Genomic DNA, 57,671 nt, shown 5'->3' with positions numbered 1-57,671 from the left:
AGCCATTGCGATAATAATCCAAACTAAACCTTGTGAATATGGACCAAAAATAGTGGCAACAAGTGCAATTGCCATACCAATAATGCCATACCAACAACCCGCTTTAGCAGTTTCATGTTTAGAAAGACCTGCTAAGCTCATAATGAAAAGTAATGCCGCTACAATATAGGCAGCTTGTACTAAACCTTCAGACATCGCTTTTTCTCCTTAACCTTTTCTAAACATTGCAAGCATACGTTGAGTAACTTTGAAGCCACCGAAAATATTGATACTTGCTACCAAAATCGCAATAAAGGCGAGGATACTAATAAAAAATCCGCCTTGTGCAATTTGTAATAATGCACCCACGATAATAATGCCTGAAATCGCATTAGTTACCGCCATAAGAGGTGTATGCAATGCATGACTTACGTTCCATACAACGTAATATCCAACCACACAAGCTAATACGAATACGGTAAAGTGCGATAAAAATGCAGCAGGCATAACAGAACCAAGCCATAGGAATAATACGCCTACTGCGCCCATGATGCCGTATTTAATACGAGGATCTGCTGGTTTTTCTTCTTTCTTCGCTACTGGCTCTGCGGCTTTTTGTTGAGGTTGCGCAGAAACTTGAATTGGTGGAGCTGGCCAAGTGACTTCGCCTTCACGAACAACAGTAACACCACGCAATACTACATCTTCAAAATCAATATTGATATTGCCATCTTTTTCTTTGCATAGAAGTTTCAGCAAGTTGACTAAGTTGGTGCCATAAAGTTGAGAGGATTGTGTCGGTAGGCGACTTGGGAAATCAGTATAACCAATGATTTTAACTTGATTATCGGTTACCACCACTTCGCCAGCTTTGGTTAATTCACAGTTACCGCCTGTGGCTGCTGCTAAATCAACAATAACGCTACCCGGTTTCATGGATTCTACCATTTCTTTCGTCAATAAGCGTGGAGCTGGTTTACCCGGAATAGCCGCTGTTGTAATAATAATATCAACATCTTTGGCTTGCTCTGCATAAAGTGCCATTGCTCGACGGTTAAACTCTTCTGACATAACTTTAGCATAGCCATCACCACTTCCACCTTCTTCCTTGAAGTCAATTTCAAGGAAATCAGCGCCCATTGATTTCACTTGTTCTTTTACTTCTGGGCGAGAGTCAAAGGCACGAACAATGGCACCAAGGCTGTTTGCTGCACCAATTGCCGCTAAACCAGCCACACCAGCACCAATTACAAGCACTTTTGCAGGTGGAACTTTACCAGCTGCGGTAATTTGCCCTGTAAAGAAACTACCAAACTCATGAGCAGCCTCAATAACAGCACGATAACCAGAAATATTTGCCATTGAACTTAACGCATCTAAGGCTTGAGCACGAGAAATACGTGGGACTGCATCCATTGCTAGCACATTAATTTTTTTCGCGGATAATTTTTCCATTAATTGTGGATTTTGCGCAGGCCAAATAAAGCTAACGAGCGTGGCTCCTTCTTTAATTTGTGCAATTTCAGCATCTGTTGGTGCATTTACTTTAAAAATAATATCTGCATTCCAAACATCTTGCGCTGAACCAATTTTTGCGCCAGCGTTTACAAACGCTTGATCTTCAAAACTCGCATTAAAACCAGCATTATTCTCAACAAGGACTTCAAAACCAAGTTTTAAAATCTGTTGAACGGTTTTTGGCGTTGCAGCCACACGACTTTCATTATCAAGCAGTTCTCTAGGTACACCAATTAACATAATGTTTCCTTCAAATTGATTGATTAAAAAAATTGGGAGATAAAATCGCCCAAGCCCTTTAAGATGACAAAAGTCAAACGAGAATAAATGTACCACTAATCCGCTAAAAATAAAGCTATTTTCTCAAAATTTTCGGCAATTGATTAAATCCAAATATTTTTCAGATAAAATGGCTAAAATACTTCAAACTATGAAACAACAAGGATTTTTATGCAATTACCAAATTTACAATCAGCAACCTTAATTCGCCGCTATAAACGTTTTTTGGCAGATGTAGAATTAAGCAATGGAGAAATTTTAACAATTCATTGTGCAAATACAGGAGCAATGACAGGTTGTGGAGAAAAGGGCGATACTGTCTGGTACTCAACATCAAATAGCACCACGCGCAAATATCCTCATTCTTGGGAGTTAACCAAACTCAAAAATGGCAATATGGTTTGTATAAATACACACCGTTCTAATCAACTTACTTTGGAAGCCTTACAAAATAAGCAAATTAAAGAATTAGCTATGTATGATGAAATACTTCCTGAAGTTAAATATGGTGAAGAAAATAGTCGAATAGATTTTTTACTCAAAGGCAACGGCTTACCTGATTGCTATGTGGAAGTGAAATCCGTGACTTTAGTAAAAAATAATTTGGGCATGTTTCCTGATGCTGTTACAACGAGGGGACAAAAACATTTGCGTGAATTAATGGCAATGAAAAAATTAGGCTATCGTGCAGTGGTATTTTTTGCTGGATTGCATAATGGTTTCGATCATTTCAAAATCGCAGAATATATCGATCCTGAATATAACAAATTACTTCGCCAAGCTATTCAACAAGGTGTTGAAGTCTATGCTTATGCTGGAGAGTTTACATTTTCTCAGCAAATTCCTACCGCACTTTCATTGACAGAGGTCGTACCTTATATCGAGTAAGTTTTTGAGAATAATTTTCATTTAGTTATTGACAATCTATTTGAGAACAATTATCATCTAAATCACTCAAACAATAATAGATAATCACTCCAACATTTCAGCGCTTCTTCCCCCACAAGAGAAGCGCTTTTTTTATGGATAACCTAGCTCAAGACTTTTCATTTCAATAATAATCTCTATAATGTTGCCTTTAACTTTTCACATATAACAAGGATCACTATGACTGATATTAATGTTGTACTTGCAGAATTAAAACGTGGTGTTGATGAAGTACTTTCCGAACAAGATCTAATAGAAAAACTCAAAGAAAATAGACCATTAAAAATCAAATTAGGCGCAGATCCAACCGCACCTGATATTCATCTTGGGCATACTGTCGTTTTAAATAAACTTCGTCAATTTCAACAATTCGGTCATGAAGTTATCTTCCTTATTGGCGACTTTACAGGTATGGTTGGCGATCCTTCTGGTAAAAATGCAACTCGTCCTCCATTAAGTCGTGAAGATGTTTTACGCAATGCGGAAACCTATAAACAACAAATTTTCAAAATTCTAGATCCACAAAAAACCAGAGTTGTATTTAATTCCGAATGGTTAGGCAAACTGGGGACTGAAGGCATGATCCGCCTTGCTTCAAACTATACTGTAGCTCGTATGTTAGAACGTGATGACTTCAAAAAACGCTTCGCAAACAACCAGCCTATAGCTATTCATGAATTCATTTATCCATTACTACAAGGCTATGACTCCGTTGCTTTAGAAGCAGATGTAGAGTTAGGTGGTACCGATCAAAAATTCAATTTATTAGTAGGTCGTGAATTACAGAAATCATCAGGACAAAAACCTCAAGTTGCGATTACATTGCCTTTATTAGTTGGTTTAGACGGCGAGAAAAAAATGTCTAAATCCCTTGGTAACTATATCGGTGTTACTGATGCGCCAAGTGATATGTTCGGTAAAATCATGTCAATTTCCGATGAACTTATGTGGGATTGGTATAATCTATTATCATTCCGTCCACTTACTGAAATTGCTCAATTAAAAGCAGATGTGGAAAATGGTCGCAATCCACGTGATATTAAAATCTTACTTGCGAAAGAAATTATTGCTCGTTTCCACAGTGCTGAAGAAGCAGATCATGCAGAACAAGAATTTATTAACCGTTTCCAAAAAGGCGCAATGCCTGATGAAATGCCTGAATTTACTTTCACAGGCGAAATGGGGTTAGCAAACCTATTAAAAGAGGCTGGACTTGTTGGCTCAACTTCTGAAGCTATTCGTATGGTACAACAAGGCGGTGTCAAAATTGATGGCGAAAAAGTCGAAAATGCAAAACTGACTATTTCAGCCTCAACAGCAGTTTACCAAGTTGGAAAACGTAAGTTTGCCCGCATTACAGTTAAATAAACAATCTATACCATTTAAAGATGAGGAGTTCGCTCCTCATTTTTATTTTCAATACCTCCTACCAGCTAAAATTTCTAATAAAATCACTGATTTTTTTACAAAAAAGGCATAGAATAGGGGGCGCATTTGCACCTTAATAGAAATGTTGTTAAAGTGCGGTTTTATTTTGTGCTAAATCATTTTTAGGAAAAACAGATGAGCCAAGAATTTTTAGATTTTGAACTACCTATCGCTGAATTAGAGGCGAAAATTGAGGCTTTACGTTCAGTTTCACAACAAGATCAAAATATTAATTTAGATGATGAAATTGCTCGCTTACAGAAAAAAAGTGCGGAGCTAACACAAAAAACTTTTGCTAATTTAGACGCTTGGCAAGTATCTCGTATGGCTCGCCACCCTAATCGTCCTTATACTTTAGATTACATTGAACATATTTTTACAGATTTCCAAGAACTTGCTGGTGATCGTGCTTTTGCTGATGATAAAGCTATTGTAGGAGGATTGGCTCGTTTAGATGGTCGTCCAGTTATGGTTATCGGTCATCAAAAAGGACGCAGTGTTAAAGAAAAAGTAAAACGTAACTTTGGCATGCCTGCCCCTGAAGGCTATCGTAAAGCATTACGCTTAATGCAAATGGCAGAACGTTTTAATCTGCCAATTATTACATTCATCGACACCCCGGGCGCTTATCCAGGCGTTGGTGCTGAGGAAAGAGGTCAATCCGAAGCCATTGCGCGCAATTTACGTGAAATGTCAACATTAAAAGTACCTGTGATTTGTACCGTTATCGGCGAAGGTGGATCAGGCGGTGCACTTGCGATTGGTGTTGGCGATAAAATCAATATGTTGCAATACAGTACTTACTCTGTTATTTCGCCTGAAGGTTGTGCGTCAATTCTATGGAAAAGTGCTGAAAAAGCATCAACTGCTGCAGAAGTTATGGGCTTAACGGCTACACGTTTACATGAACTAAAACTTATTGATAGCATTATTGAAGAACCTTTGGGTGGCGCACATCGTAGCTATGAAACAATGGCAAACAATCTGAAACAGCGCTTATTGACAGATCTGGCTGATTTAGATTTATTGGATCAAGATACCTTATTGGAGCGCCGTTACAAACGCTTAATGAGCTACGGCTATTGCTAAATTATTATAAGAATATAGGGCGGTTTTATACCGCTCTTTTCTATTTTTAGTTGTTACATTTATGTATACAGCTGGACTTGAATAATTAGTAAAGTTTTATACCGCTCTTTTCTATTTTTAGTTGTTACATAGGAGGAAAAAATGAAGAATATTCTCTCAATTCAATCTCATGTTGTTTATGGTTATGCAGGCAATAAATCTGCAACGTTCCCAATGCAATTATTGGGCATTGATGTGTGGGCATTAAACACTGTGCAATTTTCTAACCACACACAATACGGAAAATGGACTGGTATGGTCATTCCAAAAGAACAAATCGGTGAAATTGTGCAAGGCATTGACAATATTGGCGAACTTCATCAATGTGATGCGGTTCTCTCTGGCTATATTGGCTCAGCAGAACAAGTAGAAGAAATCATTAAAGCCTTCCACAAAGTCAAAGAACGTAATCCAAAAGCCATTTATTTATGCGATCCTGTGATGGGACACCCTGACAAAGGCTGCATTGTCGCTGATGGAGTGAAAGAAGGGCTAATAAAAACAGCAATGGCACAAGCGGATATTATCACGCCAAATGTAGTGGAATTAAGAGAGCTAAGCGGTTTAGCCGTGGAAAACTTTGAGCAAGCTATTGAAGCGGTAAAAGTCATTTTGAGCAAAGGCCCGAAAAAAGTATTAGTCAAACATTTAAGTCGTGTTGGTAAAGATGCAACACAATTTGAAATGTTATTAGCAAATGAAGAGGGCATTTGGCACATCAGCCGCCCATTACATGATTTCAGCAAAGAGCCTGTTGGCGTAGGTGATTTAACTGCAGGTTTATTCCTCGCTAACTTATTAAATGGAAAATCTGATGTAGAAGCCTTTGAACATACAGCAAATGCGGTAAATGATGTAATGGAAACTACTCATAACGCTGGTGTTTATGAACTGCAAACTATCGCATCTCGTGAATGGATTGTTAAGCCGAAAAGCCAATATAAAGCAGTAAAAATCGGCTAATCTTATAAAATTATAGTAGGGGCGATTGCTCCTACTTTTATCATGCTCAATCAACTTCCAACATAATCCTATGGATTTATTACAACAGCTACAAAATCAATTAGAGCAATTCCCTAGTCAAAATAAATTTCTACTGGGATTTAGTGGCGGGTTAGACTCAACAGTACTTGTTTCCTTATTCGCAAAACTCAGAAAAAAACAACCTCACTTATCTTTGCGTGCAATCCATATTCATCATGGATTAAGCAAGAACGCGGATAGTTGGGCTTTTCATTGTCAGCAAGTTTGTCAACAGCTCGGCATTCCTTTTATTTGTGAAAAAGTCCAAGTGGATCGAGCGCAAGGAATTGAGGCTGGTGCGCGTGAGGCCCGTTATCAAGCCATTGCACAACATCTGCAAGAAAATGAAATTCTTGTCACGGCTCATCATCAACAAGATCAAATCGAAACTTTTTTCTTAGCCTTAAAACGTGGTAGTGGCTTACAAGGATTAGGCGCAATGCAAGTGCATAATTGGATTTTTAATGTACCTGTTCTACGTCCCCTTTTACATTGTACTAGACAGCAATTTGAGCATTATGCACAAAAGGAAAAACTTCGTTGGATTGAAGATGAAAGTAACGCAGATAATCGCTACGAACGTAACTTTTTGCGCAATGATATTCTGCCTAGACTTCGCCAACGTTGGCAACATTTTGATAATTCAGTTCAACGCAGTGCACAACATTGTTTTGAGCAACAACAATTAATTAATGAATTGCTCCATGAAGAATTTAACAAAATTTACGATAAATCTGACCGCACTTTATCTATTGTTAATTTCCATACTTATTCAATTTTAAAGCAAAAAGCTTTATTACGAACTTGGTTACAACAGCAGCATATTTTGATGCCCTCCACTATTCAGTTGGATCAGATCATACAAAATGTTATTCAGGCACAAGAAGATCGTAACCCAACATTCAAACTTGGCGAACAAGTCATACGCCGTTACCAAAAACGCCTTTATATTACGCCAACATTACAAGATTTAACTCATCTTCGCTTGAGCATTAAAGCTAATGAATGTATTAATTTGCCTGACAATTTAGGTCAAATTTGTTTATTGGAGCAAGACAAACATTTACAAATCACTTGGCAAGATAAACAGGTTTTATTACCGTTAACGCAAGAAAAAATAGAAATTCGCTTTAGTTATTCGGGTAAAGTCAAACTTCCTCAAGGGTTTCATCAAGAAATGAAAAAGTGCTGGCAAGAACATAATGTTCCCGTATGGCAACGCGCTCGCATTCCGTTGATTTTTTATGGCGATACATTCAAAAGTGCGGTCGGTTTTTTTGATAATTTTGAGTAAAATTTGGGGTAAATACTAAAAATTCAGCATTGTGTAGTAAATGCAAAAAACTTTAAATCAGTGAAAAAATAAGGACGCCACGCTGGCGTCCCTAAAAATACTCTTCTATTTGATCATTGTTCAACTGCTACAAATATCATATTTTTTAATCTAAAATTTTTTATTCAACAAACGATCACTAATAGTTCCTGCAACCATTGCTCCGTTTACGTTAAGTGCGGTACGTCCCATATCAATTAGCGGTTCAATAGAAATTAGTAACCCAACTAATTCCAATGGCAACCCAAGAGTTGATAGCACCACGATAGCGGCAAAAGTTGCACCGCCGCCCACGCCTGCAATGCCAAAAGAAGAAATGGCTACGACTAGGATTAAAGTTAAAATATAACTCACACTAAATGGATCCACGCCTACAGTAGGTGCCACCATTACAGCTAACATAGCGGGATAAATACCTCCACAGCCATTTTGTCCTATCGTTGCTCCGAAAGTAGCGGCAAAATTAGCAATAACATTGTTATTACCTAATTTGTTAGTTTGAGTTTCAATATTGAGCGGAATAGTTGCCGCACTTGAACGAGAAGTGAAAGCAAAACTTAAGGTTGGTAATACTTTTTTATAGTAATCAAATGGATTAACTTTAAATAAGAAAAGTAAAATCCCATGCACTAAGAACATTAAGCCAATAGCCACATAAGAAGCCACAATAAAGTTGCCTAAATTGACAATATCTGCCCATTTTGATGTGGCTGACATTTTGATCATTAAAGCAAATACACCATAAGGGGTTAAACGAATGACAAAGCGAACTAAACGCATAATGAGTTTATTTAAGGTATCTACGCCTTGTACGATACGTTCACCTAAAGCTTTGTCCTCTTTGCCTAAACTTAAAGCAGCCACCCCTAAAAATGCAGAGAAAATAACTACGCTGATAATAGAAGTTGGATTAGCTCCAGTTAAATCTGCAAATGGATTTTTTGGAATAAAGGAAACCAGCATAGCTGGAATGCTCAAACCTGTTACTTGATCCGCTCTACTCAACACTTTAGTTTGTGCGGCTAATTCTCTATCTCCAGCCACTAATCCTTCGGCAGAAACACCAAAAATATAAACCATGGCAATACCAATAGCGGCAGCAATAGCTGTCGTAATAAGTAAAGTTGATAGCACACTAACACTGATTTTACCCAATGAACTGGTTTGATTAATACGTGAAATTGCCGATAAAATGGAAACAAATACCAAAGGCATCACGATCATTTGCAATAAACGTACATAACCATTGCCTACGATATTAATCCAATCTAATGTTGAACTTAATAATGGCTGTTCGTAATTAACTTGTAATAAAGTCCCACAAGCTAAACCAAGCAATAAACCGATAAAAACCGTTTGTCCTAGTTTTTGAGTTTTGCGAAATAAAATCGCTAATAACAATAGCAACGCCACGAAAATGGCTAAGTTAACAATAAGCATAATAATCCTCCTATCTCAAAGGAGTAAAAAACTAACAAATTTTATAACAAAAACAAAATGCTGTTTTGTTATATGATATACAAAGCAATTATAAAATTAAGAAAATCAATCCAGCAATATTATCAATATAATCACTATATTTACTCATAAAAAATCTACACCTTAATCAGTTGGTATAGTAGACAAAAACTAACGCCTCACAACTATCATTGTAAGGCGTTTTTGTTTATTTATTTTCTAAAGCTAAAATGACTTTTTCTAATGATTTTATATTTTGTTTTAAGGATTCAATTTCTCTATCTCTTGCATCCAGCAATTCATTTTTAGCATCAATAATATAACGTAAGTGAGCAATTTCAGATTCTAGTGCTGGGTTACCTAATGCAAGGCTGAAATTAGTTGAATTACTAAAGTTATTATTAGAATTTTGGAAAACTAAAACACCTTCATTCATTGATGACATTAAATCTTCAAGTGGTACTTCAAGAATTTGTGCAATTTGGACAAGGCGCTCAATTCTAATTTGGCTTTCACCTCTTTCCCATTTCGCATAACAGGTTTTGGATACATTTAGTCTTTCAGCCATCATTTCCTGAGTCATTTTTTTATTTTCTCTAAATGTACGAATATTTTCTCTTAATTTGCTTAATTGATCAGTAACACTCATAAAAACTCTTTTTAGGTAGCTAGTTGATGAACTTGGGTAGTCAAGTGTAACAGTTCGTGGATTGTATCAGAGTTGGTCAAAAAATAGAATAACTCTCGTTTTTTAACTACTATTTTGGAGGTTATTTTATGGCATATCGCCCAGATCCTGATCTTGAGTTTTTAGCTGAATGTTCTTCTGAAGACTTAAATGATTTAGTTTATATTCTTACTCATGATCCCAAAGATGATAAAAAACGTTTAACAGAATCTCTCACATCTAATGGTAAATACAAAAGATATTATCCAGACCATAGTAAATATTGGAAAGCGATAGCTGAAGAAATTCAATGTTATGGAGGAAACAGTATTGTTAATTTAGTGCGCCGCAAAGGTGTTCTATATAAAGAAATCTTATGCGATGTATGTGATAAGATGAAAGTCAAATATAAAAAGACTGATTCTACCAAAATCATTGAGATAGCTTTATTTGAAAAAGTTATTACTAAACAAATCTCTGAATTATCAGAAGATGAATTAAAGAAAATTGCAAAAGACTTGGATATTCAAGTAGATAATCTTCCAGCAGGAGCCATTGCACCTGCACTTGTGGGCGGATTACATCTTTTATTATCCACTTCAGTTCCTGTTGCTGTCATTGTTAATATAGTTGGAGCAACAATCTCAAGAGAAATAGTAACATCTTCTATTGGAGCATTAATTGGAGGAACTATTGGTGGACGAGCTCTTGGTGTTGTAGCTGGTCCAATCGGCTGGGCTATTAGTGGTGGTTGGCTATTAGCTGATATTGCTTCACCTGCGACTAGAGTAACAATACCTGCAGTATTACAAATTATTTATCTACGTTCGCTTTATGAACAAAGAACTCAAGAAGTATAAATTTCTTAAAACTCGCAAAAAAAACCTGCTGTCGCCCGTGTCCTCACGGGTGACCAATATCCCCAAAATTACCACCGCACTTTGTGGCAAAAAACAAAGCACCAGTGAGGACACTGACGCTATCGGAGTGACCCATCGCTGTCGCTCGTGTCTCACGAGTGACCAAGCTCCCCCAAAATTACCACCGCACTTTACTCAAAGTGCGGTGGTTTTTTGAGGTAGTTTTAACGCCAAGCTTTAAACTGGTTAATCAAGCCATTAGTTGAGCTATCATGGCTGTTGATTTGCTCATCGCCTGTAAGCTCTGGAAGAATACGATTAGCAAGTTGTTTACCTAATTCCACGCCCCATTGATCAAAGCTGTAAATATTAAAAATAACACCTTGCACGAAAATTTTATGTTCGTACATGGCAATTAATGTACCTAAAGTAAATGGTGTGATTTTTTGCACTAAAATGCTGTTGGTTGGTTTGTTACCTGTAAAGACTTTAAATGGCACAATCTCTTTTACATCATCTAATGATTTACCCGCTTTAACAAACTCCGCTTCAACTTCTTGTTGGGTTTTACCAAAAGCAAGAGCTTCTGTTTGAGCAAAGAAATTTGAAAGCAATTTACTATGATGATCTGATAGTGGATTATGGGTTTGTGCTGGAGCAATAAAATCACAAGGAATAATCTTGGTTCCTTGGTGAATTAATTGATAGAAAGCGTGCTGACCATTGGTACCCGGCTCCCCCCAAATAATAGGACCTGTTTGATAGTTATTAATCACTTCGCCATTACGAGCTACATATTTACCATTGGATTCCATATTGCCCTGTTGGAAATAAGCGGCAAAGCGATGTAAATATTGATCATAAGGCAGCATAGCTTCAGTTTCTGCACCTAAGAAATTGCAATTCCAAATACCAATTAACGCTAAAGTTGCTGGAATATTTTGCTCCGTTGGTGCAGTGCGGAAATGGTTATCCATTTCGTGCGCACCAGCCAATAGTTGCTCAAAATTGTCAAAACCAATAGAAAGTGCGATTGACAGACCGATAGCTGACCATAAAGAATAGCGACCGCCGACCCAATCCCAAAATTCAAACATATTATTGGTATCAATACCAAACTTCTCTACTTCTTTTGCATTGGTTGAAAGTGCGGCGAAATGTTTAGCCACTTGACATTGATCTTTTGCTGCTGCTAAAAACCATTCGCGCGCAGAAAGTGCGTTGGTCATGGTTTCTTGTGTGGTAAAGGTTTTTGAGGCAATTAAGAATAACGTAGTTTCTGGATTAACCTTTTTCAGCGTTTCCGCAATATGAGTACCATCAACATTAGACACGAAGTGCATGGTTAAATGATTTTTATATGGACGTAATGCTTCTGTAACCATATAAGGCCCTAAATCTGAGCCACCAATACCAATATTCACCACATCAGTAATGGCTTTGCCTGTATAACCTTTCCAATCGCCCGAAATCACGCGTTCACAAAAGGCTTTCATTTTAGCTAATACTGCATTCACTTCTGGCATCACATCTTTACCATCCACATACACTGGCGTATTTGAGCGGTTACGAAGTGCGGTATGTAATACAGCACGATCTTCTGTACGGTTAATTTTTTGCCCACTGAACATAGCCTCAGTTGCTTCACTCAATGCACATTGTTCTGCTAATTGACGCAATAAAGCGAGGGTTTGTTGGTTAATATTATTTTTTGAATAATCCACTAAAATTTGATCAGCAAATTTTAATGAATAGTCATTAAAACGATTTGGCTCTTGAGCAAAAAGCTGCTGAATACTGACTTGTGCTAAGTCTTTTTGATGTTGTTCTAAGGCTTTCCAAGCATTAGTTTGAGTTGGGTTAATATTTTGCATAATTTTTCCTTTTTCTATTTCAAATTTAATCGATGTATTCAGTTAAAACTCTTGGTGTTAATTTCGTAATTAGTTCATAACTTAAAATGCCACTAATTGCTGCAATTTCCTCGATAGGTAATTCTTTACCCCATAAAATCACTTCATCTCCGACTTTGTCATGACTATCTGTACCAAGATCTACGGTCAACATATCCATAGATACACGCCCAACAATAGGCACTTTTCTACCGTTAATATAAACTGGCGTGCCCTCAGGCATATCTCTTGGATAACCATCACCATAACCAATAGCCACAACGCCTATCTTAGTATCTTTTTCGCTCACCCAAATACCACCATAGCCGACAGGCTCCCCTTTTTTATGGTTTCTAGTCGCAATTAATGAGGAAGTTAAAGTCATTACTGGAGTCAGACCGTAAATTTCTGCAGGCGTATTATTTGGTGAAATACCGTACATAATAATGCCTGGACGAATCCACTCTAAATGAGCCTGAGGCCAAAATAAAATACCCGATGATGCAGAAATGGAGCGCTCCCCTAATTTACCTTGGGTAACCTGTAAAAAGCGTTCTAATTGTAGTTCCGTATAGTCGCACATCAATTCATCTGCACGACTAAAATGACTGACAAAACCTATTTCTGCTACATTTGGACAATTCACAAGTTGCTGATAAAAATCTTCTACTTGATCCAGTTCCACCCCTAAACGATGCATACCTGTATCAATTTTAAGCCAAACTTTAATCTTATTAGGCAACTTAGCCTTCTTGAGTTCATCAAGCTGTTCTTGATTGTGAATAACAGTTTGAATGTTATTGACTGCAATAATAGGTAAATCTTTTGCTGAAAAAAAACCTTCCAACAATAAAATCGGTTTAATAATTCCCTTGGATCGCAAACTCAGTGCCTCTGATAAACGAGCGACGCCAAAGCAGTCAACCAAATGATCTAGCGCAGAGGAAACAAACTCGATGCCATGCCCATAAGCATTGGCTTTCACTACAGCGATAACTTTGCTATTTGGTGCTTTTTGTTTAATAACTTGAACATTATGTTTTAGTGCAACAGAACTGATTTTTGCTGTTGGCGGTGTGACATTCATGATTTCTACTCTATTTATTCTGTGTAATACTCTGGAACATTGGCTAAATTATCAAAGCGTGAATATTGACCTTGGAAAGCTAATTTGACTCTTCCAATTGGCCCATTACGTTGTTTACCGATAATAATTTCTGCAATACCTTTATTTTCTTCTGTTGTTTCGTTATAAACTTCATCACGATAAATAAACATGATTAAGTCCGCATCTTGCTCAATAGAGCCTGACTCACGCAAATCTGAGTTTACTGGGCGTTTATCCACGCGATTTTCTAATGTACGGTTTAACTGGGAAAGCGCAATAACTGGCACTTCTAGCTCTTTCGCTAAGGCTTTCAAAGAACGAGAGATTTCTGCGATTTCTAAAGTGCGGTTGTTTTCAAAGCCTGGTGCGCGCATTAATTGTAAATAATCCACCATAATTAAACTTAACCCTTCATTATCCTTGTAAACTCTTCTCGCCCTTGAGCGCAATTCTGTTGGTGTTAATCCTGAAGAGTCATCAATGAACATATTAGGCTTTTTCTTAAAAATTTGCATAGTACTTGCAATTTTACTAAAGTCTTGTTGATTTAAACCTTGCCCAGTACGAATTTTTGTTTGGTCAACACGAGAAAGAGATGCAATGGTACGCATCAAAATTTGTTCTGCTGGCATCTCCAAGCTAAAAACTAACACTGGTTTTTCCGAGAACATTGCTACATTTTCACATAAATTCATAGCAAATGTTGTTTTCCCCATGGAAGGACGTGCCGCGATAATAATGAGATCTGACTTTTGTAAACCTGATGTTTTTTGATCCAAGACGGTAAATCCTGTTGAAACACCAGTCACGCCAGAATGATTTCCCATGGAAGCTAAGTGTTCAATTTTAGTCACTGTTTTTTCTAAAAGCCCGACTACATTTTGTGGACCACCATTAGACGTGGTTCGCTTTTCAGCAATAGCAAAAACATCACGCTCCGCATTGTCTAAAATCTCTTTGATTGGTTGTCCACTAGGTTTATAAGCATTTTTCGCAATTTCATTACCCACGGAGATCAATTCACGTAAAATCGCCTTCTCACGCACGATCTCTGCATAAGCTAAAATATTAGCCGCACTTGGCGTATTGTTGGATAATTCTGCAAGATAGGCAAAACCACCGACTTCTTCACTTTTCCCTTTTGCTTTTAATGCTTCGTCTAGAACCAATAAATCAACGGGGTTATTTTGCGCAAATAACAAGGCTATCTCTTGGAAGATAATGCGATGTTCGAAAGTATAAAAATCTTCCGCAATGATATGTTCTGACACATTGTCCCAATGGCTATTATCCAACAAAAGCCCACCCAAAACCGCCTGTTCTGCTTCGATGGAATGAGGCGGAATAAGGGTTTGCTCAAATTTTTTATCTTGGATTTTTTCAGTCTGAGATGAAGTTGATTTTTTCTTATTCATTAAGAAAACTAGCCTAGTTAGAAATTGAAATTGCGCTATATGATATACCAAATCTAAGCTAGATTTAAGAGAAAGGGGAAAATTAATCTGTGTAATATAAAACAATAGAAATAAAGAACCGCACTGTAAAGTGCGGTCCATTTTTGATGAGTTTTACTTCTTACGGCGCTCAACTACAGCATCGGATAATTGTTGCAAGACAATTTCTGTATCAGCCCAGCCAATACAAGCATCAGTGATACTTTGTCCATAAGTCAACTCTTTGGAATCGATTAAATCTTGACGTCCTTCAACCAAATGACTTTCAACCATTACGCCAAAAATTTGCTTTGAGCCATTTGCAATTTGAGCACAAACATCAGTGCAAACATCTAATTGCTTTTTAAATTGTTTGTTACTGTTCGCATGGCTAAAATCCACCATCACATGAGGAATACGTCCTGATTTCTCAATATCGGCACAAACAGCTTGCACATCTGCCGCACTATAATTTGCCCCTTTATCTCCCCCACGTAAAATAATATGGCAATCTTCGTTTCCTTTGGTAGATACGATGGCTGAATGACCAAATTTTGTTACAGAAAGGAAATAGTGCGGTGCTTCTGCGGCACCAATTGCATCAAGAGCAATACGTACACCGCCATTAGTACCATTTTTAAATCCAACCGCACATGATAAACCAGAGGCTAATTCACGATGAACTTGCGATTCTGTTGTTCTCGCGCCAATAGCGCCCCAACTCATAAAATCGGCAAGATATTGTGGTGAAATCATATCTAAAAACTCACCAGCGGTAGGCATTTCAAGATCGTTAATATCAGAGAGTAATTTACGAGCAATGCGCAATCCGTCATTTAACGCATAACTTCCGTCTAAATAAGGATCGTTCACTAAACCTTTCCAACCCACTGTGGTACGAGGTTTTTCAAAATACACACGCATAATAATTTCTAAGGTATCTTGATATTTTGTACGCATTTCTTTAATTCGTTTCGCATATTCCATTGCTGACGCAGGATCATGGATAGAGCAAGGTCCAATAACAACCAATAAACGATCATCTTTTTGGTGAATAATATTATGTGCTGCTAAACGCGCATTTTTAACTGTTTTAACCGCAGCATCACTTGCTGGAAATTTTTCTAATAATGCAATAGGAGGCAAAACTTGCTCTACTTTTGCAATTCTGGTGTCATCATTTGCAATACGAATATTATTTTTGTTCTTAGCCATACACTACTCTCTCTTAATACTACATAAAATTTATAAATTCACACTGAATTATGCCGTAACATAGCACTTCTTTTTGTACTAGTAAAATAGTTTTTTCTAATGCGCACTTAATACTTGTGCTGGTTGTAATTTAGCAGCTCGACTTGCAGGATATAAACTTGCCACCAAACTTAAAATTAAAGCAACCACAAATACCATAAGTACATCTTGCCAATGTAATTCACTTGGTAAAAAATCAATAAAATAAATCCCGTCTGATAATAACTTTTTACCTAATAAAAATTCAATTCCTTGAATTAAACGAGTTAAATTTAAACTTAATATTACGCCCAACACAATGCCTACTATGCAACCTTTCATACCTGATTGTAAGCCATACCACACAAAAATTCGCTTAATAAAAGCATTATTCGCCCCTAACGTGCGCAGAATAGCAATATCGCCTTGCTTATCTTTTACCGCCATAATCAAAGTGGACACAATATTAAAACAAGCAACACCAATTACCAACACCATAGCAATATACATCACGGTGCGAATGAGCTGAATATCATTGTACATGTAGCCAAATTTGCTAATCCAATCCTGAACTTGTAAGGCTTGTGGATAATCATATAAATATTCATAGCTCATATTTCTCACCGCAAAAGGATCTTGGACTTTGAGCTCAATCCCTGTAATCTCATCGGAAGTGTAGTCCAATAATTCTTGTGCTTGTGATAAGTTCATTAAAGCGTAACTATGATCTAATTGCCCATCTAAACGCAAAATTCCCGTTACTTGAATACGATGTCGGATAGGTTGAGATAACTGGTTATCGCCATTAGCAAGAGAAATTAACAAAGTCACCCAGTCGCCCTCAGAGACGGCTAATTCTTTCGCTATGCCATAACCTAAAACTAAACCACCATTTTGCTGAAACTGTTTCCAACCATCGTTTAATACAAAATGACTTAAATGACTGACTTGATCTTGTGCTGCTTGCTCTATTCCCTTAATTTGCACCACTTTTAGCTTTGTGCCATTTTCAATTAATGCCGTAAAACTCACAAAAGGAGACAAAGCCAAAATATACGGATCTTGCTGTAAAAGTGCGGTAATTTTTTGCCGATTTTCAATTTTGCTATTACTTTGCTCTTGGTATAGCGTAATTTCACTGTGAGGCACCACAGATAAAATACGATTATTGAGCTCTCGTTCAAAGCCATTCATTGCACTCAAGCCTAAAATCAACACGGCAACGCCAAGGGCAATGCCAATAGTTGAAAACCAAGAAATTAGCGACACTAACTTATTTTTAGAGCGACTACGTTGATATCGCCAACTAATAAAAAATGAAGTATTCATTAGATCTTCTCTCTTAAAATACCGTCTTGCATCACTAAAGTGCGCCCTAATTTTTCTGCTAACTGTAAATCATGAGTAACGAGCAAAAAGGCAATTTTTTGTTCTTTATTTAATTGTTGAATAAGCTCAAAAATACTTTCTGTCGTTTTGCGATCTAAGTTTCCAGTTGGTTCATCTGCTAAAACCAGTTTAGGACTATTCACTAATGCTCTAGCAATGGCAACACGTTGGCGCTCTCCGCCAGAAAGTGCGGCTGGTTTATGAGAAATTCTATGCGCTAATCCCACCGCACTTAGCATTTTTTCCGCACGATCTTTAGCTTCCGTTTTATTTTGTTGGCCAATTAACATTGACATCATCACATTTTCCAATGCAGTAAAATCTGCCATTAAATGATGAAATTGATAGACAAAGCCTAAATACTGATTGCGTAATTTAGCTAATTCATCACTGCTTGCTTTTTGCAAAGATTGTCCAGCAATAAAAACTTCGCCACTGCTTGCTTTATCTAAGCCACCTAAAGTGTGCAAAAGTGTGCTTTTTCCAGAACCTGAACTTCCTACAATAGCGACCAACTCTCCTTCGTTCATGGAAAAAGAAACCTCTTTTAACACTTGCGTTTTAATATCGCCTTCTTGATAGTGTTTTGTAATATTTTGACAAGTTAATAATGTATTCATAATTTGCTCTTGTTATCGTTGTGTGACTATTCATAGTGTAATGCTTGTGCTGGTTCAATTTTACTGGCTCGATAAGCAGGATAAATTGTAGATAGCAAAGATAATGCTAAGGAAAAAAGTAGAATTAATACGATTTGATAAGCATTAATTTCTGTTGGCAAAAAAATCCCTTGTGGATTAATCAACTGAATAATGCTCGCTAAATTCATAGTTACTAAAACCCCTAAAATCCCACCAAATACAGCACCACTTAAACCAACCAGAAAGCCTTGCAAAATAAAAATATTCCGCACTTGCCCTTTTTTTAGCCCTTGGGTTTGCAAAATAGCAATTTCACCTTGCTTATCCACCACCATTAAGCTCAATGAAGTAACAATATTGGACACTGCCACCACAATAATTAAGCTAATAAGCAAGCTCATCATATTTTTTTCCATACGAACCGCTTGGAAGAACTCGCCTTTTTGGCTACGCCAATCAACAATTTTCCACTGTTCTTCAGGAAAAAAGTGCGGTAATTCTGTGATTAAAAAAGGATCATCTAAAAACAAACGATAACCTTGAACTTGCTCTGGTTTAATTCGCATTAAGCGTCCAATATCTGCTAAATTAGCAAAAACTTCATAACTTGCTGCAGAAGAATGATAAATATCGCTAATGGTAAACAAGCGTTGTACAGGAACCCGTCCAAAAGGCGTATATTGGCTATTTTCAGTAATCATCAAACGCACTTTATCGCCTATTTGCAATTTTAATTTTTGTGCTAATTGCCAACCAATGATCAATTTAAACTCGCCACTCGGCAGCAGTTGAGAAAAATTTTGTTCATCAAAATCAGCCAACAAGGGATCATCAGAAAATTGTTGGATGCCAATTGCCTGTCCCGCACTGACACCTTGCGAAGTTTGTAAAATCACAGAGGTCGTATTTATTGGCACAACTTTTTGCACAAAATTTGGCATTTGAGGAAATGTATCAGCCAAAGATGCAGCATGTTGTTGAGGAATTAAAATGCTATGAGGAATGCCAAAAAGAACTTGTTGTTTTTGATATTTTTCTAGCCCATTCATCACAGATAAAACAATGATTAATGCCATTACACCTAAAACAATACCCACTGAGGCAAGATTTGTTACTAATCGCCCAAAACGATCCGCACTTTTAGCTCGCCAATAGCGTAATGCAATAAAAAGAGAAATTGGAAAGGTCATTTTGTTATCTATAAAGTTGCAAATTATGAATATATATTCTTATTAAAAGCGCTGAATTGTGAATAGTAAGGACGCTAAATAGCGTCCTTGCAATCTATTATCATTAAAATCAATGATATAACACTAAATATTACTTCCCAGTTTTGACAAAATCTTCAATATTTTGTGTAACTTTATTTACTAAAGTAGTTACCGCACTATCAGAAGCCCAAGCAATATGTGGTGTAATAATCAAATTTGGTAAACGAGTACCGGCTTGAATCAGGGGATTATCCTTTTCTGGTGGCTCTTTAACCAATACATCAATCGCCGCTGCAGCAATGACTTTATTATCCAACGCATCTACTAAGGCTTGCTCATCAACTAAAGGACCACGCCCTGTATTAATCAAATAGGCTGTTGGTTTCATTAGCTTCAAGGTTTCTGCATTAATCAAATTCTGCGTTTGTTCTGTAAGAGGACAATGTAGCGTCACAATATCCGCTTGTTTTAAAACCTCTTCAAAAGGCAAATATCCTGGGCGGATTTCTGTCGCGCCACGACGTTCAGCATAAATCACGTTCATACCAAGTGCGGTCGCTAATCGTCCAATTTCTGACCCTAAACAACCTTTGCCAATAACCCCTAAAGTTGAGCCTTTAACATCAGTAATTGGATAATCAAAATAACAGAACTGTTTGCAATCAGCCCATTTTGCACTTAACTGATCTTTATACCAATTCATTAAGCTATGTTTTAAGGCAAAAATTAAACCTAGCACATGCTCAGGTACTGTCACTGAAGAATAACCAGTGACATTTTTTACAGTAATGCCTAATTCTTTGGCTGCCACTAAATCAACATTATTCGTACCTGTTGCAGTAATCGCGATTAACTTTAATTTAGGTAATTGCTGCATCACTTCACGACTAAACAGCACTTTGCTGGTAATCACAATATCAGCATCTTTAGCTCGCTCTATCAGTTGCTCCGCACTCGTATGCTCATATTCAGTCCATTGATGTTCAAAACTTGGGCGAGGAATAGCAATATGTTTTGGAATTGCCGTACTATCTAAAAATACAATTTGCATCAATTTCTCCTTAATTAATCAAAATAGGCTGCAACAATATATCAAAGTACTTATCATAAATATAGAAAAAATCCGTATTCACTAAAAATACGGATTTTTCACTCTATTCATTTAATTTGAGGTATCAATTTCCTCAAAGGATTTGACGAGATCATCAATGGCTTTCATTTGCGCTACAAAAGCTTCAAGTTTGGATAATGGTAAAGCTGAAGGTCCATCACATTTTGCTTTGCTTGGCTCTGGATGTGCTTCTAAGAATAAGCCCGCTAAACCAACCGCCATACCAGAACGCGCTAATTCTGTGACTTGATCACGACGGCCACCTGATGCTGCACCAAAAGGATCACGGCATTGTAATGAGTGAGTTACATCAAAAATGACAGGGCAGCCTTTTGAGACTTTTTTCATTACGCTAAAACCAAGCATGTCCACGATTAAATTGTCGTAACCAAAGTTTGTACCACGATCACATAAAATCACTTTATCATTACCGCACTCTGCAATTTTTTCTACGATATTGCCCATTTGTCCTGGACTTAAAAATTGTGGTTTTTTCACATTGATGATTGCCCCTGTTTTTGCCATCGCTTCTACTAAATCTGTTTGGCGAGCTAAAAATGCCGGAAGTTGAATAATATCAGCAACTTCTGCAACAGGTTGGCATTGATAAATCTCATGCACATCAGTAATGACTTTAACGCCAAAAGTCTCTTTTAACTCTTGGAAAATTTTTAAACCCTCCTCCATTCCAGGCCCACGATAAGAATGAATAGAAGAACGGTTTGCTTTGTCAAAAGATGCTTTAAACACATAAGGCACGCCTAATTTTTGTGTGACTTCTACATATTTTTCACAAACTTGCATCGCCATATCACGACTTTCTAATACATTCATTCCCCCAAAAAGAACAAAGGGTTTGTCATTACCAATTTCAATGTTATCTAAGTGGATAATTTTATTTTGCATAATCATTTCCTTATTAATGAATAGATTCAATTTCTAATTTGAGTTCTTCCAATTGAGGCATTAACAAAAGTGCGGTTGGATCTTCAGGACATTTCTCTAAAAAATATTCAAAGTCATTCAGCGCTGCTTGCATACACCCCATTTGCGTTAATACAACCCCTCTATCACGAATTTCATAAGGGTCTTCTGGGTTTCGTGATAATAACATTTCAATGTATTGGTAAGCCTCATAATTCTTAAACTCACGAATTAGAGCATGTTTCGCCAACTGACAAAAACGATCGGTTAATTCTGTCGCATCGGCAATATCTAACACATCTAACGTTAATTCGGCACCAAAGCCAAAGGCTCCTTCATAGAGCTGAGTTAGTTGTTTATGTGTCATATATTGACCATTCCAAGGATCAATAAAAGCCACTTCATCATCAACATCTGCGCGCAAAATAAGCTGAGTGGGGAAATTGACTGGATAAATAGGTAATTTCAAACTCTCAGCTAAATAGAGAAGTATTGCCCCTAAAGTCACAGGCATTCCCCTTCTCTGAGTTAAAACTTGGTCCAAATATAAATTCTCTAGCTCAAAATAGCGCTCAGAATCGCAAATAAATCCCCATTCGCCATACATTAATTGCAACAAGTGATGAATTTTCTTCTTGGTTTCCCAGCTAGGATCAATTTTTTTACGGGCCTGACGAACTAGCCCACCAATCAACCCTCGAAGACGTTGTAATCCATCATCACTATCCTCTCGCGTAATAATATAAAAAGAGGTCATTTCATCATATAGTGCCTTATGATAATACTTCATTATTTCCTCTCAATTGCCCTAAGGTTACTCGATCATTACTGCCATAATCTTTAACTGTTTCTACTCGCTGCCACAAATTCTCGCTAAAAAAAGACCGCACTTTTTGCCCTTGTTGCCAACCATGTTCTAACAATAAAAATCCTTGAGGTTTTAAATAATGAGACGCTTGTTCAATAATATGGCGTAAATCTGCATAGCCTTGATCTTCTGCCACTAAAGCAGTTAATGGCTCAAAACGCACATCGCCCTGAGCTAAGTGCGGATCTTCTGCGTTAATATAAGGAGGGTTACTCAGAATTAAATCAAATTGCCCTGTAACTTGTTCAAACCAGTTGCTTTGAAAAAATTGTACTTCGCTTAGATGATTTCGCACTGCATTGGCTCGCGCTAATTTCACTGCATTCTCAATAAAATCTACACCAAAAATCTCAAATTTTTCACCGCTCTTTTTCAGTTCATAAGCCAAAGCCAATGCAATCGCACCTGTTCCAGTTCCTAAATCTAAAATGCGGATAGGCGATTGTTTAAAATCAGTTGAATCTTTAAGTTGCTTAATACAAGCAAGAGCTTGCTCCACTAGAATTTCTGTATCAGGACGAGGAATTAAGGTATCAGGGGATACATTTAGCGTTAATATCCAAAAATCAGTTTCTCCCAATACATAAGCCATTGGCTCGCCTTGACTACGCTTGCTTAAAAGAGCGGTCAGTTTTGCTAAAGTTTTTTCATCTAGTTCCATTTCAGCAAATGCCATAATTTGACTTGCTGATTTTTGCGTGACAAATTGCAACAACAGGCTAGCATCCAATTTAGCATTTAAATAAGGATCGCTAGCCAAGGAAGATTCAAGTTGCTGAATGGCATAATTGAGCCATTTAGAATAGTTCATTATATTAGTAAAACTTAATTTTTCTTCACAACAATAGTCGACATAACGGCATCAGTTAAAGAACGTCTTTCTTTACTTACAAAAGCAACCACTGCACTGATCAATGTTAAGATCCCAGTTACTGAAAAAATATTTTCAACCAATTCACGTAACATATAACGACCAAAAGTTAATGGTTGTTGTGTTGCATAATCTATCACTTGTAAATTGAGTAACTTCTTTCCTAATGTTTGCTTAGAGTTATATATTAGAAAACATTGATAACCTATATAAAGAATAATCAAAATAGCCATACCAATATCTTCTAAGATCAAAAAACCAATGAACATAGCTACATAGAATAACAATACATTTATAATTGTGGCTAACCAACGCTTAAATCGACTGGCATAAACAATATATGATGTTCTACTAGCATTTATTTGTGATTGATTCCCTTGTTCTGAGATAGGGATAGCCTTTTCACTAGAAGAATTGTTTTTTTCATTTACATTCTCAACAATCATTCTCTTTCCTTATGATACATTTTTAGCAGATTTGTTATCTTTAACATCCATTAATTTTGTTCTGAAAGGGCAGCCAACTGATCCGCTTGATATTCAGTAATAATTGGTTGGATTAGCTCATCAATTTTGCCATTCATCACTTCATCAAGACGATATATTGTTAAGTTGATACGATGATCTGTTACACGACCTTGTGGGTAATTATAAGTACGGATCTTATCGGAACGATCGCCTGAACCTAATAAATTACGGCGTGTATCTGCTTGCGCTTGCGCTTGGCGCTCTTGCTCAGCTTGAACAATACGAGAGGCTAATACAGACATAGCTTTGGCTTTGTTTTTATGTTGTGAACGCTCATCTTGACATTCCACCACAATCCCCGTCGGGATATGAGTAATACGCACTGCGGAATCCGTAGTATTAACGTGCTGACCACCAGCCCCAGAAGAGCGATATGTGTCAATGCGTAAATCAGACGGATTAATTTCTGGCATTTCACTTTCTGGTAGCTCAGGCATGACCGCAACAGTACAAGCAGAAGTATGAATACGACCTTGAGATTCTGTTTTTGGCACACGTTGCACACGATGGCCGCCAGATTCAAACTTCAGTTGACCATACACGCCCTCGCCATTTACCTTGACGATAATTTCTTTATATCCGCCTTGCTCACTTTCATTTGCACTAAGCACTTCCATACGCCAGCGTTTACTCTCTGCATAACGGCTATACATACGGAATAAATCCCCTGCGAAAATCCCCGCTTCATCGCCACCTGTTCCAGCACGAATTTCTAAATAAGCATTGTATTCATCGTTTGGATCTTTCGGTAACAGTAAAATTTGTAGTTGTTGCTCTGCATTTTCAATTTCTGCTTGTGACTCTTCAATTTCTAGCTCAGCCATTTCCTTCATATCAGGATCATCAAGCAACAATTTTGCATCTTCAATATTTTTATGTAATTGGTTCCAACGAGCGAAACATTTCACCACATCTTCTAATTGTGCATACTCTTTTGAATATGCTCTAAATTTATCTTGATCACTGATGACTGATGCATCGCCTAATAGGGCTTCTAATTCTTCATGGCGTTCTTTTAGACTTTCTAATTTGCTGATAATACTGGCTTTCATTATCTAACCTTATGAAATAATAGTGTAAATTCAAAATCGCGGTATTTTATCTGATTTTAAGAAAAAATTGTAGGGCTCTTTACTGCTCTCAAAAAGAAAAGGATTTTTAGCGAACTAAAAATCCTTTTGATATGAAAATAAATATATAAATGGCAACTACATTGCAGAAACATTTAAAGTTGAACCGCCAACGATACGCACTTTCGCACCTGGCACTAAACTCGGATCATATTTTTGTACAACCACAATTTCTTGACCATTGTTTTTTCTGATAACAAGTTCTAGAGCATTAACTTGGCTTGCTTTTTCTTCAACTTTACTACCAATCATTGCTCCGGCAATAGCTCCAACAGCAGTTGCAATCGCTTGTCCTGTACCACCACCTATGCCAGAACCAACAATCCCACCTAAAACACCGCCACCAACAGATCCAATAACATTTTGATTATTGCTCTGAATTTTAACTGGACGGCTTGATACAATAGTGCCGTAACTAATAGAACGGGCCTCTTTAGCTTCTGTGCCATTATATACATTACCACTATATATATCCTCATTTGCACAACCTGCTATCCCTAAACTAAGTAAAATAGCGAATGATAAACTAATCTTTTTCATAAATAAGTAGTACCCTAGGATTTTATTGATTAATTTTTAGAAGTTCTAGATAACCAAGAACTTGATCTCTTACGAGAAACATTTGTTACTGCAACGCCATTATCATCACTAGATACTCGAACACAAGCACCAACAACTAAATGTGAGTCATAAGAATGATTTACTACAACACTCTCAATTGGACCATCTGGACGTTCACAATCATTTTTACGGATTGTTAATTTTAAGCCATCTCCCTCATAAGAACTGAACAAAACCTCGCCATGATACGCATTGTCATTCTTGTTAGATGAGCAAGCTGCTAATCCTAAACTTAATAATACAGCGAATGCTAAAGTTACTTTTTTCATTGGATCCTAAACCTCAATTATCTTTTTGATGTGATATGGGTGAACTTTTATGCAAGTATGATTTTCTGTTCGATCAATAAAACTCACAGCGATAGAAGGATTTGGCAATTGTTCTCCATCTACTTTAGGTTCACTCACTTTAATTTTTAAATTAGTCGATTCGTCCCATAAAAATCGTTTTTTTATGCGTTTAGTCCATTCATCAGTTGTTTCATTAACTTCAAATGGCATCACAACTTCAATATGCTCCCAGTTCTCCACTGGATACACTTTATCTTTAGGGAACGGCAATTCAATAATATCAATAAATTGACCTGAAAAGCCTATCGGACTATTAAGTTGAATTAAATAAATAATTCTTCCATTTACGATATTATCGCTCAGAATTGTACCGCACTTTAATAATAAAGTCAGCCAATCTTCCGCAGATTTACGTTTATTTACTCTTAAAGCAATATGATCAATCTCAAAATTATCTAAGCTTAATTTCATAGCATGAGATAACTCAATAATTTTTTTTTCGAATTGTTCAAACTCATCTAACGAAATATTAGATTGCTGAAATAACAAATGATTTTGGTTAAAAATCTGCATTTTTTCTTGGTTCGTCTTTTCTGAATAGGGAAAGAGCGGTATCATAGCGCATTATTTTGACAAATCAATTATTAGGTATTATCAGTGAATATTCAGTCCATTTTATCTGACAAAATTAAACAAGCGATGTGCCAAGCTGGCGCAGATGAGCAATGTGATGCTTTAGTAAAACAATCTAGTAAAGCTCAATTTGGCGATTATCAAGCCAATGGAATTATGGCTGCTGCAAAAAAATTAGGTTTAAATCCTCGTGATTTTGCACAAAAAGTCTTAGATCTGGTTGATTTAACAAATATTGCTGAAAAAACAGAAATTGCCGGTCCAGGATTTATCAATATTTTCTTAGATAAAAATTGGCTCGCAGAAAATTTACAGCTTGCTTTACAAGATAAAAAACTAGGCATAAAAGCGGAAGAAATTCAAACTATCGTTGCAGATTACTCCTCACCCAATGTGGCAAAAGAAATGCACGTTGGACATTTACGCTCAACAATTATTGGCGATGCTGTAGTTCGTACCTTAGAGTTTTTAGGTCATAAGGTTATCCGCGCAAACCATGTGGGCGACTGGGGTACGCAATTTGGTATGCTTATTGCTTACCTAGAAAAAATGGAAAATGAGCACGCCTCCGCAATGGAATTAGCTGACTTGGAAGCTTTCTATCGTGCGGCTAAAGAACATTATGATAATGATGAAACTTTCGCAGAGAAAGCGCGTAATTATGTTGTGAAACTACAAAGTGGTGATGAATATTGTCGCACAATGTGGAAAAAGCTCGTTGATATTACCATGCAACAAAACCAACATAACTATAATCGCTTGAATGTTACCTTAACTGAAAATGATGTCATGGGCGAAAGTTTATATAACCCAATGCTACCTGAAATTGTTGCTGACTTGAAAGCACAAGGCTTAGCAGTGGAAGATGAAGGTGCCCAAGTTGTTTATTTAGAGGAATTTAAAAATAAAGATGGCGATCCTATGGGCGTTATCGTACAGAAGAAAGATGGCGGCTTCCTTTATACCACCACAGATATTGCAGCTGCTAAATATCGTTGCCACACATTAAAAGCAGATCGCGCGTTAGTTTTCTCAGACACTCGCCAAAGCCAACATATGCAACAGGCTTGGTTAATTACCAGAAAAGCTGGCTATGTGCCAGAGAGTTTCCAATTGGAACATAAAAACTTCGGTATGATGTTAGGCAAAGACGGAAAACCATTTAAAACACGTTCAGGTGGAACAGTAAAATTAGCAGATTTATTAGATGAGGCTATTGAACGTGCCGATAAATTAATTTCAGAAAAAAGCACCGCACTTTCTGCCGAAGAAAAAGCTGCTGTTGTCGAAGCAGTAGGAATTGGTTCAGTCAAATATGCAGATCTTTCCAAAAATCGTACTACTGACTATGTATTCGATTGGGACAATATGTTGAGTTTTGAAGGAAATACTGCACCTTATATGCAATATGCTTATACTCGCATTCGTTCAATTTTCAGCAAAGCCAATATTAGCAATGAACAACTTCATCAGGCACAAATCCAATTAGCCGATGATAAAGAACGCTTACTTGCGATTAAATTATTGCAATTTGAAGAAGCTGTTCAAGTTGTAGCAAAAGAAGGAACTCCGCATATTCTCTGTGCTTATTTGTATGAATTAGCAGGATTATTCTCTAGTTTCTACGAACATTGCCCTATTTTGAACAACGATGATGAAAATGTGAAATTAAGCCGTTTAAAACTTGCATTACTCACAGAAAAAACCTTAAAACAAGGTTTAGACTTACTGGGCATCAAAACAGTAGAAAAAATGTAGTATCGATAAAAAAGGGGCATATCATATTGAGTTGCCCCTTTTTATTACATGATTTTATCTTGTTTCCAAAAGATAAATCGCTTGATAAGGTTGTAAAAAGATAATTCCCTCCTTTATCTGTAAATCAGCATAGTTATTCATCACAATCTTTCCAACTACAACATTTCAAAGCTCATAGTTCCTAAAAGAAAAGGGAAAATAATCTGAATTATATGGATTAAGAAGGAAAACAAATGAATATTAGCCAAGCAGCAAAACAAACGGGATTATCGCCTAAACAAATTCGTGATTATGAAAAACAGGGGCTATTAACTAAAACACACCGCACTTTAAACGGCTACCGTTTTTATACTGAGCATGATTTAACTCGTCTTAATTTCATTGCGAATGCACGAAAAGTAGGATTTTCATTACAGCAAATTGCTCAGCTTTTAAAATTAAATGATGATCCTAATCGTACGAGCCGAGAAGTTAAAGTGCTTGCCTCACAACATATTCAAGAATTAACAGAAAAAATTGCCGATCTACAAAAAATGTTAGCTTTATTAACAGATTGGCATTGTGCTTGCCAAGGCGATGAAAGCCCAACTTGTTCTATATTACTTGGGTTAACGCAAGAAAGTGAAAAGTGCGGTCATTTATAAGAATAATTGATAGTCAACACAACTATGGGAAATTTTTCGTATTTCCAATAGCTCAAGTAATTGTTGTACTGCATCCTTCCCCTGTCTGAGCATAACCTCAATCTATCGTCAAAATATTGGAAAAGAGAAAAGATAATAATGGATTATTGCCCATGCGACATACTTGGATATGCTGTAATTTGTGTTCTTGTATGTGCAATATCTTTAATGGTTAATTTACTCATTTAAAACAACGTTTTTAAGGCTTTACCAATATCGGCTAAACTTCGTACAGTTTTGACACCCGCTTTTTCTAAAGCGGTAATTTTTTCTTCTGCTGTTCCTCTACCACCACTAATAATCGCGCCAGCATGCCCCATTCTTTTACCTTTTGGTGCAGTTACGCCAGCAATATAAGCAACAACAGGTTTTGTTATATGTTTATGAATAAAATCAGCGGCTTCTTCCTCCGCACTTCCACCAATTTCACCAATCATCACTATTGCATCAGTTTCGGGATCCGCCTGAAATAATTGCAAAATATCAATAAAACTGGAGCCAGGAATAGGATCACCACCAATTCCAACGCAAGTGGATTGCCCAAATCCCTCATCGGTTGTTTGTTTTACCGCCTCATAAGTCAAGGTTCCAGAACGAGAAACAATGCCAATACGTCCTTTTTTATGAATATTTCCCGGCATTATCCCCATTTTACATTCATCTGGTGTAATCACACCGGGGCAATTAGGACCGATCATAACCACATCACTTTGTGTTAATTTTTGTTTTATGGCTAGCATATCCAAAGTTGGAATACCTTCAGTAATACAAACAATTAGTTTAATTCCGCCGTCAATAGCCTCTAAAATCGCATCTTTACAAAAAGGTGCTGGCACATAAATCATACTTGCTGTTGCCCCTGTTTGCTCTACGGCATCACGCACGGTATTAAAAACCGGCAAACCTAAATGTAATGTTCCACTTTTTCCCGGAGAAACACCACCAACGAGTTGAGTGCCATAAGCTAAAGCTTGTTCACAATGAAAAGTGCCTTGTTTACCCGTAAAGCCTTGGCAAATTACTTTAGTATTTTTATCAATTAAAATTGCCATTATTCACTCTCCTTTGCCGCTTTAACAGCTTGTTTTACTGCGTCTGTTAAACTTTCAGCTGCAATTAAATTTAAGTTACTTTGTGCCAAAATTTCACGTCCCAACTCAGCATTAGTTCCTTCTAAACGAACAATAACAGGCACATTGACACCAATCTCGTTTACCGCTGAAATAATCCCTTCAGCAATTAAATCACAGCGAACAATACCACCAAAAATATTCACTAATACGGCTTTCACTGCGCTATCCGTTAAAATAATTTTAAATGCCTCTGCAACGCGTTCTTTTGTTGCCCCACCACCAACATCGAGGAAATTCGCTGGTTGTCCGCCATGTAATTTAATAATATCCATAGTGCCCATTGCCAGACCAGCGCCATTTACCATACAGCCGATATTTCCCTCTAAAGCAACATAATTTAAATTCCACTTTTCTGCTTCTGCCTCCCGAAGATCTTCTTGATTTAAATCACGCATTGCGCGGAGATCAGGATGGCGATATAAGGCATTATCATCTATAACTATCTTGGCATCTAAACAAAATAAATCATCATTTTGCAAAATAACTAATGGATTAATTTCTAACAAGGACAAATCTTTTTCCACAAATAATTTCGCTAACTGGCAAAATATGTGACTGAACTGCTGGACTTGTTTACCGGATAACCCTAGCTTAAATGCCAACTCTCGAGCTTGATATGGCATTGCCCCCATCACAAGATCGATAGCAACTTTATGTAATAAGTGCGGTGTTTTTTCTGCAACTTCTTCTATATCCATGCCACCTTCAGTGGATGCCATAAAAACGATTTTCTGCGAGCTACGATCAATGATGGCACTTAAATACAATTCTTTTTTAATTTCTGCACAAGGCTCAAGATAAATCTGATTGATTGGTTGCCCTTGTTCATTTGTTTGAAAAGTAACTAAACGTTGCCCTAAAAACTTAGAAAAAAACGACCGCACTTCTTGCTCAGATTTTACAACTTGCACACCTCCAGCTTTACCACGTCCACCAGCATGAATTTGGCATTTTGCGATCCATTGGGAGCCAGGTAATTTTTCAATTGCATTTAAAGCTTGTTCAACATTTTCACAAACATAACCTTCGCTTACAGGTAAGTCATAATCTGCAAAAAGTTTTTTGCTTTGATACTCATGTAAATTCATATTGCCCCCTTATTGAATGTATTTTAGTACCGCACTTTTAGTCTTCTATCATCCTTAGATTTCTAATAATAAGCGTGTTGGATCTTCCAATAATTCTTTCACGGTAACAAGAAAACCGACACTTTCACGCCCATCAATTAAACGGTGATCATAGCTTAAAGCTAAATACATCATCGGGCGAATAACCACTTCTCCATCAATTGCTACTGGGCGATCTTTAATGGCATGCATACCTAAAATTGCACTTTGCGGAGGATTAATAATAGGCGTTGACATTAAGGAGCCAAAAACACCACCATTAGTGATAGTAAAATTCCCTCCCGTTAAATCTTCAACAGTTAATTTTCCGTCACGTCCTTTTTCAGCAAGCGCTTTAATTTCTTTTTCAATATCCGCCATACTTAATTTGTCACAATTGCGCACCACTGGCGTAACTAAACCACGAGGCGTTGAAACGGCAATACTAATATCAAAATAGTTGTGGTAAACAATATCATCACCATCAATAGATGCGTTTATTTCTGGATAACGTTTCAATGCCTCCACCACTGCTTTGATATAGAAAGACATGAAACCCAATCGAGCGCCATGTTGTTTCTCAAATTTCTCAGCATAACGCTTGCGTAAACTCATAATTGGCTGCATATCCACTTCATTAAATGTTGTAAGCATCGCTGTGGTATTTTTTGCTTCTAATAAACGCTCAGCAATACGTTTGCGTAAACGTGTCATTGGTACACGTTTTTCATTACGATTATCCAGATTTAAATTATTTTTAACTGGCTGAGAGGCTTGAGCGATTTCTGCTTGTTGTGCTTTTTGTTTAACCACTAGTTCCACATCTTCACGGGTAATGCGACCACCGACACCAGTGCCTTTTATTTCATCAGGATTTAATTCGTGCTCCGCTAATAAACGGCGAATAGCTGGACTTAATACATCGCTGGTTGCATCAGAACTCAAATTACCTAAATGGCGATCTGCTGGTGTTTTCTCTACATTTTGTACGGTGGCTTTCGTAACTTCTCCAGCGCTAGCTAAAGCAGAAACTTTACCCAACAATTGTTTACTCACTACTGTGGAGCCTTCGGGTTGTAAGATAGTTTCAATTACACCATCACTAAGTGCGGGTACTTCTAGCACTACTTTATCCGTTTCAATTTCAACTAAAATTTCATCACGTTTTACTGTATCGCCCACTTTTTTATGCCAAGTAACCACTGTGGCATCTGCTACTGATTCTGGTAAATCTGGAGTAATAATATCGAAATTGCTCATAATTTTTTCCTTCTATATTTCGATTAAATTGGCTATACCCAATCATTGCTTAAAAATGATTTTAGCGTATCAAAATTATGCGAGAGCTTCGTCTACTAAAGCTTTTTGCTGTTCATTATGTAAAGATAAATATCCCACTGCTGGCGAAGCTGAAGCTGGGCGTCCTACATAACGTAGTTCTCCATGTGGAGGTAATGATGTCCAGAAATTATGCTGACAACAATACCAAGCACCTTGGTTTAATGGCTCTTCTTGACACCAAACATAATCCGTGACATAAGAATAAGGCGCCAAAGCCTCTTTCATTTCTTCATGTGGATATGGATAAAGTTGCTCAATACGAATAATCGCAATATCCGTTTGCTTATTTGCTCGGCGTTGTTCTAATAAATCATAATAAACTTTTCCAGAACACATCACGACACGACGAACTTTTTGCGGCTCAATAGCATCAACTTCTGCAATCACATTTTGATATTTCCCATTCACTAGTTCTTCCATAGAAGATACTGCAAGAGGATGGCGCAGTAATGATTTTGGTGTAATTACAACTAATGGGCGACGCACTTTACGTAACATCTGGCGGCGCAATAAGTGATAAATTTGAGCTGGCGTAGATGGCACACATACTTGCATATTTTGTTGTGCACATAACTGTAAATAGCGCTCCAAACGAGCTGATGAATGTTCTGGACCTTGCCCCTCATATCCATGCGGTAACAACATCACTAAACCACACATTCTGCCCCATTTTTGTTCGCCCGAACTAATGAATTGATCGATTACCACCTGTGCCACATTGGCAAAATCACCAAATTGAGCCTCCCAAATTGTCAGTGTGCGAGGTGTCGCCGTAGCATAACCATATTCATAAGCCAAAACCGCCTCTTCCGAGAGTACTGAGTCCCAAACCTCAAAATGTCCTTGCTGACCATGTAACTGTGTTAATGGAATATATAAAGTGGCATCTTTTTGATTATGTAATACAGAATGACGGTGGAAGAAAGTCCCTCTCCCAGCATCTTCACCAGATAAACGAACATTATATCCTTCATCAAGTAAGGTCGCATAAGCCATAGTTTCAGCCATTCCCCAGTCAAATAATTTATCCCCTTGAGCCATAGATAAACGATCATCATAGAGTTTTTTCACGCGAGGATGTAATGGATGTGTATCAGGATATTCACATACTTTCTGCGCTAAGCCAATAAAACGTTCTGGTTCAAAAGAACCATCATACTCAGCCCATTCTTGCGTTAAATATTTAGTCCAATCTTGAGTTTCTGGATCCATTTCTCGCCATTCTGGAACAACACAATCGCCGTTATCTAAAGCATCTCGATATTTATTGGCTAACTCAATTGCATATTCTTCATCAATAATACCTTCTGCAACTAAACGATTTGCATAGACTTTCGGAGGCGTTGGATGTTTACGGATACGCTCATACATAAGTGGCTGAGTTACCGCTGGCTCATCAGCTTCATTATGACCATGACGGCGATATGACACCAAATCAATAAAAATATCACGCTTAAATTTTGAACGAAACTCAACTGCCATTCTTGCGGCATAAGCAACAGCCTCAGGATCATCTCCATTTACATGGATAACTGGTGCCTCAATCATCTTCGCAATATCAGTACAATATTCAGTTGATCGAGTATCTTGTGGATTTGAGGTAGTAAAACCAATTTGGTTATTAATTACCACACGAATAGTACCGCCAACAGTATAACCTCTGGCTGCCGACATATTCAGTGTTTCTTGTACAATCCCCTGTCCAGCTACAGCTGAATCACCATGTACTGTAATAGGTAAAACTTGAGAACGTTCAACATCTTGAATACGATTTTGTCTTGCGCGAACTGATCCTAAAACCACAGGGTTAACGATCTCTAAATGAGAAGGGTTAAATGCTAATGCTAAATGAACTATGCCATCATCGGTCATAAAATCAGATGAAAAACCCTGATGATATTTCACATCACCAGTCCCACTGCCATGATGCTTGCCAGCAAATTCATCGAATAATTCCGAAGGCTTTTTACCCAATACATTGACTAATAAATTCAAGCGACCACGATGTGCCATTCCCATTACAATTTCTTTGATGCCATTTTTACCACTATGACGGATCATTTCTTTCATTAAAAGTACAAAAGCATCACTACCTTCTAAAGAAAAGCGTTTTGCTCCCGGGAATTTTGCGCCTAAATAACGCTCTAAGCCATCAGCTGCAGTTAGTTCTTCTAAAAATTTCAGCTGTTCCTCTCGGCTAAATAATGGTTTATTTAATAAATTCTCCACTTTACGCTGTAACCAAGTACGCGCTTCAAGATCGTTAACATGCATAAACTCTAAGCCGATAGTACTGCAATAAGTCTTTTTCAAGGCATCAGCTAAATCACGCAAGGATATTTGTTCTTTGTTATAAACATAGCCACCAATATCAAAAACTTCATCTAAATCATCATCAGTAAAGCCATAAAACTTATAATCAAGGGTTGGGGCATCCATGCGTTGCCACATTTTCAATGGATCTAAATCCGCATGTAAATGCCCTCGGTTACGATGCCCATTTACCCACTTCAAAACATTGACTAACCGAGCACTGACATTGGGATCAATTACACCAACCCCATTTTGTGAATTATCACGCGCTAAACGTTTGAAATAATCACGGACTTGTGAGTGAGGCTGCTCAAGTGCGGTCGGTTTTGGAAGAGAATTGAAAATTTGTTGCCAACTTTCGTCAACAGATTGAGGGTTATCAAGATAATCTTCATAAAGATCTTCGATATAAGATTGGTTTGCTCCAGCTAGAGCGCTAGATGCTAACCATTCACTGATAGGGCTATTTTTTTTCATTATGACCACCTAACTTGATTATTGATAGCAATTTACAGTGTAAATTTTCTCTATTATACATAGATTTAACTATAAATAATCTATTTATTTGACAAGTTACATCAGCAAAAAATTAAAAATTAATTTGCTTATTTAAGCAACAAAAAAGTTAATTTTTTGTTAATTAAATTTTATTTTTTTGATCTCTATCTCACTTTTGAAAATTTAACATTTTATTTACAAAAAAAATTAAAATTTATGAAGACACTGACAAAATTAAAAGTTATAGTGAAAAACACACACAAAACATACAACATCTTACTTTTAAACTCTCAAGAAGGAATGTCTTATGCCTAAATTAACAGCAAAACTTACTCTTAGCGATGGACGTGAATTTGATTTAAATGTACAACAAGGAACTCTTGGCTATGATGCGATTGATGTCCAAGCCTTAGTTAAAAATAAGTTGTTTACCTTTGACCCTGGATTTATGTCAACGGCTTCTTGTGTTTCTGAAATAACCTATATAGACGGCGACAATGGAGTACTCTTGCATCGAGGCTACCCTATTGCAGATCTCGCTCAAAACGCAGATTACTTAGAAGTCGCTCACTTGTTATTATTCGGTGAACGCCCAAGCAAAGAAGAATACGCTAACTTTAGAAAGTTAGTTACAAATCACACATTGGTACATGAACAAATCTCTCGTTTCTTCCATGGTTTCCGTCGAGATTCTCATCCTATGGCAATTATGTGTGGGGTAAGTGGCGCACTCGCAGCTTTCTATCACGATTCTTTAGATATTAATAATATTTCACACCGTGAGCTTACCGCAATCCGATTATTAGCCAAAATGCCAACACTTGCGGCTATGTGTTATAAATATTCTATTGGTCAACCTTTTATGTTTCCATTGAATAAACTTTCCTACTCAGGTAACTTTTTACACATGATGTTTGCAACGCCTTGCGAACCTTATGAAGTCAATCCTGTACTAGAAAAAGCAATGGATAGAATTTTCATTTTGCATGCTGATCATGAACAAAATGCTTCAACTTCCACAGTACGTACCGCTGCTTCATCTGGTGCAAATCCTTTTGCTTGTATCGCTGCAGGAATTGCTTCTCTTTGGGGACCAGCGCATGGTGGTGCAAATGAAGCTTGTATCAATATGTTAGAGGAAATTGGTTCCGTTGATCGTATTCCTGAATATATTGCTCGCGCAAAAGATAAAAGTGATCCGTTCAGATTAATGGGATTTGGGCATAGAGTTTATAAAAACTATGATCCTCGAGCTAAAGTGATGCGCCAAACTTGTCATGAAGTATTGAAAGAATTAAATATCCAAACACCATTATTTGATGTTGCAATGGAATTAGAACGTATCGCTTTAAGCGATCCTTACTTTATCGATCATAAACTTTATCCAAATGTGGATTTCTATTCAGGCATTATCTTAAAAGCCATTGGTATCCCAACCTCAATGTTTACAGTAATTTTCGCCCTAGCAAGAACTGTAGGCTGGATTGCGCATTGGAAAGAAATGTTCAAACCGGGTAACATGAAAATTGTACGCCCTCGTCAATTATATAAAGGACACACAGAACGTAAATTTGAGGCTATTGAAAAATAGTTTTACTCTGTTTAAAAATAAAGCTCGCTCTTATTTTTAAAAGCGAGCTTTAATTTTTTTTATTTGCCTATCCTATCAAAATTAATCTTAAATCATGTTAAAATGAGACTAATTATTAATAACTAGGGAATTCATTCTATGGCATACACCACCTTCTCACAAACCAAAAACAATCAATTATTAGAACCGATGTTTTTCGGTCAAAATGTTAACGTTGCTCGCTATGATCAACAAAAATATGAAACTTTTGAGAAACTAATTGAAAAACAATTATCTTTCTTCTGGCGCCCTGAAGAAGTTGATGTATCACAAGACCGTATTGACTACCAAGCACTGCCAGAACATGAAAAACATATCTTTATTAGTAATCTAAAATATCAAACCCTATTAGATTCTATCCAAGGTCGTAGCCCGAATGTTGCCTTACTACCATTAGTATCCATTCCAGAATTAGAAACATGGATCGAAACTTGGACATTCTCAGAAACTATCCACTCTCGTTCTTATACGCATATTATTCGTAATATTGTCAACGATCCTTCAATCGTCTTTGATGACATCGTCACAAATGAAGAAATCATTAAACGTGCAAAAGATATTTCTTCTTACTATGATGATTTAATTCGTGATAGCCAACTTTATGGTTTATATGGCGAAGGTACTTACAATGTTGATGGCAAAGAATGCACAGTGACTTTACGCAACTTAAAACGCCAACTTTACTTATGTTTAATGAGCGTAAATGCATTAGAAGCAATTCGTTTCTATGTTTCTTTTGCTTGTTCTTTCGCTTTTGCTGAGCGCAAATTAATGGAAGGAAATGCAAAAATTATTAAATTTATTGCTCGTGATGAAGCGCTACATCTAACAGGTACACAACATATCCTCAATATCATGGCAGCAGGTCAAGATGATCCAGAAATGGCCGAAATTGCAGAAGAATGCAGACAAGAGGCCTATGATTTATTCGTTGCTGCTGCAGAACAAGAAAAAGAATGGGCTGATTACTTATTTAAAGACGGCTCAATGATTGGTTTAAATAAAGATATTCTGGTGCAATATGTGGAATATATTACCAACATTCGTATGCAAGCCGTTGGTTTACCATTGCCATTCCAAGCTCGTTCAAATCCAATTCCATGGATTAACGCTTGGTTAGTGTCAGATAATGTACAAGTTGCACCACAAGAAGTAGAAGTAAGTTCATATCTTGTTGGGCAAATTGATTCAAAAGTCGATACTAATGATTTCGGTGATTTTGATCTATAAATAATATAAAAAAAAGAACCGCACTTTTAAAATTCAAAGTGCGGTTTGTTTTTCGCAAAATTATGAAAATTTATCAAGTTTATATCAGTAATTATCAACAAACTCTCGATCATGCTAATGAAATGCCATTATTAGATAAATTGGAAAAAAATGGCATAACCCATGAATATCAATGTCGTTCAGGCTATTGTGGCTCATGTCGAGTAAAGCTAAAAAAAGGCAAAGTATCTTATAAAGAACTTCCTCTTGCTTTTCTCAATCAAAATGAAATATTACTTTGTTGTTGTCAGTTGGAAGATGATATAGAAATTGAGCTCTAATTGATGATAAATAAAGCAATTAAATCAATTTAAAAAATTTCCACTTGCAGAAAAATAAAATATCCATAGAATACGCAACTCGAATGACTTATCAATGCCGACTTAGCTCAGTAGGTAGAGCAACTGACTTGTAATCAGTAGGTCACCAGTTCGATTCCGGTAGTCGGCACCATTCAAAAATATCTCAAAAATAATACCGCTCTTAAAGCGGTTTTTTATTGCCTAAAGTTTTTGTAATGTCAGTATAAAAGAGTGACTGCAAATGCAGTCACAACTCTCTTAAATAAGTTTCACATCCCCAATCACATTCAAAATTCTCTTATCTGAAATTGGATATTTAGTGCCAAGTTGTTGAGCAAATAAACTGACCCTTAACTCCTCAATCATATAAGGAATTTCCTTAACTTCATTAGAGTGCGGTTTAGATTTTGGCAGTTTTGCTAAAACTTGTTGGTAGGCTTGATGAACTTGCTCAACTCTTAACATTGCTGCACGATCACGATTAATATCTTGCGCTAATTTATCAATGCGTTTATCAATGGCTTGTAAATAACGTTGAATATCCGTTAAACGTTCATAACCTGTTTTTGCGACAAACCCTGGATAAATAAGTCCGCTAATTTGAGCTTTAATATCGGCAAGAGCAAAAGCCATAGTAAAGTCCATTTTGCCTTTCAAACGTTTATTAATTTCAAAGGTTAATGTCAGGATTTTTTCTACTTGTTGCGCAATATCTACAGTCATTTCATTGAGATTTTCTCGAATAAAATCACGCAATTTATCAAAATCATCTTCATTCCAAACAAATCCGCCAAAATCAGCAATAAGTTTATCCACCGCACAAGCAATACAATCATCAATTAAATCAAGCACTTTGCCAAAAGGCGTGAAATATAAACCGAGTTTAGATTTATTCGGTAATTTTTCATGTAAATATTTAATTGGCGATGGCACATTTAACAGTAATAAACGGCGCAGACCTTGTTGCATTGCCACTTGTTGTTCAAATTCAGTTTCAAATAATTTGATCCCCACCGCATCTTTTTCATCAACAATGGCAGGATAAGCCTTAACGCTAAAACCTCGTTTTTTCTGCTCATAAAATTGCGGTAATTGTGCAAAATTCCAAACATGGATACCACTTTGTTCAATGCCATCATCAGCAACAGAAGAAATACTTTCTTGAACCTGATCTTTCAGATCAAATTTCAGCTGATCTAAATCTAAACTTTCAGCAATCTTACGCCCTTTATCATCAATGACTCTAAATGTCATTTTTAAGTGCGGTGGTATTTGCGCTAAATTCCATTCATCAACTTCCACTTGTACTCCAGTCATACGGCGCAACTCATAACTTAAAGTGTCAAGTAGAGGTTTATCCGTTTGTGTCACTCGACCTAAAAATGCACTCGCATAGTTAGGTGCTGGCACAAAATTACGGCGCAAAGATTTCGGTAAAGACTTAATCAAAGCAACAATTAATTCATGACGAAGTCCCGGAATTTGCCAATCAAATCCCGTCATTTCAACTTGATTTAATAATGGCAACGGAATATGCACAGTGACGCCATCAGCTTCTGTTCCCGGTTCAAATTGATAGGTTAATTTCAATTTTAAATTGTCTTGATACCAAAAATTTGGGAAGTCTAATTTGCTAATATTGGCATTGTCTTCATTCATCAAAAAAGACTTTTCAAAATTCAGCAATTCAGGATCTTTTTGGGCTGTTTTCTTCCACCAACTATCAAAATGTTTTTGTGAAACAACATCTGCCCCAATGCGTTGATCATAAAAATCAAATAAAGCACGCTCATCAACTAAAATATCTCGGCGCCGTGTTTTGTGTTCTAATTCTTCAACTTCTTTAATCAATTTTTGGTTGGCAAAAAAGAATTTGTGTCTGGTATTCCAATCCCCTTCAACAAGAGCAGATTGAATAAAAATTTCACGGCTAGTGGTTGGATCAATAGCACCATAATTCGCCTGTCGATTGGTAACAATAGGCACACCATAAAGACTGACTTTTTCATTGGCAATCACTTGTCCACGAGATTTTGACCAGCGAGGCTCCGAATAGCTTGATTTAATCAAATGTTCTGCCAATGGTTCAATCCATTCAGGCTCAATATCAGCCACCATTCTCCCCCAAAGTTTAGAGGTTTCTACTAATTCTGCTGCCACCACCCACTTAGGCTGTTTTTTAAATAAAACAGAGTTAGGAAAAATGGAGAAATGGGCATTTCTTGCCCCTAAATATTGCTGTTTTTCTGCCTCTTTTAAGCCAATATGAGAAAGCAAACCACTTAAAAGTGCGGTGTGAATTTGCGCATATTCCGCAGGCTGAGAATTAATAGGCAAGCCCATTTCACGCACAGTTAAGCGGATTTGATGATAAATATCCTGCCATTCACGAATACGTAAATAATTCAGGTAATCCTTTTGGCATAAACGGCGGAATTGATTTTTACTCAAGGCTTTCTGTTGCTCTTGAATATAATTCCACAAATTTAAATAGGCTAAAAAGTCAGATTTTTTATCAGCAAAACGGCGATGTTTATCATCTGCTGATTGTTGTTTTTCTTGTGGTCTTTCTCTTGGATCTTGAATTGACAAGGCAGCCACAATAATCATCAATTCATGTAAACAAGAAAATGGCACCGCACTTAACAGCATTTTCGCCAAGCGAGGATCAACAGGTAATTGTGCTAACTGCTTACCAACAGTGGTAAGTTGACGTTGTTCGCCTTGCTTTGTTTTTTTCCATTCAAATGCTTGCAATTCTTCTAAGAGTTTAATCCCGTCTTGAATATGACGTTTATCTGGCGCATCAACAAAAGGGAAAGCATCTATATCATCCAATCCCAAAGCGGTCATTTGCAAAATAACCGAGGCCAAATTAGTGCGGAGAATTTCAGGATCGGTAAATTCTGGACGATTATTAAAATCCTCTTCGGAATATAAACGAATACAAATCCCTTCTGAAACACGACCACAGCGCCCTTTACGCTGATTAGCCGAGGCTTGTGAAATAGGCTCAATGGGCAAGCGTTGCACTTTAGTGCGGTAGCTATAACGTGAAATTCTTGCAGTGCCCAGATCTATAACATATTTTATGCCCGGTACAGTTAATGAAGTTTCTGCCACATTAGTAGCTAACACGATGCGATTTAAATTACTCGGATGAAAAATTTTATTTTGTTCTTGTGCGGAAAGTCGTGCAAAGAGCGGTAAAATTTCGGTGTGTTTTAATTCTAATTTTTGCAATGCCTCTGCGGTATCTCTGATTTCTCGCTCTCCATTTAGGAAAATCAAAATATCGCCAGCCCCTTCGCCTTGTAGCTCATCAACGGCATTTAAAATCCCTTGTAACTGATCTTGATCTTCGTCCTCAACAATTGGACGATACCGCACTTCTACTGGATAAGTACGTCCAGATACTTCAATAATTGGCGCATGATTAAAATGTTGTGAAAAACGCTCCACATCAATGGTTGCAGAAGTAATAATTACTTTGAGATCAGGACGGCGAGGAAGCAATTGTTTCAAATAACCTAGGATAAAATCATTGTTCAGGCTACGTTCATGGGCTTCATCAATAATCAGCGTATCATATTGGTTTAAAAAACGATCAGATTGAATTTCAGCCAGCAAAATACCGTCTGTCATTAATTTAATTTGCGTTTGATCACTGATTTGATCATTAAACCGCACTTTATAACCTACTATTCCACCAAGGCTAGTATTTAACTCTTCAGCAATTCTTGTCGCCACTGAACGTGCGGCAATACGGCGTGGCTGAGTATGCCCAATTAAGCCCCTTTGCCCTAACCCTAACTCCAAGCACATTTTCGGTAATTGCGTGGTTTTTCCTGAACCTGTTTCCCCAGCGATCACTACCACTTGATGATCTTGAATAAGTTTTTGGATTTCTGCTTTTCTTTGACTTACGGGTAAATTTTCAGGAAATTCAATTTTTGGCACCGCACTTTTTCGTTGTAAAAAGCGAGCTTGTGCTTGCTGGATTTGCTGCTCAATTTCTGTAATAACATTGTTGATATGAGTAGGATTTTTGATTTGGCTTATGCCTTTAATACGAGCAAATAAACGGCGATGATCAACCAGCATCATATCTGTAAGCTGTGTTAACAATGCCTGTTGTTGTGGGTTAAAAACGGTTTTTTTTATTGTTTTCTTCATTGTTTTTATATTATTCAAATTCAGTAAATGGAGAGATAAAAATATCTTAGCCTGTTTTGCCAATAAATAAGGACAAAATCCCAGCGGCAATTAAAGGTCCAACGGGAACGCCACCCAAAAATGCGACACCCAAAATCGTGCCTAATAATAAACCTGTTAATAAGGAAGGTTGTGCCCCCATTAAGTTCACGCCACGCCCACCAAACCATGCAACAAGCACACCAATTGCCATGGCTAAAAACATTTTCCAATGAATAAAGGCTGTCCAATTTGGCAATTGAACTTTACCCGAAATAATAGGGCTTAGAACGCCAATAGTAAGAATAATGATGCCAATATTTACGCCATGCTTTTCCATAAATGGAATATATTTGGCTAAAAAGGTTTGTTGCATTAGAAGTAAGATCGTAGCGGAAATGGTAATGGAGCTATTATTGCCTAACACACCGAGCAAAATGAGCATAACCAATAATAAGGTGATTGAATTAAATTGTAATGACATCAGAATTTTCCTAGCAAATTGTTAATTCTCAAAAACGATGCCAATTATAGCAATTTTCTAAGAAGAGGTATTATTTTGAAACTATTAATTGAAAATAATCCTGCCAAATTTGAACAAAATTTTTAAATTGGGCTTTCCACATCCAAAGATCTCAAAATTTCACTAACACCTAAAATTAAGCTAGATTTTATTATTTTTTCCAAACGAATTTGTTGCATCTGAAATTGCATTGAGTCTTTATTATTGAGCAATTTCATTTCGCTAAATTGGGGAATTGAAATGAGGTCAACACAATGCAATTGTTGCACAAAATAAATAACAGGCGGAGATGAAAACGTTGGTTCCTCAACCTCATCACTTAGAGCTAATTTGAATTGAAAAAATGCATTAACATCTTCATAAGTATTAGCAGATATAACGCCTAAACCAAGTAATAGCTTTAATCTTACTGGCAATTCTGCAAGTGGTCCTTGGTGTTCAAATAAAGAATCAACAACAGATTTCAATGCAAAGTCTTCCTTACGAAATACCCGTTGAATAAGCTGCTCAATATGTTCTGATATCTGCTGAGTAGAGAAAGCAAGAAAGCCACGAACTGTGGCAATCTCACTTAATTTTTCAATAACTTGATCTTGTTGCAACATTATGAATAACGCACCACAATTTCATTAATCACAGCATCATTACTTAATCCTGTATAGTGTTTAATTGCTTCACGCACCCCATTCTTTGCAATAAAAGCTCTTAACTCAACAGCTTGTGGATCCTCTTCATTTTTGTATTTTAACGCCATCACAACCCCCTCAACGAGATGATTATGTGGTAAGTCATACTCAAGTGTTCCTAATAGAGGTTTGATCAAACGATCATTTGGACTCAACTTACGGATTGGCTCACGTCCGACACGATTTACATCATCATTTAAGTAAGGATTAGCAAAACGCTTGAGAATTTTCTCAATATAGGTGTAGTGAGCTTCTGGATCAAAGCCATAACGTTTAATTAACACGGCTCCACTTTCCTCCATTGTCGCTTTTACAGCTTGACGAATTGTATCAATGCCAATAGCTTCTTTGATCCATTTTACCCCTGCATTTTTCCCCAAATAAGCACAAACTAAATGCCCTGTATTCAGGGTAAAGAGCTTACGCTCAACAAATGCAAGAAGATTATCCGTTAATTCCATTCCTGTAATTTGAGGAATTTCACCTTTAAATTGTGTTTTATCGACAATCCATTCGCTGAACTCCTCTACGGTAACCTCTAACGGATCATTGGGATTTACTTCAGCTGGTGGAACTATTCTATCTACAGCTGAATCAACGAAACCAACAAATTGCTCTACATTGGCTTGTTGTAATGGCGTAAGATACTCAAAGATTTTCTCTTTAAAAAATGAAGTTCCACGTACCATATTCTCACAAGCAATGATATTCAGTGTTTTTTGATTTCCTTGTTCCAAACGATTTATCAATGCTTTGGCAAATAATGGGGCAAGGATAGTTAGAACATTTGGTCCTACTGCGGTAGTAATAAGATCCGTTTCTGCCACCGCTCTTAATACCGCAAGTTCATCACTCGAATTAATCGCGTTAATTTGAGTAACTCGCTCTAAACGGCTGTTATCGCCCACAATTTTCACCCCATATTGCTGGCGTTGATTAATTTGATCGATTTGAGATTGGTTAATATCTGCAAAAGTTACTCGAATATTTGAATCCACTAATAGCTTGCCAATAAAACCACGCCCAATATTTCCTGCGCCAAAATGTAATGCCTTCATGTATATTTCCTTAAACTTCAAAAAATAGGCACGTAAATCCGTGCCATAAATTATTATGCCCTAGTGAGTAATGCTAAAACTTGTTCTGGATCATTAGTTTGCGTTAATGTTGCCATTGTTTTTTCATCATCTAACGCATTAGTAATGGAGTTTACAACTTGTAAATGCTCATTATTGCGTGCAGCAATACCTATCACTAATTTAGCGATACCATCTTCTTCCTCTGTAAATTTTACACCATCAGGATATTGACAGAATACAATTCCTGTCTTCAATACTTTATCTTTCGCTTCAATGGTGCCGTGCGGAACTGCAATTCCCTCACCCAAATAGGTCGAAACTTGAGACTCCCTCTCAAACATTGCAGGGATATACTCTGCTTCAGCAAAACCTAATTTCACAAGTTGCTCACCTGCAAATTGAATCGCTTCTTCTTTTGAATTTGCTTTCAAATTCAAAAAGATTTGTGATTTATCTAGGCTGAATACTGCATTTGCTGATTTTTGCTCAGAACTTACCGCTTGCACACTCTCTGTTACTGAATTTTTTTCAATAAGTTGCATAACAAGTTGGTCGTAAAAAGCATTATCTAAAAAGTTAGCTAAAGACAGATGTTGAGCATTTGGTGCTTGTTTTTGGGCTCTTGCCGTCAAGTCCTTATGCGTAACCACTAATTGAGCATCTGTCGGTAAATCATTAATCGCAACATTTTGAACGACAATATTTAAGCCTGCAGCCTGAACTTTCTTGCGTAATAAACTAGCTCCCATTGCACTTGACCCCATGCCTGCATCGCAGGAAACATAGATTTTATCAATTTGGTTTGATTGTAACGCAACTGAATTGCCAGATTTCATTGACTTCATTTTAGCTTGAGCATCTTCTAAAGACACATCATTTTTCTGTGCTTTTAACAACACAGAAGCAATTAAAAAAGTGACCGCACAAGACAAAATAACAGAGGTAATTACAGCTAAGTGAGCACCAGCTGGCGTCATTGCTAACACTGCAATAATTGATCCAGGAGAAGCTGGAGAGACCAATCCTCCACCAAGCAATACATTAGTTAATACACCAACCATACCACCAGCAATTACGGCTAGAATTAGACGAGGATTCATCAATACATAAGGAAAATAAATTTCGTGAATCCCTCCGAAAAAGTGGATAATAGATGCGCTACCTGCACTTTGTTTTGCTGAGCCTCTACCAAAGAAAAGATAAGCAAGTAAGATACCTAAACCTGGACCTGGATTAGCTTCAATAAGGAAGAAAATGGATTTTCCTAACTCAGCAGATTGTTGAATGCCAAGCGGAGAGAAAATTCCGTGATTAATCGCATTATTTAAGAATAGGATTTTTGCAGGTTCAACAATCAAAGAGGTTAAAGGAAGCAAGTTTGCCTCAACTAACGCATTTACACCAGAAGCAAGAAGTGCTGAAATTTGACTAACTAATTCACCAATCACACTGAAAGAGAGTAAAGCTAAAAGCATTCCGATGATACCAGCAGAGAAGTTATTAACTAACATCTCAAAACCACTTTTTACCTTACTCTCAATCGCTTTATCAAAGGTTTTAATTACCCAGCCACCAAGTGGACCAACAATCATTGCCCCTAAGAACATTGGAATTTCTGAACCAACAATAATCCCCATTGTGGTGATTGCACCAACCACAGCTCCACGCTCACCACCAACCAAACGACCACCACTATAGCCAATTAATAAAGGGAGTAGATAGGTAATCATTGGACCAACAAGTTTTGCAAAGCTTTCATTTGGTAACCAACCTGTTGGAATAAATAGAGCGGTAATAAATCCCCAAGCAATAAATGCCCCGATATTTGGCATTACCATATTGGATAAAAAACGTCCAAAAGATTGGACTTTTACTTTAAAATTTGAAGACATGCTAACCTCGAAAAGTATGTTTAAAAGACACACAAAAAATAGCACTGATTATTTTTAGTTCCAATTAAATTTATCTTAAAATGTGATATAGATCACACTAGAAAATTTATATATTTTAATAAATGTGATTTATTTCACATATTTTATTTTTATAAAAAATAAATGTGATCTGCATCACATTTATTTAAGTGTTTTATAAAGAGCTAGAAACATTCTCACGATAACGTTTTATTCTTCAATTTTCCTAAAAATAAAGATGGCATTGTAGTTCGCCACAATGCCACCCCAAAATAAAACTAATCTTCTTTAACCTTAAATTTCTGCAAGCGGTTCGCATTAGTGGCAACGGTAATGGAAGAAAGTGCCATTGCCACACCTGCAATCATTGGATTAAGCAAAAATTGCCAGAAAGGATAAAGCACACCAGCAGCAATAGGAATACCCAAAACATTATAGACAAAGGCACCTAATAAGTTCTGTTTCATATTGCTTAATATTCCTTTGGATAAAACAATCCCATCTGCCACCGCACTTATGCTATGTCGCATCAAAGTCAGTTCAGAAGTTTCAATAGCAATATCAGAACCTGTCCCCATGGCAATACTCACATCCGCTTGGGCAAGAGCTGGGGCATCATTAATACCATCGCCCACCATCACGACTTTATGCCCTTGCTGCTGTAGCTCCACAATCACTTGCGCTTTTTCGCTTGGTAAAACGCCCGCAATAATACGCTTAATTGGCAATCCTTGAGCAATGCTTTGTGCTGTTTTTTCTTGATCGCCCGTCAACATGATTAGCTGATAGCCCTGTTTGGCTAAACGTTGCAAGGCTTGTGCGCTATCTTCTCGCAATGGATCCTGTAATACAAAAACGCCAGCAAGTTGTTTTTCTACGGCTAAAAAAACTACTGTAGATCCCACCGCACTTTTTTGCTGAAAAATATCCTCAGCTAAATGGCAATCAATATCTTGTTGCAACATTAAGGTTTTATTTCCTAGCAAAATTTGTTTTTTGGCAATTTTCCCTTGCACTCCTACCCCTTGTACTCCTAGCCCTTGCAAAGTTTGAAAATGAGCAATAGAGGTTAAATCCACTTTATGCGTTGCAGCAAAGTCTAAAATAGCTTTAGCTAAAGGATGGCTTGCACCTTGCTCAAGAGTAGCCGCAAATTGAATAACCTCTGTTTGTTGATAGTCGTTGAAGCAATAAAGTGCGGTCACTTTTGGTAAACCTTGCGTTAACGTGCCTGTTTTATCAAAAACGAGCGTATCTGCACGAGCGGCTTTTTGTAACGCATCAGCATCTCGCACTAAAATGCCTAATTCCGCTGCTCGCCCAATGCCAGCAATAATCGACATGGGAATGGCTAATCCTAGTGCGCAAGGGCAAGAAATAATTAAGATGGTTGTGAAAATGACTAAAGCATAAGATAAGTTTGGTTGTGGTCCATACACATACCAAATGGCGCTCGCAAATAAGGCAATAGCAATTACAACAGGGACAAAAATAGCGGAAATCTTATCTGCTAATTGTGCAATTTGCGGTTTTGAACTTTGTGCTTGGCGAACTGTGCGGATAATGTGTGCCAACATAGTTTGTTGCCCAACTTGCTCAGCTCGGAACAGCAAAGTACCGTCTGCAACTAAGGTTCCAGCACTCACTTTTTCTCCGACTGTTTTCTCTACTGGCAAAGGCTCACCAGTCAACATACTTTCATCAACCCAAGCTTGTCCTTCAATGACTGTGCCGTCAACACCAACCTTATCGCCTGTTTTTAAGCGTAAAATCATGCCATGTTGAACTTGCTCCAGTAAAATCTCTTGTTCACCTTGTTCAGTAACAATGCGTGCAGTTTTAGGGCTGAGATCAACTAAGCTTTCTAATGCACGAGAAGAACGCTGTTTTGCTTTCACTTCAAGCATTTTGCCAAGATTAACTAACCCAATAATCATAGCGCTTGCTTCAAAGTATAAATGGCGAGAATTTTCGGGGAAAAAGCTCGGGATAAGAACGATGCTCATAGAGAAAAGCCAAGCAGTTCCTGTACCTAAAGCCACAAGGGTGTCCATAGTGGCGGTTTTTCGGCGTAAATTTAGCACCGCTCTTTGAAAGAAATGTCCGCCACTAAATAGCATGATAGCCAACGTAAGTGCACCAACAATTGCCCAATAACTTCTATTTTCGGCGGTAACCATCATACTTCCGCCAAATAAGCCCCAAAGCATTAATAGCAATCCCCAAAAAAGTGCGGTAATGCCTTGCTGTTTACGTTGGCGAATTTCCCGTTGAATTTGAACCTCGTATTTTTCTCTACGAGTTCTTTCATCTTCAACAATTTCTGCCCCGTAACCTGCATCAATCACAGATTGGAGCAAAGTTTTCGGATCCGCATTGCCTTGAATTAACGCAATACTTTCCGCTAAATTGACTTGTACAGAACGCACGCCCGCTTGTTTTTTTAACGCCTTTTCAACTTTTAAAACACAGGCAGCACAAGTTAAACCTTGCAACAATAAAGTAACCTGATCCTCTCTATCTTCAACTACCACAGGATCAGGCGCTTGCCCTTGCACTGTAGTTTCTTGCTCAAGTGCGGTCTGTTTAAGCAAAGATTTTTCTGTTTGTGGTAGTTGGTTTACTTTGCAACTGGATCCAATAATTCTGCTTGATAACCTGCATCGACAATAGCATTAATTAAAGTTTGTGGCGCAACATCAGTTTGTACTACAGCTTCCGTTAAATTTACTTCCGCACTTTCTACGCCTTCAATTCCTTCTAGCGTTTTCTTCACGGCTTTAACACAATGTTGGCAAGACAAATCAGCTAATTTTAATGTAATGGTTTTCATCTTTTTTCCTTCTTTAGTGATAAAAAAACTGGCGTAGAATATCCCCTGACCTAAGGTTAAGGTCAAGAGGGATTTCACATAAAAATAACCTTACCGCAATTCATTAACAATCTTTTAATAATTAAAAAACATCTTCTTTATTTAAATAAATTCTAAAAATTCAGTCAAAATACTAATTAAATCTATAGCATTTAAAATAAAATTTATTTTTTTATATTTTAAAATAATTCCATTTGACCTTTTAATTATTTTTGGGTATATCTACTTCATCTAATGAATTTTTTATATTTTTAAGTGAGGATCTTATGCCCCAACAATACTCAACGCTAAAAAATAACATCAATATGTTAGGTCATTTTTTAGGCGAAACAATCAGCGATACACAAGGTAGCGATATTCTTGATCTCATCGAAAATATTCGAGTGTTATCTCGAAACTCTTGTTCAGGCGATGAAAAAGCACGAAAAAAATTATTAGATACACTTGCGACTATTTCTAATGAAAATATTATTCCTGTGGCTCGTGCTTTTAGCCAATTTTTGAACTTAACCAATATAGCGGAACAATACCAAACAATCTCTCGCCAACATATTGATCAAGTCGCCTCTGACCGCTCTTTAGAAGCATTGTTTAAACGCTTAAAAGAACAAAATGTACCAGCGGAAAAAGTCATTTCGACGGTAGAAAAATTATTAATTGAATTAGTTTTAACTGCGCACCCAACAGAAGTTACTCGCCGTTCTCTTGTGCATAAACATGTAGAAATAAATCGTTGCTTAAGCCGTTTAGAACATGATGATCTTACCCAAGCAGAAAGTACCAAATTAAAACGCCGCTTAATGCAATTAATTGCGCTCGCATGGCATACAAACGAAATCCGTACTCAACGCCCTACACCTGTTGATGAGGCAAAATGGGGCATTGCTGTGATTGAAAACAGCCTATGGAAAGCAGTGCCTGATTTTTGTCGTCAACTGAATTTCCACTTAGAGAAAAATTTTGGCGTACAGCATCCTGTTGGTTTAGCACCTGTTAAATTTTCCTCTTGGATGGGGGGAGACCGTGATGGTAATCCATTTGTAACAGCCAAAACAACTAGCCAAGTTTTAACCATGAATCGTTGGAAAGCGGCAGAATTATTTTTAGCTGACATTCAAGTCTTAGCTGATGAGCTTTCTGTTATTCATTGCACAGAAGAATTTCGTGCAAAATATGGCGACCACTTGGAGCCTTATCGTGTAGTAATAAAAGGCTTACGTACGAAATTAGTGAAAACTGTCGCTTATTATGGCGAAATTTTAGAAAACAAACCTTCTACTATTAGCCAAGATGATATTTTGACTGATAATCAACAATTATGGGAACCACTTTACGATTGCTATCAATCCTTACATCAATGCGGTATGCGCATTATTGCTAATGGTGCTTTATTGGATTGTTTACGCCGTATCCGTTGTTTTGGTCTCTCTTTATCTCGCTTGGATATTCGTCAAGAAAGTACTCGCCATACTAATGCCATTGCAGAAATTACCCGTTATATTGGCTTAGGCGATTATTCGCAATGGACTGAAGATGATAAGCAAGCATTCTTAATTCGTGAATTAAGCTCTCGCCGTCCTCTACTTCCGCTAAACTGGCAACCATCAGCGGAAACACAAGAAATTTTAGATACTTGTCGAGTAATTGCACAACAACCTGAGGGCGTTATCTCTTGTTACATTATTTCTATGGCTCGCACGGCTTCTGATGTACTTGCTGTACATTTATTATTAAAAGAGGCTGGCGTTACTTATCATTTACCAGTCGTTCCTCTATTTGAAACATTAGATGACTTAGATGCGTCAGAAGAAGTTATGACACAATTATTTAATGTGGGCTGGTATCGTGGTGTGATCAACAATAAACAAATGGTTATGATCGGCTATTCTGATAGCGCAAAAGATGCCGGTATGATGGCTGCTTCTTGGGCGCAATATCGTGCACAAGAACAACTCGTGAACCTTTGCGAGAAACTTGGCGTAGAATTAACCTTATTCCACGGTCGTGGTGGTACTATCGGTCGTGGTGGTGCACCAGCTCACGCCGCACTTTTATCTCAACCACCTCGCTCATTAAAAAATGGATTACGTGTAACAGAACAAGGCGAAATGATCCGTTTCAAACTAGGTTTACCAGCCGTAGCTGTTAATAGTTTTGACCTTTATGCAAGTGCGATTTTAGAAGCCAACCTTCTACCGCCACCAGAACCAAAAGCAAGCTGGCGCGCGATTATGGATGAACTATCTGCTTCATCATGTGATATTTATCGTGGTGTAGTGCGTGGAGATAAAGATTTTGTTCCTTATTTCCGCTCTGCAACACCAGAACAAGAATTATCTAAATTACCTTTAGGCTCACGTCCTGCAAAACGTAATCCAAATGGTGGCGTAGAAAGTTTACGTGCAATTCCTTGGATCTTTGCGTGGATGCAAAATCGCTTAATGTTACCAGCTTGGTTAGGTGCTGGCGCATCTATTCGTCAAGCAATTGAGAAAGGTAATAAAGAAACTATTGAGGAAATGTGTAAAACATGGCCATTCTTCTCTACTCGTATCGGTATGTTAGAAATGGTATTCAGTAAAACGGATACATGGTTATCAGAGCATTATGATCAACATTTAGTTAAGAAAGAATTATGGTATTTAGGTCACTCTTTGCGTGAACAACTGCAAGCTGATATTAAAACTATCCTTTCTTTATCCCATGAAGATGAATTAATGTCAGATTTACCTTGGATTGCAGAATCTATTGCATTACGTAATGTTTACACTGACCCACTCAACTTATTACAAGTAGAGTTATTACGCCGTTTACGTGAAAATCCTGAAAACCCAAATCCTGATGTAGAACAAGCCTTGATGATTACTATCACAGGTATCGCAGCTGGTATGCGGAATACGGGTTAGGTGTCATTTATGAGATGAGCTAGCGTTAAAACGCTAGCTCAATTATTAGTGAGAAAGGGAGGTATATTCAATAATCTTGAGTTATTTTACTAATTCCCCATTATCTCTGCATCTTCACGAGAAATTACCGTACTATACAACCCAATCAAATCAGGATAGCGAACAATGCCCGTATATTCTAAACTTGCATTTTCATAACGCTTGAATTTGAATACCGCATCGTTCATTAGGCTTTCGTTGAATACGCCCAAATTAACCAATAATTCAAAGTCTTTTTGAGTTAGCCCTGTTACCTTATTAAATAAACGTGGTTCAAGTTGAGTAATCACATCTCGCAAGCAATGTTCACGATAGTCTGTGAGATACATAAATACAGGTATCCTAGTAGCAAACTTAATCAGCTTTTCCTGAATCTGCTTCCGAAGTGATTTATATTCTTTTTCTTCGTCTGAGATTTCTTTCTTTTCCTTAGCAGTCAAATCATCGCCTTTCTCTTTCTTCATCTTTTTCACTGAATCAGACTTATTGATGATAGTTTCAATATCCTGATTTAAAGAACGGAAACCTTCAATATTTTCCAATGCTTTTAAAGCTTCTGGGCTATTCTTAATTTTTTTGAGCGTATCATTATCAACATTTACTAACAATGCACTTTCCCAACGGCGAGCAAGTAGCGTTGCAGTTGTGCCACTCATTGCTATATCTAAGACACCTTCCGCATCAATTTGCTTCATTGAACTGCCGTCATAGGCAAGAACAGGCAGAAAATGAATAAACTCCGCCACTTTCTGCTCTGGGTTAGTATTGACTGTATCCAAACGACAGCTGTATTCCGCTATTTGACGTAATGCACGATCAGGAGCGAAATCAAACACATAACATTGCTCTTTTAAAATTTCCTCATTATTTGGATCAGCATCATCATAGCCACGCAACACCCAAGGCGTTTGAACCCGAAATGCGGCTTGGAAGTAAGTTTCAGGGCTTGAGGCGTTGCGTAGCATCAAAATCCCTGTCCAAGGTGGAACAGAAACCCCAGTGGTTAATTTACCGCAAGAAAGCGTAATGGTTTTTGTATTTAATGGATTTTTCGTCATTGCATTTTGAACTGGAGGCAAGGCATCTAGCCCAATTCCTGCCTCTGCACCTGCAGCAACAATAATTTCATATTGATGGAAAAACTGATTTTGCTTTTCCGCTAATAAATTTCGCATTGCATAACAACTTGCAACATTAGGTAAGAACCAAAAGGTATGGAGTAAATGCCCTAATAAATCCACATCAGAAAATGGCATCTTCGGTTTTTTCTGCCCCATTTTTAGCGTATCTTGGGTTAATTCTGGTAATTTATTTTGAATAAAGTTAAGCCATTTTTGTACTTCTTCTTGATAACGAAAAGTCGCATTTTTGCCTGAGCCTTGGGCTTTAAAAAATTCATTCAAATCGAATTCATTAAATTCCCCTTTACGAGCAATGTCTCGCATTGAATCAGGAAGCTGATAAGTCATCATCACCATTTTAGGTAAAGATAAATAAGGATTTTTCCCCAGCTCTGGCAACCACTGCTCTTTGGCTTTTTGCTCATCGGAATAAGTCCAGTTGAAAATTTGTTCTTCAATAAATTCACCCGATGAAATTGCTCTAAATGGCGTACCTGAAAGATAAAGATAGTGATCTGTCGTGATCGGCAACAATTCTTCATCAAACTCTTTCAGATCATCACTTTCGGCAAAACTTAACTCTTTCTTATCTTCTTCCCCATCAAACAGATCTTTGGCATTTTCCCGCCAAGCACCGTAGTGATATTCATCAAATACCACACAATCCCAATTTTTCTCGTGAACCCATTCATTTTTAGGTTTAATCCCTCCAGATTTTGTTCGTCCCAAATAATCTTGGAAAGAACCAAAACAGACCAAAGGTAAATCAGCCCTCGCATCTTCATAAGCTAAACCATTTTTTGCGACAAATTGCCAGCCTTCAAAATCAATATGATTCTGGAGATCTTCTTGCCACGCATCTTGCACCGCTGGCTTAAAGGTTAAAATTAGAATTTTCTGCCAACCCATTGCTTTAGCTAGTTGGTAAGTTGCAAAAGTCTTACCGAAACGCATTTTGGCATTCCATAAAAAGCGGGGCGATTTGCCTTTATTGGCTTTTTCTCGCTTAAAACTCTCAAAATACTGACGTGTTTTATTTACCGCATTGGCTTGCTCTGGACGCATACCAAAAGAAAGCGTGCGTTTTTGTTGATTAGATTTACCGCTCTTTACTTCTAATAATGCCGCTTTTAAATCATTTAAGGTACATTGAAACCATTCGCCATTAAGTTGTTGAATACCGTGCTTTTTTAATACTTTATGTACATCAAAATCTTTAAATAAACTGCCATTATCTCGCACCGCCAATTCATCTAATTCAATTTTCCAAGTTTGTTCAGGTGTTTTTATTGGATATTGTTCTCGTACTCGTTCTTCCGCACTTTGGCGTGTGGTATAACCAACTTTTAAACAGCCTTTAAAATGGCTATCTGAATAAGCATAAATTCGAGGTTGCTTAAATTCAGAAAATTGGACTTTGTCGTTAGTGGTTAATTGTGTGTTCATTGGAAACTCTTTTATTATTTAGAAAATAAAATATCGAAGTATTTGTAGGGACACCACGCTGGTGTCCGTTTAAAACATTTATACAAGCGGTTAATATTTCATAGAAATTTACAAATTATTTTTCGGGCGCCAGCGTGGCGTCTCTACTCCTTTAATTTTAGCTACCATTTAAATCTTTATTAGGTAATACCATCATTTCTATATAGTTAATTTCTTCTTGGGTTAATTGATATTTTTCGTAAAGTTCTTTATCTGTCCAAGATTTAGAAAAGTCTTGAATAGGAACAAATTCATAAACTCTTTTAGGTGCATCTTGTGTGTTCTTTTTCAGTGTGATTAAAAAGTGAAAAAAACGAGTATTAATATAACTCATTACATTTTTACAGATTAACTCACTTTCAAATGGACCTATTACCAAATAAGTTTCTGTGCAAGCTGTTCTATATCCAGCTAAAATTGGCTTTAAATAATCAGATTTGCTATCTCCTGAGCCAATAGCTTTTGGTATAAATATTTTATATTGATCAATCCATGAAGAATTATTAAAAATATTACTTCTTTTAAAGTATGCTTTATCTTTATTCTGATACAGAACAATATTATCTTTAGAGTCACTATATGGGTTAGAATTACCTTTAATATTCGTTGCTAATCCGAATGGCTTTCTAGAACTAACAAACTCACTAAAACTTTTCTCATTAAAAGCTAATACTTTTCTTAAAATAGAAATACTCTCGTTATAACGGATAAAAATATCCAATCCATCTTCTTTTAATGGTCTTTTCATTTGAGAAATTAACTTTTTATTGTCATAAGTAGAAATTAAACAATCGCCATCATAATTCCTATCCCAAATAAAGTAATTTACGCCACCTTTTATTTCTACACCAGGAAAACAATCTGCGGCATTTGGGAAATCGTGAATTTCTTTAATACGTTTATGTTTACTATTTAACATCTCGTCACGGAAATCATCTAATCCTTTTCCACCAGCAAACCAGCGAGATGGCGTAATCATAATAAGATAATCAGGATTTAGTTTTTTCGCTTGTTGAATAAATTTGTGATAAATCGGAGCCGCACTTGCTTGTGCCCCACCATCACTTAATTGATAAGGCGGATTGCCAATAATTACATTAAATTTCATTTTATCTAATCCTAATTTTTCTCGACCATTTTGATGAATAAACGCATAGGCGTGATTTTCAAGGGTAATGCGGTCATAAACTAATTGACTTGCCCCACATTCCGTACATTTCCCACCTTCCCAAATATGCTCTGTTTTTGGTTTAAAAATATTGCCATCTTCATTTTCAAAACTTGTACAAACGGAATATTCACCATTTGCTCTTTTGGCACAATAAAGGCTACGGCGTGAAAGTAAGGCTGTAATTTCGGTAATCGCAACGCCATAAAGCTGTTGGCTAAAAATATGGTTTAGGCGTTCTTGCAAATCAGGAATTTGCAATTCCAAGCCTTTTATTAACCGCTTGGCGATCTCTCTTAGAAAAACGCCCGATTTACAAACAGGATCCAAAAATTTGGCATTCTTATCTTGCCACAGGCTTTCAGGCAGGCGATCAAGCATTTGATTGACCACACTTGGCGGCGTAAAAACTTCATCATTTGATAAATTTGCTAAACAACTTAATACATCAGGGTTGTAGTTTACGTGAGATAAATCAGTCATTGCCTAGCTCCAAAAAATGTACTGGGGGATAGTTGTCTTTGATAGGTTCGGGAATAAAGGCTTCTTCACCTTCATCGGAAAAGAGAGGCAGATCACTCAGGTTATCGACCAAATCTCGATAGATATAATCTCGGCGTTTAAATTGATTTCCGACCATTTTCCATTCGGTAAATACAATTTCCTTGCCCTCTTGGGTTTTAAGGGAAAGGGCATCGCCACAGAGAATATTTTTATTCAAAATAATTTGTGCAGAACGGAGACATTCCGCTTTGTAGGAATTGGGATAATGGCTTTGATAATGCTCAGAAAATACTTTCAGCAAGCGTTCTTGGCATTCTTTAACATTGTCAGCTAATAACTCAATACCGTATAGACTGCTCACCGCAAGGGTGGCATTACGCTCATAATCAAATTGAATTTTTTTGTGCTTTTGAGCAATAGCATCTAGCTTACGTTTAAGAATAGTAACGAGAAAATTGCCCGTTCCACAGGCTGGCTCAAGGAAAGTTTTATCAGGTTCTTGGGCTTGGTCTTTAACCAGATCAAGCATTGCATTCACTTCTCGTTCATTGGTATAAACTTCACCGAAGTCTGCAACACGTTGTTTTGATTTCACTTGCATAGGAAACTCCTAGCAAATGAAATTGAAATAGGAAGGGAAATTAGGTTAGGCGTGCGTGCGTGCGTGCG

General features: G+C 37.2%; 47 protein-coding genes and 1 tRNA gene (1 of these 48 only partly in view). 14 read left to right on the top strand and 34 right to left on the bottom strand.

Translation table 11 applies throughout. From position 1 onward, the window contains the following. On the bottom strand, nt 1–195 hold the start of the coding sequence (pntB, locus tag B0186_RS01260) for a Re/Si-specific NAD(P)(+) transhydrogenase subunit beta (RefSeq protein ID WP_078217574.1). 1,266 nt of this gene lie to the left of the window's left edge; 195 of the gene's 1,461 nt are visible here — the first part of the coding sequence; it begins with the start codon at nt 193–195; the stop codon falls past the left edge of the window. A 12-nt stretch (nt 196–207) separates the two neighbouring features. After that, nucleotides 208–1,737 carry a Re/Si-specific NAD(P)(+) transhydrogenase subunit alpha gene (gene pntA, locus B0186_RS01255; RefSeq protein WP_078217573.1) on the bottom strand — a complete coding sequence of 510 codons (1,530 nt, stop codon included), beginning with the start codon at nt 1,735–1,737 and terminating at the stop codon, nt 208–210. Nucleotides 1,738–1,947: 210 nt separating this feature from the next. Here pntA and sfsA point away from each other — a divergent pair, with 210 nt between their 5' ends. The 5 genes from sfsA (at nt 1,948) to tilS (ending at nt 7,576) form a co-directional block, all read left to right on the top strand. Continuing rightward, nucleotides 1,948–2,664, top strand: coding sequence for a DNA/RNA nuclease SfsA (gene sfsA, locus B0186_RS01250; RefSeq protein WP_078217572.1), 717 nt, complete (start codon nt 1,948–1,950; stop codon nt 2,662–2,664). A 219-nt stretch (nt 2,665–2,883) separates the two neighbouring features. After that, nucleotides 2,884–4,071: a tyrosine--tRNA ligase gene (gene tyrS / locus B0186_RS01245; RefSeq protein ID WP_078217571.1), complete on the top strand. Its 1,188-nt coding sequence runs from the start codon at nt 2,884–2,886 to the stop codon at nt 4,069–4,071. A 195-nt stretch (nt 4,072–4,266) separates the two neighbouring features. Beyond that, nucleotides 4,267–5,220 carry an acetyl-CoA carboxylase carboxyl transferase subunit alpha gene (gene accA / locus B0186_RS01240; RefSeq protein ID WP_078217570.1) on the top strand — a complete coding sequence of 318 codons (954 nt, stop codon included), beginning with the start codon at nt 4,267–4,269 and terminating at the stop codon, nt 5,218–5,220. 141 nt (nt 5,221–5,361) lie between these two features. Beyond that, nucleotides 5,362–6,222: a pyridoxal kinase PdxY gene (gene pdxY / locus B0186_RS01235; RefSeq protein ID WP_078217569.1), complete on the top strand. Its 861-nt coding sequence runs from the start codon at nt 5,362–5,364 to the stop codon at nt 6,220–6,222. A gap of 70 nt (nt 6,223–6,292) precedes the next feature. After that, complete coding sequence (tilS, locus tag B0186_RS01230; RefSeq protein ID WP_078217568.1) at nt 6,293–7,576, top strand: tRNA lysidine(34) synthetase TilS; 1,284 nt, start codon at nt 6,293–6,295, stop codon at nt 7,574–7,576. A 150-nt stretch (nt 7,577–7,726) separates the two neighbouring features. On the opposite strand, the gene B0186_RS01225 is transcribed toward tilS, so the two are convergent. Continuing rightward, the gene (locus tag B0186_RS01225; protein WP_078217567.1) at nt 7,727–9,055 is read right to left on the bottom strand and encodes an L-cystine transporter; all 1,329 of its coding nucleotides are present in this window, start codon (nt 9,053–9,055) and stop codon (nt 7,727–7,729) included. Nucleotides 9,056–9,281: 226 nt separating this feature from the next. After that, nucleotides 9,282–9,722, bottom strand: a complete 441-nt coding sequence (locus B0186_RS01220; RefSeq protein WP_078217566.1) for a helix-turn-helix domain-containing protein — start codon at nt 9,720–9,722, stop codon at nt 9,282–9,284. Between the two features lie 128 nt (nt 9,723–9,850). Between B0186_RS01220 and B0186_RS01215 the strand changes: the two genes are divergently transcribed. Then, a complete protein-coding gene (locus B0186_RS01215; protein WP_078217565.1) occupies nt 9,851–10,600 on the top strand; it encodes a YaaW family protein in 750 nt (249 codons plus the stop codon). A gap of 49 nt (nt 10,601–10,649) precedes the next feature. Then, the gene (locus B0186_RS11470) at nt 10,650–10,817 is read left to right on the top strand and encodes a hypothetical protein (protein WP_158077944.1); all 168 of its coding nucleotides are present in this window, start codon (nt 10,650–10,652) and stop codon (nt 10,815–10,817) included. Nucleotides 10,818–10,824: 7 nt separating this feature from the next. Here B0186_RS11470 and pgi read toward each other — a convergent pair whose 3' ends face one another. From pgi to B0186_RS01135, 16 genes are all read right to left on the bottom strand, one after another. Beyond that, a complete protein-coding gene (gene pgi, locus B0186_RS01210) occupies nt 10,825–12,474 on the bottom strand; it encodes a glucose-6-phosphate isomerase (RefSeq protein WP_078217564.1) in 1,650 nt (549 codons plus the stop codon). Nucleotides 12,475–12,499: 25 nt separating this feature from the next. After that, nucleotides 12,500–13,579 carry an alanine racemase gene (gene alr / locus B0186_RS01205; protein ID WP_078217563.1) on the bottom strand — a complete coding sequence of 360 codons (1,080 nt, stop codon included), beginning with the start codon at nt 13,577–13,579 and terminating at the stop codon, nt 12,500–12,502. Between the two features lie 14 nt (nt 13,580–13,593). Continuing rightward, nucleotides 13,594–15,015: a replicative DNA helicase gene (locus B0186_RS01200; protein ID WP_078217562.1), complete on the bottom strand. Its 1,422-nt coding sequence runs from the start codon at nt 15,013–15,015 to the stop codon at nt 13,594–13,596. Nucleotides 15,016–15,168: 153 nt separating this feature from the next. After that, nucleotides 15,169–16,248 (bottom strand): 3-deoxy-7-phosphoheptulonate synthase AroG, encoded by a 1,080-nt coding sequence (gene aroG / locus B0186_RS01195; RefSeq protein ID WP_078217561.1) that lies wholly within the window; start codon nt 16,246–16,248, stop codon nt 15,169–15,171. 96 nt (nt 16,249–16,344) lie between these two features. Next, nucleotides 16,345–17,595, bottom strand: a complete 1,251-nt coding sequence (gene lolE / locus B0186_RS01190) for a lipoprotein-releasing ABC transporter permease subunit LolE (protein WP_078217560.1) — start codon at nt 17,593–17,595, stop codon at nt 16,345–16,347. Then, entirely contained in the window at nt 17,595–18,275 is a 681-nt protein-coding gene (gene lolD, locus B0186_RS01185; protein WP_078217559.1) for a lipoprotein-releasing ABC transporter ATP-binding protein LolD, read from the bottom strand. Before lolD ends, lolE begins: the two co-directional genes overlap by 1 nt. A gap of 26 nt (nt 18,276–18,301) precedes the next feature. Further along, nucleotides 18,302–19,486, bottom strand: coding sequence for a lipoprotein-releasing ABC transporter permease subunit (locus B0186_RS01180; protein ID WP_078217558.1), 1,185 nt, complete (start codon nt 19,484–19,486; stop codon nt 18,302–18,304). Nucleotides 19,487–19,616: 130 nt separating this feature from the next. Then, nucleotides 19,617–20,558 (bottom strand): 2-hydroxyacid dehydrogenase, encoded by a 942-nt coding sequence (locus B0186_RS01175; RefSeq protein ID WP_078217557.1) that lies wholly within the window; start codon nt 20,556–20,558, stop codon nt 19,617–19,619. Between the two features lie 111 nt (nt 20,559–20,669). Beyond that, nucleotides 20,670–21,524, bottom strand: a complete 855-nt coding sequence (kdsA, locus tag B0186_RS01170; RefSeq protein WP_078217556.1) for a 3-deoxy-8-phosphooctulonate synthase — start codon at nt 21,522–21,524, stop codon at nt 20,670–20,672. A 13-nt stretch (nt 21,525–21,537) separates the two neighbouring features. Then, nucleotides 21,538–22,332 carry a SirB1 family protein gene (locus tag B0186_RS01165; protein ID WP_078217555.1) on the bottom strand — a complete coding sequence of 265 codons (795 nt, stop codon included), beginning with the start codon at nt 22,330–22,332 and terminating at the stop codon, nt 21,538–21,540. Then, entirely contained in the window at nt 22,316–23,221 is a 906-nt protein-coding gene (gene prmC, locus B0186_RS01160; RefSeq protein ID WP_078217554.1) for a peptide chain release factor N(5)-glutamine methyltransferase, read from the bottom strand. The genes B0186_RS01165 and prmC overlap by 17 nt, the downstream gene beginning before the upstream one ends. 14 nt (nt 23,222–23,235) lie before the next feature. After that, on the bottom strand, nt 23,236–23,727 hold the full coding sequence (locus B0186_RS01155) for an RDD family protein (protein ID WP_078217553.1): 492 nt from the start codon (nt 23,725–23,727) through the stop codon (nt 23,236–23,238). 50 nt (nt 23,728–23,777) lie between these two features. Continuing rightward, nucleotides 23,778–24,860 (bottom strand): peptide chain release factor 1, encoded by a 1,083-nt coding sequence (gene prfA, locus B0186_RS01150; RefSeq protein WP_078217552.1) that lies wholly within the window; start codon nt 24,858–24,860, stop codon nt 23,778–23,780. A gap of 156 nt (nt 24,861–25,016) precedes the next feature. Beyond that, complete coding sequence (locus tag B0186_RS01145; RefSeq protein WP_078217551.1) at nt 25,017–25,478, bottom strand: outer membrane lipoprotein; 462 nt, start codon at nt 25,476–25,478, stop codon at nt 25,017–25,019. Between the two features lie 29 nt (nt 25,479–25,507). Next, entirely contained in the window at nt 25,508–25,828 is a 321-nt protein-coding gene (locus B0186_RS01140) for a YgdI/YgdR family lipoprotein (protein ID WP_078217550.1), read from the bottom strand. Nucleotides 25,829–25,834: 6 nt separating this feature from the next. Continuing rightward, nucleotides 25,835–26,422, bottom strand: coding sequence for a VOC family protein (locus B0186_RS01135; protein WP_078217549.1), 588 nt, complete (start codon nt 26,420–26,422; stop codon nt 25,835–25,837). 84 nt (nt 26,423–26,506) lie between these two features. Between B0186_RS01135 and argS the strand changes: the two genes are divergently transcribed. Both argS and B0186_RS01125 read left to right on the top strand, forming a co-directional pair. After that, entirely contained in the window at nt 26,507–28,240 is a 1,734-nt protein-coding gene (gene argS, locus B0186_RS01130) for an arginine--tRNA ligase (RefSeq protein ID WP_078217548.1), read from the top strand. A gap of 233 nt (nt 28,241–28,473) precedes the next feature. Beyond that, nucleotides 28,474–28,884 (top strand): MerR family DNA-binding protein, encoded by a 411-nt coding sequence (locus B0186_RS01125; RefSeq protein ID WP_078217547.1) that lies wholly within the window; start codon nt 28,474–28,476, stop codon nt 28,882–28,884. Nucleotides 28,885–29,108: 224 nt separating this feature from the next. Here the strand turns inward: B0186_RS01125 and sucD are convergent, their stop codons facing one another. From sucD to sucA, 4 genes are all read right to left on the bottom strand, one after another. Further along, entirely contained in the window at nt 29,109–29,975 is an 867-nt protein-coding gene (sucD, locus tag B0186_RS01120; RefSeq protein ID WP_078217546.1) for a succinate--CoA ligase subunit alpha, read from the bottom strand. Then, nucleotides 29,975–31,144, bottom strand: a complete 1,170-nt coding sequence (sucC, locus tag B0186_RS01115) for an ADP-forming succinate--CoA ligase subunit beta (RefSeq protein ID WP_078217545.1) — start codon at nt 31,142–31,144, stop codon at nt 29,975–29,977. The genes sucD and sucC overlap by 1 nt, the downstream gene beginning before the upstream one ends. A gap of 54 nt (nt 31,145–31,198) precedes the next feature. Then, nucleotides 31,199–32,422 (bottom strand): 2-oxoglutarate dehydrogenase complex dihydrolipoyllysine-residue succinyltransferase, encoded by a 1,224-nt coding sequence (odhB, locus tag B0186_RS01110; RefSeq protein ID WP_078217544.1) that lies wholly within the window; start codon nt 32,420–32,422, stop codon nt 31,199–31,201. Nucleotides 32,423–32,497: 75 nt separating this feature from the next. Further along, complete coding sequence (gene sucA, locus B0186_RS01105) at nt 32,498–35,293, bottom strand: 2-oxoglutarate dehydrogenase E1 component (protein ID WP_078217543.1); 2,796 nt, start codon at nt 35,291–35,293, stop codon at nt 32,498–32,500. Nucleotides 35,294–35,621: 328 nt separating this feature from the next. On the opposite strand from sucA, the gene B0186_RS01100 reads away from it, so the two are divergent. The 4 genes from B0186_RS01100 to B0186_RS01085 all read left to right on the top strand — a co-directional run bounded on the left by B0186_RS01100 (nt 35,622) and on the right by B0186_RS01085 (nt 38,666). Next, nucleotides 35,622–36,905 (top strand): citrate synthase, encoded by a 1,284-nt coding sequence (locus B0186_RS01100; RefSeq protein ID WP_078217542.1) that lies wholly within the window; start codon nt 35,622–35,624, stop codon nt 36,903–36,905. Between the two features lie 138 nt (nt 36,906–37,043). Further along, nucleotides 37,044–38,174 (top strand): class Ia ribonucleoside-diphosphate reductase subunit beta, encoded by a 1,131-nt coding sequence (gene nrdB, locus B0186_RS01095; RefSeq protein ID WP_078217541.1) that lies wholly within the window; start codon nt 37,044–37,046, stop codon nt 38,172–38,174. A 62-nt stretch (nt 38,175–38,236) separates the two neighbouring features. Beyond that, the gene (gene yfaE / locus B0186_RS01090) at nt 38,237–38,494 is read left to right on the top strand and encodes a class I ribonucleotide reductase maintenance protein YfaE (protein ID WP_078217540.1); all 258 of its coding nucleotides are present in this window, start codon (nt 38,237–38,239) and stop codon (nt 38,492–38,494) included. Nucleotides 38,495–38,590: 96 nt separating this feature from the next. Further along, nucleotides 38,591–38,666: transfer RNA gene (locus B0186_RS01085), tRNA-Thr, on the top strand. 107 nt (nt 38,667–38,773) lie between these two features. On the opposite strand, the gene hrpA is transcribed toward B0186_RS01085, so the two are convergent. From hrpA to B0186_RS11815, 7 genes are all read right to left on the bottom strand, one after another. Further along, entirely contained in the window at nt 38,774–42,691 is a 3,918-nt protein-coding gene (hrpA, locus tag B0186_RS01080) for an ATP-dependent RNA helicase HrpA (RefSeq protein WP_078217539.1), read from the bottom strand. Nucleotides 42,692–42,737: 46 nt separating this feature from the next. Further along, nucleotides 42,738–43,193: a DUF441 domain-containing protein gene (locus B0186_RS01075; RefSeq protein WP_078217538.1), complete on the bottom strand. Its 456-nt coding sequence runs from the start codon at nt 43,191–43,193 to the stop codon at nt 42,738–42,740. A gap of 122 nt (nt 43,194–43,315) precedes the next feature. Continuing rightward, a complete protein-coding gene (locus tag B0186_RS01070; RefSeq protein ID WP_078217537.1) occupies nt 43,316–43,837 on the bottom strand; it encodes an MltR family transcriptional regulator in 522 nt (173 codons plus the stop codon). After that, a complete protein-coding gene (locus tag B0186_RS01065) occupies nt 43,837–44,976 on the bottom strand; it encodes a mannitol-1-phosphate 5-dehydrogenase (RefSeq protein ID WP_078217536.1) in 1,140 nt (379 codons plus the stop codon). The genes B0186_RS01070 and B0186_RS01065 overlap by 1 nt, the downstream gene beginning before the upstream one ends. Before the next feature lie 53 nt (nt 44,977–45,029). After that, the gene (locus tag B0186_RS01060; RefSeq protein ID WP_078217535.1) at nt 45,030–46,889 is read right to left on the bottom strand and encodes a PTS mannitol transporter subunit IICBA; all 1,860 of its coding nucleotides are present in this window, start codon (nt 46,887–46,889) and stop codon (nt 45,030–45,032) included. A 296-nt stretch (nt 46,890–47,185) separates the two neighbouring features. Beyond that, nucleotides 47,186–49,441, bottom strand: a complete 2,256-nt coding sequence (locus B0186_RS01055) for a heavy metal translocating P-type ATPase (protein WP_235817151.1) — start codon at nt 49,439–49,441, stop codon at nt 47,186–47,188. An 86-nt stretch (nt 49,442–49,527) separates the two neighbouring features. Then, a complete protein-coding gene (locus tag B0186_RS11815) occupies nt 49,528–49,740 on the bottom strand; it encodes a cation transporter (RefSeq protein ID WP_211272411.1) in 213 nt (70 codons plus the stop codon). A 305-nt stretch (nt 49,741–50,045) separates the two neighbouring features. Between B0186_RS11815 and ppc the strand changes: the two genes are divergently transcribed. Further along, nucleotides 50,046–52,685: a phosphoenolpyruvate carboxylase gene (gene ppc, locus B0186_RS01050; RefSeq protein ID WP_078217534.1), complete on the top strand. Its 2,640-nt coding sequence runs from the start codon at nt 50,046–50,048 to the stop codon at nt 52,683–52,685. 89 nt (nt 52,686–52,774) lie between these two features. Here ppc and B0186_RS01045 read toward each other — a convergent pair whose 3' ends face one another. The 3 genes from B0186_RS01045 to B0186_RS01035 all read right to left on the bottom strand — a co-directional run bounded on the left by B0186_RS01045 (nt 52,775) and on the right by B0186_RS01035 (nt 57,603). Continuing rightward, nucleotides 52,775–55,291 (bottom strand): GIY-YIG nuclease family protein, encoded by a 2,517-nt coding sequence (locus B0186_RS01045; protein ID WP_078217533.1) that lies wholly within the window; start codon nt 55,289–55,291, stop codon nt 52,775–52,777. A 157-nt stretch (nt 55,292–55,448) separates the two neighbouring features. Further along, nucleotides 55,449–56,981: an Eco57I restriction-modification methylase domain-containing protein gene (locus B0186_RS01040; RefSeq protein WP_078217532.1), complete on the bottom strand. Its 1,533-nt coding sequence runs from the start codon at nt 56,979–56,981 to the stop codon at nt 55,449–55,451. Next, complete coding sequence (locus B0186_RS01035; RefSeq protein ID WP_078217531.1) at nt 56,974–57,603, bottom strand: DNA methyltransferase; 630 nt, start codon at nt 57,601–57,603, stop codon at nt 56,974–56,976. Before B0186_RS01035 ends, B0186_RS01040 begins: the two co-directional genes overlap by 8 nt. Between the last annotated feature and the right edge of the window lie 68 nt (nt 57,604–57,671).

This window comes from Canicola haemoglobinophilus (assembly GCF_002015075.1).
GTDB lineage: Bacteria > Pseudomonadota > Gammaproteobacteria > Enterobacterales > Pasteurellaceae > Canicola > Canicola haemoglobinophilus.
The sequence above is the reverse complement of the archived record's forward strand: the minus strand, read 5'-3'. Positions and strand labels throughout refer to the sequence as shown.

Coding starts and splice junctions, on each gene's coding strand:
- tilS (WP_078217568.1), top strand. CDS start 6,293: ATGGATTTATTACAACAGCTACAAAATCAATTAGAGCAATTCCCTAGT.
- B0186_RS01180 (WP_078217558.1), bottom strand. CDS start 19,486: ATGACCTTTCCAATTTCTCTTTTTATTGCATTACGCTATTGGCGAGCT.
- sfsA (WP_078217572.1), top strand. CDS start 1,948: ATGCAATTACCAAATTTACAATCAGCAACCTTAATTCGCCGCTATAAA.
- B0186_RS01045 (WP_078217533.1), bottom strand. CDS start 55,291: ATGAACACACAATTAACCACTAACGACAAAGTCCAATTTTCTGAATTT.
- B0186_RS01065 (WP_078217536.1), bottom strand. CDS start 44,976: ATGAAGGCATTACATTTTGGCGCAGGAAATATTGGGCGTGGTTTTATT.
- pgi (WP_078217564.1), bottom strand. CDS start 12,474: ATGCAAAATATTAACCCAACTCAAACTAATGCTTGGAAAGCCTTAGAA.
- B0186_RS01140 (WP_078217550.1), bottom strand. CDS start 25,828: ATGAAAAAAGTAACTTTAGCATTCGCTGTATTATTAAGTTTAGGATTA.
- B0186_RS01060 (WP_078217535.1), bottom strand. CDS start 46,889: ATGTCTTCAAATTTTAAAGTAAAAGTCCAATCTTTTGGACGTTTTTTA.
- kdsA (WP_078217556.1), bottom strand. CDS start 21,524: ATGCAAAATAAAATTATCCACTTAGATAACATTGAAATTGGTAATGAC.
- B0186_RS01145 (WP_078217551.1), bottom strand. CDS start 25,478: ATGAAAAAGATTAGTTTATCATTCGCTATTTTACTTAGTTTAGGGATA.
- B0186_RS01225 (WP_078217567.1), bottom strand. CDS start 9,055: ATGCTTATTGTTAACTTAGCCATTTTCGTGGCGTTGCTATTGTTATTA.
- nrdB (WP_078217541.1), top strand. CDS start 37,044: ATGGCATACACCACCTTCTCACAAACCAAAAACAATCAATTATTAGAA.
- B0186_RS01100 (WP_078217542.1), top strand. CDS start 35,622: ATGCCTAAATTAACAGCAAAACTTACTCTTAGCGATGGACGTGAATTT.
- B0186_RS01135 (WP_078217549.1), bottom strand. CDS start 26,422: ATGCAGATTTTTAACCAAAATCATTTGTTATTTCAGCAATCTAATATT.
- B0186_RS01075 (WP_078217538.1), bottom strand. CDS start 43,193: ATGTCATTACAATTTAATTCAATCACCTTATTATTGGTTATGCTCATT.
- aroG (WP_078217561.1), bottom strand. CDS start 16,248: ATGGCTAAGAACAAAAATAATATTCGTATTGCAAATGATGACACCAGA.
- prmC (WP_078217554.1), bottom strand. CDS start 23,221: ATGAACTATTCTAAATGGCTCAATTATGCCATTCAGCAACTTGAATCT.
- tyrS (WP_078217571.1), top strand. CDS start 2,884: ATGACTGATATTAATGTTGTACTTGCAGAATTAAAACGTGGTGTTGAT.
- B0186_RS01070 (WP_078217537.1), bottom strand. CDS start 43,837: ATGTTGCAACAAGATCAAGTTATTGAAAAATTAAGTGAGATTGCCACA.
- pntA (WP_078217573.1), bottom strand. CDS start 1,737: ATGTTAATTGGTGTACCTAGAGAACTGCTTGATAATGAAAGTCGTGTG.
- B0186_RS01035 (WP_078217531.1), bottom strand. CDS start 57,603: ATGCAAGTGAAATCAAAACAACGTGTTGCAGACTTCGGTGAAGTTTAT.
- pdxY (WP_078217569.1), top strand. CDS start 5,362: ATGAAGAATATTCTCTCAATTCAATCTCATGTTGTTTATGGTTATGCA.
- sucC (WP_078217545.1), bottom strand. CDS start 31,144: ATGAATTTACATGAGTATCAAAGCAAAAAACTTTTTGCAGATTATGAC.
- yfaE (WP_078217540.1), top strand. CDS start 38,237: ATGAAAATTTATCAAGTTTATATCAGTAATTATCAACAAACTCTCGAT.
- odhB (WP_078217544.1), bottom strand. CDS start 32,422: ATGAGCAATTTCGATATTATTACTCCAGATTTACCAGAATCAGTAGCA.
- B0186_RS01040 (WP_078217532.1), bottom strand. CDS start 56,981: ATGACTGATTTATCTCACGTAAACTACAACCCTGATGTATTAAGTTGT.
- prfA (WP_078217552.1), bottom strand. CDS start 24,860: ATGAAAGCCAGTATTATCAGCAAATTAGAAAGTCTAAAAGAACGCCAT.
- lolE (WP_078217560.1), bottom strand. CDS start 17,595: ATGAATACTTCATTTTTTATTAGTTGGCGATATCAACGTAGTCGCTCT.
- B0186_RS01220 (WP_078217566.1), bottom strand. CDS start 9,722: ATGAGTGTTACTGATCAATTAAGCAAATTAAGAGAAAATATTCGTACA.
- B0186_RS01165 (WP_078217555.1), bottom strand. CDS start 22,332: ATGAAGTATTATCATAAGGCACTATATGATGAAATGACCTCTTTTTAT.
- accA (WP_078217570.1), top strand. CDS start 4,267: ATGAGCCAAGAATTTTTAGATTTTGAACTACCTATCGCTGAATTAGAG.
- hrpA (WP_078217539.1), bottom strand. CDS start 42,691: ATGAAGAAAACAATAAAAAAAACCGTTTTTAACCCACAACAACAGGCA.
- sucD (WP_078217546.1), bottom strand. CDS start 29,975: ATGGCAATTTTAATTGATAAAAATACTAAAGTAATTTGCCAAGGCTTT.
- B0186_RS01175 (WP_078217557.1), bottom strand. CDS start 20,558: ATGCAAATTGTATTTTTAGATAGTACGGCAATTCCAAAACATATTGCT.
- ppc (WP_078217534.1), top strand. CDS start 50,046: ATGCCCCAACAATACTCAACGCTAAAAAATAACATCAATATGTTAGGT.
- lolD (WP_078217559.1), bottom strand. CDS start 18,275: ATGAATACATTATTAACTTGTCAAAATATTACAAAACACTATCAAGAA.
- sucA (WP_078217543.1), bottom strand. CDS start 35,293: ATGAAAAAAAATAGCCCTATCAGTGAATGGTTAGCATCTAGCGCTCTA.
- alr (WP_078217563.1), bottom strand. CDS start 13,579: ATGAATGTCACACCGCCAACAGCAAAAATCAGTTCTGTTGCACTAAAA.
- B0186_RS01125 (WP_078217547.1), top strand. CDS start 28,474: ATGAATATTAGCCAAGCAGCAAAACAAACGGGATTATCGCCTAAACAA.
- B0186_RS11815 (WP_211272411.1), bottom strand. CDS start 49,740: ATGAAAACCATTACATTAAAATTAGCTGATTTGTCTTGCCAACATTGT.
- B0186_RS01155 (WP_078217553.1), bottom strand. CDS start 23,727: ATGATTGTTGAGAATGTAAATGAAAAAAACAATTCTTCTAGTGAAAAG.
- B0186_RS01215 (WP_078217565.1), top strand. CDS start 9,851: ATGGCATATCGCCCAGATCCTGATCTTGAGTTTTTAGCTGAATGTTCT.
- B0186_RS01200 (WP_078217562.1), bottom strand. CDS start 15,015: ATGAATAAGAAAAAATCAACTTCATCTCAGACTGAAAAAATCCAAGAT.